At 72.1% G+C, this 57,671-nt stretch carries 49 protein-coding genes; 42 read left to right on the top strand and 7 right to left on the bottom strand.

Annotated elements, in window-relative coordinates; translation table 11 throughout:
• The first annotated feature begins 256 nt into the window (after positions 1-256).
• The 6 genes from ACFC1F_RS09115 (at position 257) to ftsH (ending at position 9,252) form a co-directional block, all read left to right on the top strand.
• On the top strand, positions 257-1,654 hold the full coding sequence (locus tag ACFC1F_RS09115; protein ID WP_376156745.1) for an ammonium transporter: 1,398 nt from the start codon (positions 257-259) through the stop codon (positions 1,652-1,654).
• Positions 1,654-1,992, top strand: coding sequence for a P-II family nitrogen regulator (locus tag ACFC1F_RS09110; RefSeq protein ID WP_148642777.1), 339 nt, complete (start codon positions 1,654-1,656; stop codon positions 1,990-1,992). The genes ACFC1F_RS09115 and ACFC1F_RS09110 overlap by 1 nt, the downstream gene beginning before the upstream one ends.
• A 120-nt stretch (positions 1,993-2,112) precedes the next feature.
• Positions 2,113-4,674 (top strand): [protein-PII] uridylyltransferase, encoded by a 2,562-nt coding sequence (locus ACFC1F_RS09105; RefSeq protein WP_376156744.1) that lies wholly within the window; start codon positions 2,113-2,115, stop codon positions 4,672-4,674.
• Between the two features lie 235 nt (positions 4,675-4,909).
• Positions 4,910-6,484, top strand: a complete 1,575-nt coding sequence (gene ffh / locus ACFC1F_RS09100) for a signal recognition particle protein (protein WP_376156786.1) — start codon at positions 4,910-4,912, stop codon at positions 6,482-6,484.
• A gap of 162 nt (positions 6,485-6,646) precedes the next feature.
• A complete protein-coding gene (locus tag ACFC1F_RS09095) occupies positions 6,647-7,192 on the top strand; it encodes a GNAT family N-acetyltransferase (RefSeq protein WP_376156742.1) in 546 nt (181 codons plus the stop codon).
• A gap of 140 nt (positions 7,193-7,332) precedes the next feature.
• Positions 7,333-9,252 carry an ATP-dependent zinc metalloprotease FtsH gene (ftsH, locus tag ACFC1F_RS09090; protein WP_376156741.1) on the top strand — a complete coding sequence of 640 codons (1,920 nt, stop codon included), beginning with the start codon at positions 7,333-7,335 and terminating at the stop codon, positions 9,250-9,252.
• Positions 9,253-9,551: 299 nt separating this feature from the next.
• On the opposite strand, the gene ACFC1F_RS09085 is transcribed toward ftsH, so the two are convergent.
• Positions 9,552-10,376 carry a class I SAM-dependent methyltransferase gene (locus ACFC1F_RS09085; RefSeq protein WP_148642773.1) on the bottom strand — a complete coding sequence of 275 codons (825 nt, stop codon included), beginning with the start codon at positions 10,374-10,376 and terminating at the stop codon, positions 9,552-9,554.
• Between the two features lie 345 nt (positions 10,377-10,721).
• Here ACFC1F_RS09085 and proS point away from each other — a divergent pair, with 345 nt between their 5' ends.
• The 18 genes from proS to ACFC1F_RS08995 all read left to right on the top strand — a co-directional run bounded on the left by proS (position 10,722) and on the right by ACFC1F_RS08995 (position 28,322).
• Positions 10,722-12,134: a proline--tRNA ligase gene (proS, locus tag ACFC1F_RS09080; RefSeq protein ID WP_209411440.1), complete on the top strand. Its 1,413-nt coding sequence runs from the start codon at positions 10,722-10,724 to the stop codon at positions 12,132-12,134.
• A gap of 727 nt (positions 12,135-12,861) precedes the next feature.
• Positions 12,862-13,440 carry a hypothetical protein gene (locus tag ACFC1F_RS09075; protein ID WP_148642772.1) on the top strand — a complete coding sequence of 193 codons (579 nt, stop codon included), beginning with the start codon at positions 12,862-12,864 and terminating at the stop codon, positions 13,438-13,440.
• A gap of 543 nt (positions 13,441-13,983) precedes the next feature.
• Positions 13,984-14,412: a 30S ribosomal protein S16 gene (gene rpsP, locus ACFC1F_RS09070; protein ID WP_045700219.1), complete on the top strand. Its 429-nt coding sequence runs from the start codon at positions 13,984-13,986 to the stop codon at positions 14,410-14,412.
• A gap of 2 nt (positions 14,413-14,414) precedes the next feature.
• Positions 14,415-14,654 (top strand): RNA-binding protein, encoded by a 240-nt coding sequence (locus ACFC1F_RS09065; RefSeq protein ID WP_030306741.1) that lies wholly within the window; start codon positions 14,415-14,417, stop codon positions 14,652-14,654.
• Between the two features lie 144 nt (positions 14,655-14,798).
• On the top strand, positions 14,799-15,362 hold the full coding sequence (gene rimM, locus ACFC1F_RS09060) for a ribosome maturation factor RimM (RefSeq protein WP_376156738.1): 564 nt from the start codon (positions 14,799-14,801) through the stop codon (positions 15,360-15,362).
• A 119-nt stretch (positions 15,363-15,481) separates the two neighbouring features.
• Positions 15,482-16,300, top strand: a complete 819-nt coding sequence (trmD, locus tag ACFC1F_RS09055) for a tRNA (guanosine(37)-N1)-methyltransferase TrmD (RefSeq protein WP_376156784.1) — start codon at positions 15,482-15,484, stop codon at positions 16,298-16,300.
• 154 nt (positions 16,301-16,454) lie between these two features.
• Positions 16,455-16,805 carry a 50S ribosomal protein L19 gene (gene rplS / locus ACFC1F_RS09050; RefSeq protein WP_063347674.1) on the top strand — a complete coding sequence of 117 codons (351 nt, stop codon included), beginning with the start codon at positions 16,455-16,457 and terminating at the stop codon, positions 16,803-16,805.
• Positions 16,806-16,882: 77 nt separating this feature from the next.
• A complete protein-coding gene (gene lepB, locus ACFC1F_RS09045) occupies positions 16,883-17,929 on the top strand; it encodes a signal peptidase I (protein WP_376156735.1) in 1,047 nt (348 codons plus the stop codon).
• 193 nt (positions 17,930-18,122) lie between these two features.
• Positions 18,123-18,887: a signal peptidase I gene (lepB, locus tag ACFC1F_RS09040; RefSeq protein WP_374105974.1), complete on the top strand. Its 765-nt coding sequence runs from the start codon at positions 18,123-18,125 to the stop codon at positions 18,885-18,887.
• A 245-nt stretch (positions 18,888-19,132) separates the two neighbouring features.
• Positions 19,133-20,137, top strand: coding sequence for a signal peptidase I (gene lepB / locus ACFC1F_RS09035; RefSeq protein ID WP_209411444.1), 1,005 nt, complete (start codon positions 19,133-19,135; stop codon positions 20,135-20,137).
• Between the two features lie 217 nt (positions 20,138-20,354).
• Positions 20,355-21,041 carry a signal peptidase I gene (lepB, locus tag ACFC1F_RS09030; protein ID WP_376156733.1) on the top strand — a complete coding sequence of 229 codons (687 nt, stop codon included), beginning with the start codon at positions 20,355-20,357 and terminating at the stop codon, positions 21,039-21,041.
• 181 nt (positions 21,042-21,222) lie between these two features.
• Positions 21,223-21,696, top strand: a complete 474-nt coding sequence (locus ACFC1F_RS09025; protein ID WP_209411447.1) for an NUDIX domain-containing protein — start codon at positions 21,223-21,225, stop codon at positions 21,694-21,696.
• Between the two features lie 55 nt (positions 21,697-21,751).
• On the top strand, positions 21,752-22,078 hold the full coding sequence (locus tag ACFC1F_RS09020; RefSeq protein ID WP_148642766.1) for a DUF2469 domain-containing protein: 327 nt from the start codon (positions 21,752-21,754) through the stop codon (positions 22,076-22,078).
• Positions 22,079-22,246: 168 nt separating this feature from the next.
• Positions 22,247-22,972, top strand: coding sequence for a YraN family protein (locus tag ACFC1F_RS09015; protein WP_376156731.1), 726 nt, complete (start codon positions 22,247-22,249; stop codon positions 22,970-22,972).
• A 1-nt stretch (position 22,973) separates the two neighbouring features.
• Positions 22,974-24,680, top strand: coding sequence for a YifB family Mg chelatase-like AAA ATPase (locus ACFC1F_RS09010; RefSeq protein ID WP_376156729.1), 1,707 nt, complete (start codon positions 22,974-22,976; stop codon positions 24,678-24,680).
• A gap of 38 nt (positions 24,681-24,718) precedes the next feature.
• Entirely contained in the window at positions 24,719-25,897 is a 1,179-nt protein-coding gene (gene dprA / locus ACFC1F_RS09005; protein ID WP_376156727.1) for a DNA-processing protein DprA, read from the top strand.
• A 675-nt stretch (positions 25,898-26,572) separates the two neighbouring features.
• A complete protein-coding gene (whiG, locus tag ACFC1F_RS09000) occupies positions 26,573-27,385 on the top strand; it encodes an RNA polymerase sigma factor WhiG (RefSeq protein WP_376156783.1) in 813 nt (270 codons plus the stop codon).
• Between the two features lie 331 nt (positions 27,386-27,716).
• On the top strand, positions 27,717-28,322 hold the full coding sequence (locus ACFC1F_RS08995; RefSeq protein WP_376156781.1) for a TetR/AcrR family transcriptional regulator: 606 nt from the start codon (positions 27,717-27,719) through the stop codon (positions 28,320-28,322).
• On the opposite strand, the gene ACFC1F_RS08990 is transcribed toward ACFC1F_RS08995, so the two are convergent.
• Entirely contained in the window at positions 28,299-28,712 is a 414-nt protein-coding gene (locus ACFC1F_RS08990) for a M23 family metallopeptidase (protein ID WP_376156725.1), read from the bottom strand. The genes ACFC1F_RS08995 and ACFC1F_RS08990 overlap by 24 nt on opposite strands.
• Positions 28,713-29,892: 1,180 nt before the next feature.
• On the opposite strand from ACFC1F_RS08990, the gene rpsB reads away from it, so the two are divergent.
• From rpsB to rlmN, 6 genes are all read left to right on the top strand, one after another.
• On the top strand, positions 29,893-30,780 hold the full coding sequence (gene rpsB / locus ACFC1F_RS08985; RefSeq protein ID WP_376156723.1) for a 30S ribosomal protein S2: 888 nt from the start codon (positions 29,893-29,895) through the stop codon (positions 30,778-30,780).
• A gap of 129 nt (positions 30,781-30,909) precedes the next feature.
• Positions 30,910-31,749 carry a translation elongation factor Ts gene (gene tsf / locus ACFC1F_RS08980; RefSeq protein ID WP_376156722.1) on the top strand — a complete coding sequence of 280 codons (840 nt, stop codon included), beginning with the start codon at positions 30,910-30,912 and terminating at the stop codon, positions 31,747-31,749.
• A gap of 265 nt (positions 31,750-32,014) precedes the next feature.
• Positions 32,015-32,779 (top strand): UMP kinase, encoded by a 765-nt coding sequence (gene pyrH, locus ACFC1F_RS08975; RefSeq protein WP_148642763.1) that lies wholly within the window; start codon positions 32,015-32,017, stop codon positions 32,777-32,779.
• A 119-nt stretch (positions 32,780-32,898) separates the two neighbouring features.
• Entirely contained in the window at positions 32,899-33,456 is a 558-nt protein-coding gene (frr, locus tag ACFC1F_RS08970) for a ribosome recycling factor (protein WP_148642762.1), read from the top strand.
• A complete protein-coding gene (locus tag ACFC1F_RS08965) occupies positions 33,456-34,781 on the top strand; it encodes a phosphatidate cytidylyltransferase (protein WP_376156720.1) in 1,326 nt (441 codons plus the stop codon). The genes frr and ACFC1F_RS08965 overlap by 1 nt, the downstream gene beginning before the upstream one ends.
• A 207-nt stretch (positions 34,782-34,988) precedes the next feature.
• On the top strand, positions 34,989-36,089 hold the full coding sequence (rlmN, locus tag ACFC1F_RS08960) for a 23S rRNA (adenine(2503)-C(2))-methyltransferase RlmN (RefSeq protein ID WP_209411459.1): 1,101 nt from the start codon (positions 34,989-34,991) through the stop codon (positions 36,087-36,089).
• 27 nt (positions 36,090-36,116) lie between these two features.
• Here rlmN and ACFC1F_RS08955 read toward each other — a convergent pair whose 3' ends face one another.
• The 4 genes from ACFC1F_RS08955 to ACFC1F_RS08940 form a co-directional block, all read right to left on the bottom strand.
• Positions 36,117-37,268 (bottom strand): hypothetical protein, encoded by a 1,152-nt coding sequence (locus ACFC1F_RS08955; RefSeq protein WP_376156718.1) that lies wholly within the window; start codon positions 37,266-37,268, stop codon positions 36,117-36,119.
• 27 nt (positions 37,269-37,295) lie between these two features.
• Positions 37,296-38,108, bottom strand: coding sequence for an ABC transporter ATP-binding protein (locus tag ACFC1F_RS08950; protein ID WP_376156717.1), 813 nt, complete (start codon positions 38,106-38,108; stop codon positions 37,296-37,298).
• Positions 38,109-38,343: 235 nt separating this feature from the next.
• Complete coding sequence (locus ACFC1F_RS08945; RefSeq protein ID WP_376156715.1) at positions 38,344-39,738, bottom strand: aspartate aminotransferase family protein; 1,395 nt, start codon at positions 39,736-39,738, stop codon at positions 38,344-38,346.
• Positions 39,735-40,208: an Lrp/AsnC family transcriptional regulator gene (locus ACFC1F_RS08940; protein ID WP_030306695.1), complete on the bottom strand. Its 474-nt coding sequence runs from the start codon at positions 40,206-40,208 to the stop codon at positions 39,735-39,737. The genes ACFC1F_RS08945 and ACFC1F_RS08940 overlap by 4 nt, the downstream gene beginning before the upstream one ends.
• A gap of 251 nt (positions 40,209-40,459) precedes the next feature.
• Here ACFC1F_RS08940 and ACFC1F_RS08935 point away from each other — a divergent pair, with 251 nt between their 5' ends.
• From ACFC1F_RS08935 to ACFC1F_RS08925, 3 genes are all read left to right on the top strand, one after another.
• Positions 40,460-41,953 carry a gamma-aminobutyraldehyde dehydrogenase gene (locus ACFC1F_RS08935; protein ID WP_148642757.1) on the top strand — a complete coding sequence of 498 codons (1,494 nt, stop codon included), beginning with the start codon at positions 40,460-40,462 and terminating at the stop codon, positions 41,951-41,953.
• Between the two features lie 155 nt (positions 41,954-42,108).
• The gene (locus ACFC1F_RS08930; RefSeq protein ID WP_376156714.1) at positions 42,109-43,467 is read left to right on the top strand and encodes an aspartate aminotransferase family protein; all 1,359 of its coding nucleotides are present in this window, start codon (positions 42,109-42,111) and stop codon (positions 43,465-43,467) included.
• A 66-nt stretch (positions 43,468-43,533) separates the two neighbouring features.
• Entirely contained in the window at positions 43,534-44,733 is a 1,200-nt protein-coding gene (locus ACFC1F_RS08925) for a spermidine/putrescine ABC transporter substrate-binding protein (protein WP_376156712.1), read from the top strand.
• A gap of 3 nt (positions 44,734-44,736) precedes the next feature.
• Here ACFC1F_RS08925 and ACFC1F_RS08920 read toward each other — a convergent pair whose 3' ends face one another.
• On the bottom strand, positions 44,737-46,389 hold the full coding sequence (locus ACFC1F_RS08920) for a PucR family transcriptional regulator (protein ID WP_209411470.1): 1,653 nt from the start codon (positions 46,387-46,389) through the stop codon (positions 44,737-44,739).
• 445 nt (positions 46,390-46,834) lie between these two features.
• On the opposite strand from ACFC1F_RS08920, the gene ACFC1F_RS08915 reads away from it, so the two are divergent.
• The 9 genes from ACFC1F_RS08915 (at position 46,835) to ACFC1F_RS08875 (ending at position 57,291) form a co-directional block, all read left to right on the top strand.
• Positions 46,835-48,346 (top strand): gamma-aminobutyraldehyde dehydrogenase, encoded by a 1,512-nt coding sequence (locus tag ACFC1F_RS08915; RefSeq protein WP_376156710.1) that lies wholly within the window; start codon positions 46,835-46,837, stop codon positions 48,344-48,346.
• Between the two features lie 50 nt (positions 48,347-48,396).
• Positions 48,397-49,650 carry a PotD/PotF family extracellular solute-binding protein gene (locus ACFC1F_RS08910; protein WP_376156709.1) on the top strand — a complete coding sequence of 418 codons (1,254 nt, stop codon included), beginning with the start codon at positions 48,397-48,399 and terminating at the stop codon, positions 49,648-49,650.
• A 37-nt stretch (positions 49,651-49,687) separates the two neighbouring features.
• On the top strand, positions 49,688-50,830 hold the full coding sequence (locus tag ACFC1F_RS08905; protein ID WP_209411476.1) for an ABC transporter ATP-binding protein: 1,143 nt from the start codon (positions 49,688-49,690) through the stop codon (positions 50,828-50,830).
• Positions 50,827-51,771 (top strand): ABC transporter permease, encoded by a 945-nt coding sequence (locus ACFC1F_RS08900; RefSeq protein ID WP_376156708.1) that lies wholly within the window; start codon positions 50,827-50,829, stop codon positions 51,769-51,771. Before ACFC1F_RS08905 ends, ACFC1F_RS08900 begins: the two co-directional genes overlap by 4 nt.
• Positions 51,771-52,574, top strand: coding sequence for an ABC transporter permease (locus tag ACFC1F_RS08895; protein ID WP_148642749.1), 804 nt, complete (start codon positions 51,771-51,773; stop codon positions 52,572-52,574). Before ACFC1F_RS08900 ends, ACFC1F_RS08895 begins: the two co-directional genes overlap by 1 nt.
• A 78-nt stretch (positions 52,575-52,652) precedes the next feature.
• Positions 52,653-54,047, top strand: a complete 1,395-nt coding sequence (locus ACFC1F_RS08890; protein WP_209411480.1) for an FAD-binding oxidoreductase — start codon at positions 52,653-52,655, stop codon at positions 54,045-54,047.
• A 130-nt stretch (positions 54,048-54,177) separates the two neighbouring features.
• Positions 54,178-54,609, top strand: coding sequence for a hypothetical protein (locus ACFC1F_RS08885; protein WP_376156707.1), 432 nt, complete (start codon positions 54,178-54,180; stop codon positions 54,607-54,609).
• Between the two features lie 167 nt (positions 54,610-54,776).
• Positions 54,777-55,559 carry a hypothetical protein gene (locus ACFC1F_RS08880; RefSeq protein ID WP_376156706.1) on the top strand — a complete coding sequence of 261 codons (783 nt, stop codon included), beginning with the start codon at positions 54,777-54,779 and terminating at the stop codon, positions 55,557-55,559.
• A 208-nt stretch (positions 55,560-55,767) separates the two neighbouring features.
• Positions 55,768-57,291 (top strand): CoA-acylating methylmalonate-semialdehyde dehydrogenase, encoded by a 1,524-nt coding sequence (locus ACFC1F_RS08875; RefSeq protein WP_376156705.1) that lies wholly within the window; start codon positions 55,768-55,770, stop codon positions 57,289-57,291.
• Positions 57,292-57,671: the final 380 nt, after the last annotated feature.

Here is a 57,671-nt window from a genome sequence, read left to right as displayed (position 1 = left end):
GGCCGCCGCCGCCACGGTCGGTGGCCGTTTCCGCACTCCCCGTGCCGTGCGGCGGCACGGTAGCCCATCCGGCGGCGCGGCACGGCCGTGGTTCACGCAGGCGTAACCCCACCGTCGCCGTCGTCACGGTCGCGAAACAACGGGCCGCATCGGCCGAAACCAGCCTTCGGCACTCTCCTTCTCATCGCCGACACCCCGGGTGGCACGGGACAGGTAACCCGGGTGTGGAGCGGCTTCCATTCATGAGGAGACGCCGATGCCGGACGGCTTCAGCGCGGGCGATACCGCCTTCGTGCTCATTTGTGCGGCCCTGGTCATGGTGATGACCCCGGGCCTGGCCTTCTTCTACGGAGGCATGGTCAGGGCCAAGAGCACGCTCAACATGCTGGCGATGAGCTTCCTCTCGCTCGGCATCGTCAGCGTGCTCTGGGTCCTCTACGGGTACTCGCTCAGCTTCGGGCCCGACGCGGGCGCCGGCCTGATCGGCAACCTGGACTTCCTCGGGATGCGCGGCATCGGGCTGAACGACCTGACCGGGACGATCCCGGTCACCGCGTTCTCCGCCTTCCAGCTGATGTTCGCGATCATCACCCCGGCGCTGATCAGCGGTGCGGTCGCGGACCGCGCCAAGTTCACGGCCTGGGGCCTGTTCATCGCGCTCTGGGTGACCGTCGTGTACTTCCCGGTCGCGCACTGGGTCTTCTTCTTCGACGGCGGCAACGGCGGCTGGCTCGGCGACCGCAACGGCGTGATCGACTTCGCCGGCGGCACCGCCGTGCACATCAACGCGGGCGTCGCGGGTCTGGCGCTCTGCCTGGTGCTGGGCAAGCGGGTCGGGTTCCGCAAGGACCCGATGCGCCCGCACAGCCTGCCGCTGGTGATGCTCGGCTCCGGGCTGCTCTGGTTCGGCTGGTTCGGCTTCAACGCGGGCTCGGCACTGGCCGCCAACGGCGTCGCCGCGATGGCCCTGGTCAACACGCAGGTCGCCACGGGCGCCGCGCTGGTCGGCTGGCTGGCCTACGAGAAGCTGCGGCACGGCGCCTTCACCACGCTCGGCGCCGCCTCCGGCGCGGTGGCCGGCCTGGTCGCCATCACCCCGGCCTGCGGCTCGGTCAGCCCGCTCGGCGCGGTCGCGATCGGCCTGATCGCCGGCGCCGTCTGCGCCGCCGCGATCAGCCTCAAGTACCGCTTCGGTTTCGACGACTCGCTCGACGTGGTCGGCGTGCACGCGGTCGGCGGTGCGATCGGCTCGCTGCTGGTCGGCCTCTTCGCCACCGGCACCGTCGGCCAGACCGCCAAGGGCCTCTTCTACGGCGGCGGCCTGGAGCAGCTCGGCAAGCAGGCGATGGGCGTGGCCGTGGTCGCCGCCTACTCCTTCGTGCTCTCCTGGCTGCTGGCCAAGGCGATCGACAAGACCGTCGGCTTCCGGGTCGCCGAGGAGGTCGAGGTCGCCGGCATCGACCAGGCCGAGCACGCCGAGTCCGCGTACGACTTCAGCGCGCTGGGCGCCGGCCTGGCCAGGAGCACCCCCGCCCCGGCCGCGGCCGTGGTCGCCGCCCCCGCCCCCGCCGCGCCGGCCGCTGCGAAGAGCACCGGGAAGCCCGCCGGGAAGCCTGCCGAGAAGAACACCGAGAAGACCGAGGTCGACGCCTGATGAAGCTCATCACCGCGGTCATCAAGCCGCACCGCCTGGACGACGTGAAGGCCGCCCTGCAGGCCTTCGGGGTACACGGCCTGACCGTCACCGAAGCCAGCGGCTACGGCCGCCAGCGCGGCCACACCGAGGTCTACCGGGGCGCGGAGTACACCGTGGACCTGGTGCCCAAGGTCAGAATCGAGGTCCTGGTCGAGGACGACGACGCCGAGCAGCTGATCGACGTCCTGGTCAAGGCGGCCCGGACCGGCAAGATCGGGGACGGCAAGGTCTGGAGCATCCCGGTCGAGACCGCCGTCCGGGTGCGGACCGGCGAGCGCGGCCCCGACGCCCTCTAGGGACACGCTCTAGCATTCAGCTTGATCACGCAGGCGGACCTGCGACCGGCCCCCGGTCGCGGGTCCGCCGACGGCGTATCGGCGCCGTTGGTTCAACCGCACGACGGACGGGGACTTCGCATGGCCACCGAAACCGACGACCCCTGCGACTACGGCGCCGCCCGCGCCCGGCTGCTGGACGAGCCCGGCCCCGCCGGCAGCGCCCGCCGCGCCGCGCTGGCCGCGCTCACCGACGACTGGCTGGCCGGCCTGCTCACGGCGGCCGGAGCCCCGGCCGGCGTCGCCCTGGTCGCCGTCGGCGGCTACGGGCGCGGCGAACTCTCCCCGCGCAGCGACCTCGACGTCCTGCTGCTGCACGACGGCCCGCTCGACCCCGCGCTGCCCGAACGGATCTGGTACCCGGTCTGGGACACCGGCACCGCACTCGACCACTCGGTGCGCACCCCCGCCGAGGCCCGCGCGGTGGCGGCCGCCGACCTCAAGGCGCAGCTCGGCCTGCTGGACGCCCGCCACGTCGCCGGAGACCCGGCGCTCACCGCCTCGCTGCGCTCCGCCGTCCTCGCCGACTGGCGCGCCGCCGCCCCCGCACGCCTGCCCGAGCTGCGCGAACTCGGCCGGGAGCGGGCCGAACGGCACGGCGAGCTCTCCTTCCTGCTGGAGCCGGACCTCAAGGAGGCCCGCGGCGGCCTGCGGGACGTCGTCGCGCTCAACGCGATCGCCGCCACCTGGCTGGCCGACGCCCCGCGGGACGGCCTGGACGCCGCCGCGACGCGCCTGGCCGACGTCCGGGACGCCCTGCACCTGGCCACCGGCCGGGCCACCGAGCGGCTCAGCCTCCAGGACCAGGACCAGGTCGCGGAGCGGCTCGGTGTGCTGGACGCCGACACCCTGCTGCGCCAGGTCTACGAGGCCGCCCGCACCATCGCCTACGCGAGCGACGTCACCTGGCGGGCGGTGGACCGGGTGCTGGCCGCCCGCGCGGGCCGGGGCCGGCGCACCTCCCGGCTCTCCTTCCCGTTCACCGGTGCCGGGCGTGGCGCGGGCGCGGTGGCCCGTGGCGCGGTCGAGCGCCGTCCGCTGGCCGAGGGCGTGGTCGAGCAGGACGGCGAGGCGGTGCTCGCCCAGGGCGCGCGCCCGGCCGCCGACCCGGTGCTGCCGCTGCGCGCCGCGGCCGCCGCCGCGCAGAACGGCCTGACCATCTCCTACTCGACGGTGCGTCGGCTGGCCTCCGAGTGCCGGCCGCTGCCGGTGCCCTGGCCGGACGAGGCCCGTGAGCAGCTGGTCACGCTGCTCGGGGCGGGTGAGGCCTGTCTGCCGGTGTGGGAGGCACTGGAGGCGGAGGGGCTGATCACCCGGCTGCTGCCGGACTGGGAGCGGGTCCGCTGCCGCCCGCAGCGCAACGCCGTGCACCGCTGGACGGTCGACCGGCACCTGGTGGAGACGGCGGTGCGGGCCGCCGCGATGACCCGCCGGGTGGCCCGGCCGGACCTGCTGCTGGTGGCCGCGCTGTTGCACGACCTCGGCAAGGGCTGGCCCGGCGACCACAGCGAGGCGGGCGAGGTGATCGTCCGTGACGTGGCGGTCCGGATGGGCTTCGACCGGGAGTCGGTCGAGACCCTGGCGATGCTGGTCCGCCACCACCTGACCCTGGTGGACACCGCGACCCGGCGGGACCCGGACGATCCCGCGACCGTGGAGGCGATCACCAAGGTGGTCGCGACCCTGCCGCAGCTGGAGCTGCTGCACGCGCTGACCGAGGCCGATGCGACCGCGACCGGCCCGGCCGCCTGGAGCCGCTGGCGGGCCTCGCTGGTGGACGGCCTGGCGGCCAGGGCCGCCGCCCAGCTGGCCGGCGCGTACCCTTCCCCGGCCGTCGGCCGGGGGTACCCCCACCCCGGGGAGGCCGCGCCGACCGCGGAGCAGGAGCGGCTCGCGGTGGAGGCGGCCCGGACGGGTGGGCCGGCGCTCTCGCTGCTGGCACAGGCCGAGGTGGCGGCCCAGGCCGGGGAGGCGGGCCTGAGGCCGGAGCCGGGCCTGACGGGGGAGGCGGGTCTGACGGGGGAGGCGGGTCTGGCCGCGGGTCGGGGCCGGCCGGGTGGAGGGGAGCCCGGCACCGAGCCGATGGGCGTGCGGCTGACCCTCGCCGTCCCGGACCAGCCGGGGTTGCTCGGCACCGTCGCCGGGGTGCTGGCCCTGCACCGGCTGACCGTCCGCTCGGCGGGCCTGCGCGAGCTGGACCCGATCGGCGCCGGCCCGGTGCTGCTGCTCTCCTGGACGGTGGCGGCCGAGTTCGGCGAGCTGCCGGAGGCGGCCCGGCTCCGGGCCGACCTGCGCAGAGCGCTCGACGGTTCGCTGGACGTCTCGCGCCGGCTCGCCGAGCGCGACGCGGCCGCCCCACGCCGGCGCGGCATCCCGACCCCGCCACCGCTGGTCGCGGTGGCCCCCGCGGTGGCCTCGGCCACCGCGACCGTGCTGGAGGTGCGCGCCCACGACGCCCCCGGCCTGCTGCACCGGATCGGGCGGGCGCTGGACGGCGCCGGCGTCCGGGTCCGGACCGCGCACGTCTCCACGCTCGGTGCCGACGCCGTCGACTCCTTCTACCTGACCGACGACGCCGGCCGGCCGCTCACCGCCCAGCGGGCCGGGGAGGTCGCCGCGGCGGTCCGGGCGGCGCTGGGCTGAGCCCCGGGCCGGGGAGCGGCCTCCCCGGCCCGCTGGGGGTGTTTCCGGGCTTGATCCGGGAGCGCTCCTGGGGTGCTCGGCGGTGTTCCGGGCCTGTTCGGCGGTGCTTCGGGCGTGCGCTGGGGAAAGCTCCGGGGCCGGTCGTCCCGGGGGTGGAGACCGTTCCCAGGGCGGCCGGATACCCTTGGGGACGACGACCGTACCGATACCGATGCCGCAGAGGACCCGCGACGACGTGTTCGACACCCTTTCCGATCGCCTCGCAGCGACGTTCAAGAACCTCCGTGGCAAGGGCCGCCTCAGCGAGGCGGACATCGACGCCACCGCCCGCGAGATCCGCATCGCGCTGCTGGAGGCGGACGTCGCGCTGCCGGTCGTGCGGGCCTTCATCAAGCAGGTCAAGGAGCGGGCGCTCGGCGCCGAGGTCTCCGGCGCGCTGAACCCGGCGCAGCAGATCATCAAGATCGTCAACGAGGAGCTCATCGCGATCCTCGGTGGCGAGACCCGCCGGGTGAGGTTCGCCAAGAGCGGCCCGACGGTGATCATGCTCGCCGGTCTCCAGGGTGCCGGTAAGACCACCCTCGCGGGCAAGCTCGGCCACTGGCTGAAGAAGCAGAAGCACACCCCGCTGCTGGTCGCCTGCGACCTCCAGCGCCCCAACGCCGTCAACCAGCTCCAGGTCGTGGCCGACCGCGCGGGCGTGGCCTTCTACGGCCCGCAGCCGGGCAACGGCGTCGGCGACCCGGTGCAGGTCGCCCGCGACTCGATCGAGTACGCGAAGCAGAAGCAGTACGACGTCGTCATCGTCGACACCGCCGGCCGCCTCGGCATCGACGCCGAGCTGATGCAGCAGGCCGCCGACATCCGGGCCGCGGTCAGCCCGGACGAGGTCCTGTTCGTCGTCGACGCGATGATCGGCCAGGACGCGGTCACCACCGCCCAGGCCTTCCTCGACGGCGTCGACTTCACCGGCGTGGTGCTCTCCAAGCTCGACGGCGACGCCCGCGGTGGTGCCGCGCTCTCGGTCGCGCACGTCACCGGCCGCCAGATCATGTTCGCCTCCAACGGCGAGAAGGTCGACGACTTCGACGCCTTCCACCCGGACCGGATGGCCTCGCGCATCCTCGGCATGGGCGACATGCTGTCGCTGATCGAGAAGGCCGAGCAGACCTTCTCGCAGGCCGAGGCCGAGAAGATCGCCTCCAAGCTGCAGGGCGGCGGCAAGGACTTCACGCTCGACGACTTCCTGGCCCAGCTGGAGCAGGTCCGGAAGATGGGCTCGATCTCCAAGCTGCTGGGCATGCTGCCCGGCATGGGCCAGATCCGCGAGCAGATCAACAACATCGACGACAAGGACGTCGACCGCGTCGGCGCCATCATCAAGTCGATGACCCCGGCCGAGCGGACCGACCCGAAGATCATCAACGGCTCGCGCCGCGCCCGCATCGCCAAGGGTTCGGGCGTCCAGGTCGGCGAGGTCAACAACCTGGTCGAGCGGTTCTTCGACGCCCGCAAGATGATGTCGGCGATGGCCTCCGGCAAGGGCATCCCCGGCATGCCGGGGATCCCGGGCATGGGCGGCGGCTCGAAGAAGTCCGCGAAGAAGGCCCCGGCGGCCAAGGGCAAGCGCAAGAGCGGCAACCCGCTGAAGCGCGCGCAGGAGGAGGCCGCGGCCGCAGAGCGCCGCGCGCTCGGCGCGGGCGGCGCGGGCGGCGGCCAGGCCCCGGACCAGGGCGGCGCGTTCGGGCTCGGCGCGGGCAAGGGCCCGGCCGACTTCGAGCTGCCGAAGGAGTTCAAGGACCTGCTGTAGGTCCGCTGCGCAGCCTCGCTCGGCCCGCCGTCCGGATTTCCTTCGGGCGGCGGGCCGTTCGCATGTCCGGGGAGGTTGTTCGCGCGCCCGGGGAGGTTGTTCGCCGGTCCGGTGCGGCCGTTCGCACGTCCGGGGAGGCCGTTCGCAGGTCGGATGATCCGCATGTCCGATGATGAGGGGGTGAGAGTGACGATCAGGGCCCCGCGGGCCGAGGACGTGGTTGCGTACGCCGAGGCGGTCCGACGGTCCGCCGAGCACATCGGACGGTGGAACCCGGTGGAGCCGGACGGCCTGCCGGACCTCATGGAGCGGCAGGGCGCCGGGCTGCGGACCTTCCTGATCTTCGACCGGGAGACCGGCGGGCTGGTCGGCAAGGTCAACGTGGCCAACATCGTGATGGGGCGGTTCTGCAACGGGGCGCTCGGCTACGACTCGTACCTGCCGTTCGCCGGCACCGGCCGGATGGCCGAGGGCATGCGGCTGGTGCTGGACAGCTGCTTCGCCCCTCAGACGGCCGGCGGGCTCGGGCTGCACCGGCTGGAGATCAACGTGCAGCCGGACAACGGGCGTTCGATCGGGCTGGCCAAGCGGCTGGGCTTCCGGCACGAGGGGTTCACGCCCCGGATGCTGTTCCTGCAGGGCGAATGGCGGGACCACGAGCGCTTCGCCCTGACCGCCGAGGAATGGCCGGGCTCCGCGGCGGCGTAGCCGTCGGGGGATGGCGCTGCCGGGGGTTGGGGGTTGGAGTTGGGGGTTCGGGGGCGCGGGCTCGGGGGCGGGGGTCCGCGGCTCCGGGGGTGCGGCGTTGCGGATGGATCACCCGAGCGGATGTCCGTATTGTCCGACAGGTGACCGAACCAGCGCCGCCTCGCCAGACCCCCGACCAGCCCTGGCGCTCCGAGGGCGCACCGCCCCCGCCGCCCCCGCGCCGCAGGATGCCCGGCGGCTGGACAGGTCTCATCCTCACCGCGCTGGTGGTCTTCCTGATCACCGACCTGCTGCTGTCCTTCTTCGGCAAAGCCGGCGCCACCACGATCTCCTACACCGAGTTCAACAACCAGCTGAACAAGGGCAACGTCGCCAAGATCTACTCCAAGGGCGACGCCATCGAGGGCACCCTGAAGAACGCCGCGCCCAAGCCGGACGGCGGCAAGGGCGACTACACCGACTTCGACACCCAGCGGCCCTCCTTCGCCGGCGACAGCCTCTGGACCACCCTCCAGCAGCAGGGGGTCGAGGTCACCGCCAAGCCGGTGGTCCAGCAGCGCAGCTTCCTCGCCAACCTGCTGATCTCGCTCGCCCCGATGCTGCTGCTCATCCTGGTCTGGGTGCTGCTCGCCCGACGGATGGCCGGTGGCCTGGGCGGCGGCGCGCTCGGCCGCAAGGCCCCGCCCAAACCGGTCGCCGCCGAGTCCGGCAAGCGCACCACCTTCGCCGACGTGGCCGGCATCGACGAGGTCGAGGCCGAACTCACCGAGGTGGTCGACTTCCTGAAGAACCCCCAGCACTACCGCAGGCTCGGCGCCAAGATGCCCCGCGGCGTCCTGCTCAGCGGTCCGCCCGGCACCGGCAAGACCCTGCTGGCCCGGGCCGTCGCCGGCGAGGCCGACGTGCCGTTCTTCTCCGCCTCCGCCTCCGAGTTCATCGAGATGATCGTCGGCGTCGGCGCCAGCCGGGTCCGGGACCTCTTCACCGAGGCCCGGAAGGTCGCCCCCTCGATCATCTTCATCGACGAGATCGACACCATCGGCCGCCAGCGCGGCGGCAGCGGCGGCATGGGCGGCCACGACGAACGCGAGCAGACGCTCAACCAGATCCTCACCGAGATGGACGGCTTCACCGGCTCCGAGGGCGTCATCGTCATCGCCGCCACCAACCGGGTCGACGTCCTCGACCCGGCCCTGCTGCGCCCCGGCCGGTTCGACCGCCGGATCACCGTCAGCCCGCCCGACCGGGACGGCCGCGCCGCCATCCTGCGCATCCACACCAGGACCGTCCCGCTCGCCGGGGGCACCGACCTCGCCCAGCTGGCCAAGGTCACCCCCGGCATGACCGGCGCCGACCTGGCCAACCTGGTCAACGAGGCCGCCCTGCTGGCGGTCAAGCGCAAGCAGGACGCGGTGGGGGAGCGGGACCTCTCGGACGCACTGGAGAAGGTCCAGTTGGGCGCCGTCCGGCCGCTGGTGATGCCGCAGGACGAGCGGGAGCGCACCGCGTACCACGAGAGCGGCCACGCGCTGCTCGGCATGCTCCAGCCGGGCGCCGACCCGGTCCGCAAGATCACCATCGTGCCGCGCGGCCGGGCCCTCGGCGTCACCCTCTCCACCCCCGAGACCGACCGCTACTCGTACACCGAGCCCTACCTGCGCGGACGGATCATCGGCGCGCTCGGCGGGATGGCCGCCGAGCAGGTCGTCTACGGCGTCATCACCACCGGCGCGGAGAGCGACCTGGAACAGGTCACCAACATCGCCCGCGGCATGGCCGGCCGCTGGGGCATGAGCGAGCGCGTCGGCCGGCTCACCGCCGTCCCCTCCGACCCCCAGGGCGCCTACGGGCTCTCCGCCGCGCCGACCACGCTGGACGCGGTGGACGAGGAGGCCCGGCGGATCGTCTCCGAGTGCTACGACGAGGCGCTCCGGCTGCTGACCGAGCAGCGGGACCGGCTGGACGCGTTGGCGGCGGCCCTGCTGGAGGCGGAGACGCTGGACGAGGAGGAGGCGTACCGGGCGGCGGGGGTGCCGCGGAAGGCGCTCGACCAGGCCTGAGGCGCTGGGGACGGGGGTGTTGGGCGTGTGGGCCGTCCGGGGGCGGGCTGTCCGACGTGGGTGGCCCGTCGGGACGGGGTGTTCAGCGGGACGGCGTGTTCGGCGGGACGGGTTGTCCGTCGGGGCGGGTTGTTCGGCAGGACAGGGTGTTCGGCAGGACGGGTTGTCCGTCGGGGCGGGTTGGGGAGGGGCGCTCGCGGTGGGTGCGGGCGCCCCTCCGGTGTGCCGTCGCTGCGCTTGCCGCGGGCGAGCGGGGCCCGGCCGGCGGTCGGGTGGCGGGGAGTCGGGCGACCGGGTGGTCAGCGGGGTTGTTCGGCGACCAGGTAACGGAAGACGTTCTCCATCCGGACCGAGCCGTCCGCGCGCAGGTACGGGTGCAGCACCTCCGCCAGCTCCTTCGCCACCAGCGGCAGCCCCGAGAACTCCGCCGCCGCGTCGTACAGACCGGTGGAGAGCAGTCCGCGCACCGCGCTGTCGAGGTCCGGGTAGGCGAACGGGCAGCCCACCCGGCCGCTGCCGGCCGGGCGCAGGCCGGCCGGTGCCAGGAGATCCTCCAGGGCGCCGGGCGTACTCAGTCCGAACGGGTCACGCGCGGTGGTGCGCCCCGCCATCCGGCGGGCCACGTCCAGCACGGCCGCGCTCTCGCAGCGCTCCGGCGGGCCCCAGGCGGCCAGCACCACGTGTCCGCCGCGCAGCGTCAGCCGGGCCGCCTCGGTCACCACGCGCTGCGGTTCCGCGGCCCCTGGCAGCTGCTCGAAAACCGTGACCAGCGAATGGGCCGAGCGGGGGACGGCCGATGCCGTCCGGGCACTCGCGCCCACCTGGAGCCGACGGCCCCGGGCCAGCTCGCGCAGCTCGTCCTGCGGCTCCAGTCCGGCGACCTGGGCACCCCGTCCGGCCGCCAGCAGCAGGGCCAGGCCCGACCGGCAGCCCAGACCCAGCACGCTGGTCGCCGGGCCGACCTCCAGGCGGTCGTAGACCGCTTCGTAGAGCGGCACCAACATGCGTTCCTGGATCTCCGCCCAGTCGCGCGCCCGCGCGGGCCACGCTGCCGGGGGCAGCGGGTCGTGCGGTCGTGCGCCCGCGGGTCGTACGGTTGTGCCGGTCGTTCGAGCTGAAGCCATCGCGGCCTCCCATCCGGTCCTTCGGTGTGCTGCTACGGCTCCCCCAAAGTCCCGCCCCACTCCAGCGAACAGCGGCTCGGGCGTGGCGTCCAGAGGGGTGCAGGGTGGTGCGCGCGTGTCGCGGTCGTGCGCCCCCCGGCAGCAGCCGCGTTCCCGGTCCCGTCGCCCGACCCCTTGCCGGTCCCGGTGCCCGACCCGTTGACCGACTCACGGCCGACCCATGGCCGATCCCGTTGCTGTTCAGGTGCGGTGCGGGCCGTCGGGCCGGTCGGCCCGACGGCCGATCCGCTGCCGAGCCCGTTACCGATTCGAAGTCAGGGCCCTGCTCCCCGTACCATTCGCCCCATGGCAAAGGCACCCGTTCTCACCCCCCAGGCGGACGACTTCCCGCGCTGGTACCAGGACCTCATCAACAAGGCCGAGCTGGCCGACAACGGTCCGGTGCGCGGCACCATGGTCATCCGACCGTACGGCTACGGCCTGTGGGAGCGGATGCAGCAGGAGATGGACGCCCGCATCAAGAAGGCCGGCGCTCAGAACGCCTACTTCCCGATGTTCATCCCGCAGTCCTACCTGACCAAGGAAGCGGAGCACGTCGAGGGCTTCGCCCCCGAGCTCGCGGTGGTCACCCACGGCGGCGGCAAGCAGCTGGACGAGCCGGTCGTCGTCCGGCCCACCTCCGAGACCATCATCAACGAGTACTTCTCCAAGTGGGTGCAGAGCCACCGCGACCTGCCCCTGCTGATCAACCAGTGGGCCAACGTGGTCCGCTGGGAGCTCCGCCCGCGCGTCTTCCTGCGCACCACCGAGTTCCTCTGGCAGGAGGGCCACACGGCCCACGCCACGTACGAGGACGCCCGTGACTACGCGTCGATGATCCACACCCAGGTCTACGGCGACTTCATGACCAACGTGCTCGGCATCGACGTCGTGCTCGGCCGCAAGACCGCCAAGGAGCGCTTCGCCGGCGCCATCAACACCCTCACGCTCGAAGGCATGATGGGCGACGGCAAGGCGCTGCAGATGGGCACCAGCCACGAGCTGGGCCAGAACTTCGCCAAGGCGTTCAACACCACCTACCAGCTCCAGGGCGCCGAGCGCGAGTACGTCTGGCAGACCTCCTGGGGCGTCTCGACCCGCATGGTCGGCGGCCTGATCATGTCCCACGGCGACGACAACGGCCTGCGGGTTCCCCCGCGCCTGGCCGCCGTCCAGGCCGTCGTCCTCGCCATCAAGGGCGACGACGCGGTGATCGCCAAGGTGCGCGAGATCGGCGCCACGCTGGAGGCCGCCGGCATCCGGGTCGTCGTCGACGACCGCACCGACACCCCGTTCGGCCGCCGCGCGGTCGACTGGGAGCTCAAGGGCGTTCCGCTGCGCATCGAGGTCGGCCCGCGCGACCTGGAGAACGGCACCGCGATGCTGGCCCGTCGCATCCCCGGCGGCAAGGAGCCGGTCTCGATCGACGCCCTCGCGTCGCTCGTGCCGGGCGTGCTGGAGGAGGACCAGGCGCTGCTGCTGCGCCAGTCCCGCGAGCGCCGTGAGGCCCGCACCGTCGACGTGAAGAACCTCGACGAGGCCGTCGAGGCCGCCGCGACCGGCTGGGGCCGGATCTCCTGGGCCGAGCTGGGGCCGGAGGGCGAGGCCAAGCTGGCCGAGCAGGGCGTCTCGGTGCGCTGCATCGTGGCCGCCGACGGCTCCGTGCCGGCGACGGACGACCAGGACGGCAACATCGCCATCGTCGCGCGCGCCTACTGATCGACTCGGGGACGGGGCTCCGGTGCCGGTGGTTCGGTGCCGGGGCCCCGTTTCGACGGTTGGGTGATCTGGCGCCGGTGGTTCGGTGCTCCGGCGCCGGTGGTTCGGTGCTCCGGTGCCGGCGTTCCGGCGTTCCGGCGTCCGCGGTTCGGTGCGAGTCGTTCGGCGCGCGTCGTTCGGCGCGAGTGGTTCGGCGCGAGTGGTTCGACGCCAAAGGGTTCGATACCAAAGGGCTCGATGTCGGGTGGTTCGGTACCGAAGATCCGAGGCTGAGCGTTTCGGGGCGTTCGGGAGTGATTCCGGCGCGTTCGAGGTGTTCGTGGTGCCGGAAACCGACTCGTACTGATGAGTAATGACGGGCCCCGGCAGCCGCCGCCGGAAATTCCGACGGTAACCGCCCCGGCGTTGTCTCGGTCGTCGACATCCCTACTGGCCGGTCAACTCCCGGTATTAACGGAATAGCGGTACGGTGTACGGCCCGTGGCCCTGTCAACTCGACAGGATCATGGGCCGTACGTATGTCCGGGGAGCGACAGCCCGTTCCCCGTGACAGAAAAGGGACGAGGCCCGCCGAGCTGCGACGGGCCCAAACGTGCAGGGGGTTGGTCTTGCGTCAGATCCGGAACGCGCAATTTGCGCGCGCTCGTACATTCCTGAGAGTTTCCTGGGAATTCCCGGGGAACGGGAACACGCGGAACATCGGCTCGCACTCCATCGTTGGTCTAGCGTGAGCACGACACAGCCCCTCGTTCTCGCGGCCGAACTGGCCGCCGCCTGGAGCGACATCCAGGCCTTCCATCAGGACCTCCCCGACCTCGCCTCGCCCGAGGCGTTGATCGGCGAGTCCTCCTCGGCCTGTGGCACGCGGCTCGGTTTCGAGCGGCTCCTCCACGAGGCTGCCCACGGTCTGGCCGCGGCCCGGGACATCCGGGACACCTCGCGCGCCGGCCGCTACCACAACCGACGCTTCCTGCTCCTCGCCTCGGAGCTGGGCCTGGCGCACCCGGTGGAACCGCACGCGAGCAGCGGATTCTCCCAGGTGACCATGCTCAAGGAGACGCGCGAGCGGTACGCCGAGACCATCGAACGCCTGGACCGCGCCCTCGGTGCGCACCAGGAGGCGGTGGCCGGTGACGGCGCCACGCGGGCCTTCCGCGGCCCGGCCGCCCGGCACGGCTCCTCCGGGGGCGGCGTCCGGGTGAAGGCGGTCTGCGGCTGCGGGCGCAACGTCCGGGTCGTCCCGTCGGTGCTCGCGCAGGCGTCCATCGTCTGCGGGGCCTGCCAGCAGCCGTTCAAGATCGCGTAATCGGCGTCGGCGGAAGCAGTCGGCGGAGGCGGTCGGCAGGAGCGGCCGGTAGCTGTGCGGGCAGCTGCCCCGGCCGGAGCGAGTCCGTGGCGCCGACGCCGATCGGTGCGCGGTTGATCGCCGGACCTGCTTCCGGTCCCGATTGGCCGGCACCCGGCCGACCGGTGGTGGTGGGAGTTGGGCTGACCGGGAGCGGGGGCTCCCGGTCGGACCTGTCCCCTGCCGTTCGGACCTGCTCCCCCTCCGGTCCCTCCCGGGCCTCCCAGGCCTCCGGCGGCGCCTCCCGGGGCTCGTCCCGCTCGGGTGCTCCCGGTCTTCTGTCCCGAATCTCCCCGGCCCCTTCGGGTGCGGTCCGTGGCCTGTCGCGCCCGAGCCCGGTCAAGGCGGTTCGCGCCGGTATGGCAGAATGGACAGCTGAGTACTCGGCAGCCGAGCAGGACCCCTCTCTCCTACGGCTGGCGTGTCCCTTGAACGGCCCACCCCCGCAACCCCACGCGAGGGCAAGGCTGCTCACCCACGTCAACACCAGGAGAATCCACTCCCGTGGCAGTCAAGATCAAGCTCAAGCGTCTCGGCAAGATTCGCTCCCCGCACTACCGCATCGTCGTCGCCGACGCCCGCACCAAGCGTGACGGTCGCGCGATCGAGGAGATCGGCATCTACCAGCCGACCTACAACCCCTCGAAGATCGAGGTCGACAGCGACCGCGCCCAGTACTGGCTGTCCGTCGGCGCCCAGCCGACCGAGCCGGTGCTCGCCATCCTGAAGCTGACCGGCGACTGGCAGAAGTTCAAGGGCCTGCCGGCTCCGGCGCCGCTGAAGGTCGCCGAGCCGAAGGTCGAGGACTTCTCGCACCTGTTCGCGAAGGCCGTCGCCGGCTTCGAGGACGCCACCACCGGTGTCGCCATCACCCCCAAGGCCAAGAAGTCGGACAAGGCCGAGGCTGAGGCCGACGCCGCCGCCGAGGCCTGATCGTGATCGAGGACGCCCTCGACCACCTGGTGAAGGGCATCGTCGAGCACCCCGACGAGGTGCAGGTGCGCTCGCGCAACCTGCGTCGGGGCAACACCATCGAGGTGCGAGTGCACCCCGATGACCTTGGCAAGGTGATCGGCCGGGGCGGCCGCACGGCGCGCGCACTGCGCACCGTGGTCGGCGCCCTCGGCGGTCGCAACGTCCGGGTCGACCTGGTCGACGTGGACAGCATTCGCTGACGCTGCTGCTCGTTCAGCCGTCAGGCTTGAGGCCGGTCGGGACGCATGTCGTCCCGGCCGGCCTTCGCCGTTTTTCTTGCGGCCCTGTTCTTTTCTCTGCCTTCCCTAGGCCTTCCCTAGCACCCATCCAGGAGAACGATCACCGTGCAGCTCGTCGTCGGCAAGATCGGCCGCGCCCACGGCATCAGGGGGGACGTCAGCGTCGAGGTCCGCACCGACGAGCCGGAACTCCGGCTCGGCCCCGGTGCCGTCGTGCTCACCGACCCCGCGTCGGCCGGACCGCTGACCGTCGAGTCCGGCAAGGTGCACAGCGGCCGGCTGCTGCTGCGTTTCGCCGGCGTCAAGGACCGCAACGCCGCCGAGGCGCTGCGCGGCACCATCCTGATCGCCGAGGTCGACCCGGACGAGCGCCCGGACGACCCGGAGGAGTACTACGACCACCAGCTGATCGGCATGGACGTGGTGCTGCTGGACGGGACCCCGGTCGGCGAACTGACCGAGGTGGTCCACCTGCCCTACCAGGACCTCCTCACGGTGGAGAAGCCCGACGGCACGGAGGTGCTGGTGCCGTTCGTGACCCGCATCGTGCCGACCATCGACCTGGAGAACCAGCGGGTGGTGATCGACCCGCCGCCCGGGCTGATCGACCCGGAGCAGGCCGAGGTCGTGCAGGCTGCGGCGGCGGACGAGCCGGAGGAGTCGGAGTGACCGCCGAGGGAGTGCAGCCGCAGGAGCGGCCCGAGGCGGCGTCCGCCCCGTCCGGCCCGTCCGGCCCGTCCGGCCCGTCCGGCCCGTCCGGCCCGTCCGGGTCGTCCGTGCAGGACGGGATGCGGATAGACGTCGTGACGATCTTCCCGGAGTACCTGGAGCCGCTGAACATCTCGCTGGTCGGCAAGGCCCGTGCCCGCGGCCAGCTCGACGTGCACGTCCACGACCTGCGCGAGTGGACCCACGACATCCACCGGACCGTGGACGACAGTCCCTACGGCGGCGGTCCCGGCATGGTGATGAAGCCCGAGCCGTGGGGGGAGGCGCTGGACGCGGTCATCGGCCGCGGTCCGGCGGGAGAGGTGCCCACGCTGGTGGTGCCCACCCCCAGCGGGCGCCCGTTCACCCAGGAGCTCGCCCAGGAACTCGCCAGCCGTCCGTGGCTGACGTTCACCCCGGCCCGGTACGAGGGCATCGACCGGCGCGTGATCGAGGAGGCGGCCACCCGGATGCCGGTGGTCGAGGCGTCGATCGGCGACTACGTCCTGGCCGGCGGCGAGGTCGCCGTCCTGGTGATGGTCGAGGCGATCGCCCGGCTGCTGCCCGGGGTGCTCGGCAACGCGGAGTCCCACCGTGACGACTCCTTCGCGCCCGGCGCCATGGCCGACCTGCTGGAAGGCCCGGTCTACACCAAGCCCGCCGAGTGGCGAGGCCGGACCGTCCCGGATGTGCTGCTCAGCGGCAACCACGGCCGGATCGCCCGCTGGCGGCGCGAGCAGGCCTTCGCCCGCACCCTGGCGAACCGGTCCGACCTGGTGGAACGCTGGCAGTACGGCGCCTTCGACAAGAAGGACCGCGAGGCGCTCAGCGTCCTCGGTCTCGCCTGGGACGAACGGCTCGGCCAATTTCGGTCCGTGGCCGATGGTGTGGAAGAATAGGCCGCTGTTGTCTGTCGCTGGGCTCCTCCCGTAGGGGTCACGTGGTCCGGTGCCCCCGCCACGGGGGGAACATCGCCAACCGATGCGGCCCGCAGCAAACCCCATCGTGACGAACTTCCGTGGGCGGCCCGTGGCGCCTGCGATGGAGAGCAACATGAGCAACAAGCTCGCTGCTGTCGACGCGGCCTCGCTGCGTAGCGACATTCCGGCCTTCCGCGCCGGTGACACCCTGAAGGTTCACGTCCGGGTCATCGAGGGCAACCGCTCCCGTGTCCAGGTCTTCCAGGGCGTCGTCATCCGCCGCCACGGCGCTGGCGTCGGTGAGACCTTCACCGTCCGCAAGGTCAGCTTCAACGTCGGCGTGGAGCGCACCTTCCCGGTGCACACCCCGGTCGTCGAGAAGATCGAGGTCGTGACCCGCGGTGCGGTTCGCCGCGCCAAGCTGTACTACCTGCGTGACCTCCGCGGCAAGGCCGCGAAGATCAAGGAGAAGCGCGACCGCTGATCCACCGGCCCCCGGTTCTGCCGGGGGATCGGAGCGCTCTGGGGGGCGCCGCTGCCGCAGGGTAAGCTCAGCCCCCGATGAGCACGCACGAACCATCCGCGGACCGCGACGGCTGTCCCGCACCCACCGGTGCGGACTCGCCCTCGCGGTCCGCGGCCGTTTCTGCGGTCGTTTCCGGGGCTGTTTCCTCGGGCGTCGCTCCGGTCGCTGTTGCGGAGTCCGGGGCCGGGACCGGGTCTGGGCCCGGGTCTGGGTACGGGGCCGGGGTCGCGTCCGAGGTCAGGTCCGGGGCGGCGGTCGGCCCGGAGGCCGGCCTGGGGGATGCGCCGAGCGAGGCCGCAGAAGCTGCAGAAGCCTCGGAGGCCTCGGCGAAGGCGGACGAGCGCCCGGAGGACGGCGCTGAGGAGGACGTTGCCCGCGACGGGGAAGAGGACGTCGAGGAACCGGGCCGTTCGCGGTCGCGTGACCTCCTTCTGCTGGTCGGTATCTGCCTGCTCTCCCTGCTCCTGGTGAACGCCTTCGTGGCGCGGCCGTTCGCGGTGCCGTCCGCATCGATGGAGAACACCCTGCGTACCGGCGACCGCCTGGTCGCGAACAAGCTGGCCTACTCCTTCGGGAGTCGCCCGCAGCGCGGCGATGTCGTGGTCTTCGACGGGACGGGCACCTTCCGGAAAGGGCCGACCGAACCGACAGGGTTCTGGGACGGCCTGCGGTCGTTCGGCCAGGACCTCGGACTGGTGCCGGCCGGCGACTCGATCTACGTGAAGCGCGTCATCGGGGTCGGCGGCGACCGGGTGACCAGCACCGGCCCCGGCGGGCGGATCACGGTCAACGGTGTGCCGGTCGACGAGTCCTCCTACCTCGCGCCGGGGGACGAACCGTCGAACGTGGCCTTCGACGTGGTGGTACCGCCCGGCGCGCTCTGGGTGATGGGTGACCACCGCAGCGCCTCCCGTGACTCGCGCGATCACCTGGGCGAACCCGGCGGCGGCTTCGTCCCGGAGGACAAGGTGGTCGGACGCGCGGAGTGGGTGGTCTTCCCGGTCGGGCACTGGACCAGCCTGGACCGGCCGGCGGCGTTCGCCGCGACTGGGAGGACCGGTGGCCATGGGGACCAGAGGTAGGGGCCGCCTCGCGGACCGCTCCACCGCCAAGTCCGCCGACCAGCCCGCCGCAGGGCCGTCGGAACCGACGGCGGGGACGGCGGGGGCGGCCGACCCGCAGTCGCCGACCTCCGGGCGCGGCAGGGCCGAGCGGCGCCGCACGGCCCGCCGGGCGGCCCGACGGCGCAGGCGTTCCCTGCTGCGGGAGTTCCCGTTGATCGTCCTGGTGGCGCTGGTGGTGGCGCTGGTGATGAAGACGTTCATGGTGCAGGTCTTCGTGATTCCCTCCGGTTCGATGGAGCAGACCATCCAGATCGGGGACCGGGTGCTGGTCGACAAGTTCACCCCCTGGTTCGGCGCCGAGCCCGAGCGCGGCGAGGTGGTGGTCTTCAAGGATCCGGGCGGCTGGCTGGAGGCCGATCACAAGCCGTCCACGGACGGGCCGGTTCTGCGCGGGGCCAAGCAGGTTCTGACCTACGTCGGGCTGTTGCCGTCCGAGAGCGAGCAGGATCTGATCAAGCGTGTGATCGGTGTCGGCGGGGACACCGTGGAGTGCTGCGACGACCAGGGCCGGCTGAGCGTCAACGGCTCGCCGGTGGACGAGCCGTACCTGGCGCCCGGGAACCCGCCCTCCCGCCAGCCCTTCAAGGTGAAGGTGCCCCAGGGCCGGCTCTGGGTCATGGGCGACCACCGGGACGTGTCGGCCGACTCCCGCTTCCACATGGGGAATCCGGGGCAGGGCACGATCCCGTTGAGCGGAGTGGTGGGCCGGGCGTTCGTGATCGCGTGGCCGGTGGGCCGGGTTCATCAACTTGATGTGCCGGGTTCACTCTCCAAGGTGGCGCCGGCTCCGCAGGCTCGCGGAACTACGGCGAACTCGATGGGGGTTGGGCCGCTTCCGGCGGAACCTCCGCTCGTTATGGGTGTGTTGGGCATCCTTCCGCTCGTCGGCCGCAGGCCGGAGCGATCCCCGGCCTAGACCCGGCCGGTCGGCGACCGGCCGGGCCGTGCGTGTGGGAACGCGAGCCGGATGCCTGGGAGTGATAGAGAAGTGCTGATGCGGCCGGTAGGCGACAACGGCTGCGTCCGAAGGCTGTGCTGGTGCCAGGTGTGCCCGAGGAGGGCGCCCTTGGGGCGTTCATGGTCGATGGTGGAGCGTGGTGCCCGCTGTGCGGCACTGTGAGCGCGGGCGCGCGGGCGTCCGCACAGCTGGGAGGAGACGTTGTGGGGGATTTGGTGATCGGCGCCCGCTCAGGCGCCGGGGAGCCCGAGGGCTCCGGCGGCCGGGCGGCCCGGTCCACGGAGTCCGCGGTGTCGTCGGCTTCGGCCGAGGACCCGGCGGCCCAGTCCGCGGACGAACAGGGCAACGGCACCGGTGACACCTCGGACGACTTCCGTGACGCGGAGGGATCCGCGGAGCAGTCGGAGGAGAAGACCGGCGGCAAGGAGGGCAAGCAGCGCTCCTTCTGGAAGGAGCTGCCGATCCTGGTCGGGATCGCACTCGTCCTGGCACTGGTGATCAAGACGTTCTTCGTCCAGGCGTTCTCCATTCCGTCCGAATCGATGCAGAACACGCTTCAGGTCGGCGACCGCGTCCTGGTGGACAAGCTGACTCCGTGGTTCGGAGCCGAGCCCGAGCGGGGAGAGGTCGTGGTGTTCCACGACCCGGGCGGCTGGCTTGCCGACGAGCCCACCAAGCAGAGCAGCAACTCCTTCGTCCGGGGCGTCCAGGACGTGCTCAGCTTTGTCGGCCTGATGCCCTCCGACAACGAGAAGGACCTCATCAAGCGCGTCATCGCGGTCGGCGGAGACACCGTCGAGTGCCAGGGCGACGGGCCGGTCAAGGTCAACGGGGTCGCTCTCAACGAGCCGTACGTCTACCCCGGGAACACCCCCTGCCAGCTGAAGGACTTCGGCCCGGTGAAGGTGCCGGAGGGCCGGATCTGGGTGATGGGCGACCACCGCGGGGACTCGCTGGACTCCCGCTTCCACATGGACCAGCCCGGCGGCGGCACCGTCCCCGTGAGCGACGTGATCGGCCGTGCGTTCGTGGTGGCCTGGCCGGTCAACCACTGGTCGACGCTCCCCGTGCCGGACACCTTCGACCAGAAGGGGCTGGCGGCGGCCGCGCCGCTCGTGCCGCCGGTGGCCGGGGCCGTCGGCGCCGTCGGCCTGCTCCCGCTGACGCGCCGCCTGAGGGACCGGACGGAGCGCAAGAAGGAGTCCTGACCTCAGTAGAGGAGCCCCCAGGTCTTGCGCGGGCCGTGGTACCGACGAGTAATCTGCTCGGACGTGCCACGGCCCGCCGGGTTTTCCGCCTGTGGCCCCGGCGCGCCGTGAGCGTTTCCGGGTCGGTCGGGGTTGGACGGTGTCGATGAGCAGTGTCGTGGACGAGACGACGGACCGCCCGCCTGTCGTGACGCGGCCCCGGCGCCGGCCTGCGGCCGTGCTTCAGGGACTGCTGATCGGGCTCGGACTGATCCTCCTGGTCGGAGGCTTCGTCGTCATGGCGGTGGACTACCGGCCGTACGGGATCCCGACGGGCTCGATGACACCGACGCTCAAGGTCGGTGACACCGTGGTCGCGCGGCAGATCGACGGTAAGTCCGTCGGCCGCGGCGACGTCGTGATCTTCCGTGACCAGGCCTGGGGCGGTGAGCTCATGGTCAAGCGAGTGGTCGCGGTCGGTGGCGACACCGTGGCCACCACCGGGGAGGACCAGCGGCTGACCGTCAACGGCAAGCCGGTGGATGAGCCCTACCTGGCGGCGCAGGGCCCCCAGGGCAGCGCGTTCAGCGTGGAGGTGCCGACCGGCCGGCTGTTCCTGCTCGGCGACAACCGGCAGGGGTCCCTGGACTCCCGGCTCCACCTGGAGATCGACGGCGGCACGATCCCGGCCAGTGAGGTGGAGGCCCGGGTGGAGGCCACCGTCCTGCCGTTCGGCCGCACCGGGCTCTTCGCCCGCACGACGGCCTTCGACGGGATCGGCGGCCCGAAGGCCGGTGAACCGGGACCGCTGGAGCCCGCCTTCTACGCCACCGTTGTAGGCGCGGCGGTGATCGTCGTGACTTCCGCGGCGGGCGGTGCGGCGAGCCTGACCCGGCGGCTCGGTCGCCGTCGCGCGGCGGCCTGACCACCACGCCCGCGGGGACCACCGCCGCGCCAGCCGGAGCGGCGACCACCGCCACGGCGGCCGCAGTCGGTGCAGCTGCTGCCACCGCCCGGGCGGCTCTCCCGAACATCGCCCCGCAGGGTCGCGCCGGGTGGCAGGATCGGGAGGGTCAGCGAGGTACACGAGGGGAGGAGGAGCCGTCATGGAGCCACAGCGACGCAGGGCCTCCCGCATCCTGCTGCTCGACCGGGGGGACCGCCTCCTCCTCTTCCAGGGCTCCGACCCGGCGGTGCCGGGCGTCACCTGGTGGTTCACCCCCGGGGGCGGGCTGGAAGCCGGCGAAGGCCTGCGCGAGGCCGCGGTCCGGGAGCTCTCGGAGGAGACCGGATTGCGGGGAGTGGAGCTGGGGCCGGTGGTTGCGTACGGCACGGCTTCGTTCTCCTTTCGGGGACGGCGCTACGAGCAGGAGCAGTGGTTCCACCTGGCGCGGACCACGGAGACCGTGCTCGACCACTCGGGAATGGGGACGGACGAGCACGCGGAACTGCTGGCGGCGCGCTGGTGGACGGTCGACGAGCTGAGAGAAACCGCGGAGACGGTCTACCCGGTCGGACTGGCGGCCTTCCTGGAGCAACTGGTGGCCGAGGGGCCTCCAGTCACTCCGGTGAGGCTCTGACGGCGGGTGCGGTGGTCCACAATGGGTGGACGTGACAAGTTGAGGGGACGCCTGGATGAGTGCCGAAGATCTCGAGAAGTACGAGACCGAGATGGAGCTCAAGCTCTACCGGGAGTACCGGGACGTCGTCGGCCTGTTCAAGTACGTGATCGAGACCGAGCGACGGTTCTACCTCACCAACGACTACGAGCTGCAGGTGCACTCGGTCCAGGGCGAGGTCTTCTTCGAGGTGTCGATGGCGGATGCGTGGGTCTGGGACATGTACCGGCCGGCCCGGTTCGTCCGCAAGGTCCGGGTGCTGACCTTCAAGGACGTGAACATCGAGGAGCTCGCGAAGAGCGATCTGGAGCTGCCCTCGGACGACTCCGGCTTCGGGAACTGACGTTGGACCGCCCGGCCCCGCGGTGTCCAGGGGATTTCCGGGTTCTCCAGAATTCTCACCCCTGCGGGTGACAAAAGTTATCCACAGGCCCGGGTTATCCACAGGAAATAACAACCCTCTGGTCCCGTCCCGGGCCGCACGGCAACCTCCCCGGCGGAGGTGGTCACCGTGCAGGACACCAAGCGCACCACTCGCAAGCAGACGCAGTCGACGCAGGCACCGAAGGCCCGGGCCGGTGGTGAGCCGCGGCGCAAGGCGGTGCGGCGGCCGCAGGCAGGGCCGTCCGAGCCCGGCGGGGCGGCTCCGCCGCGCCCGGAACGGGCCGGACCGGACGGGGCCGGCGCGGAGGCGACCGGGGCGAAGCCGACCGGGGCGAAGCCGACCGGGGCGGAGGCGACCGGCTCGGTGAGAGCCGGCGGGGAGAAGCCCGGCCTGGACACGGCCGGCCAGGACAAGGCCGGCGCCGGGCGCGGTACCAACAACGCCCTCGGCCGCTACGGTGAGCGGGTCGCCGCCCGCCGCCTCGCGGAGTCCGGTCTCCGCATCCTGGACCGCAACTGGCGCTGCGTCGAGGGCGAGCTGGACATCGTCGCCCTCGACGGGGACACCCTGGCGGTCTGCGAGGTCAAGACCCGTTCCGAGCGGGGGTTCCAGCAGCCCAGCGAAGCCATCGACCAGGCCAAGGCCGCCCGGCTCCAACGCCTTGCCGAGCGCTGGATGGCCGAGCGATGGCCCGGTCACTTCGCCAGGCTGGCCGGCCCCGGGTACCAGCCCGCTCCCGCCGACCCGCAGTGGCCGCCGATCCCGCCCGGCGGCGTCCGGATCGACCTCGTGGCCGTGATCAACCGGGTCCGCGGCGCGGCCTCGGTCGACCACCTGCGGGGGGTGGTCTGAGATGGCCTTCGCCCGTACCTGCTCCGTCGCCCTGGTCGGCGTCGACGGCGTGATCGTCGAGGTCCAGGCCGATCTGGAGCCGGGAGTCGCCGCGTTCGCCCTGGTCGGCCTGCCCGACAAAGCCCTGTCCGAGGCCCGCGACCGGGTGCGGGCGGCCGTCGTCAACAGCGGGGAGGCCTGGCCCCAGCGGAAGCTGACGGTGGGGCTCAGCCCCGCCTCCGTCCCCAAGAGCGGCAGCGGCTTCGACCTCGCCGTCGCCTGCGCCGTCCTCGCCGCCGCCGAGCGGTTGGACCCGTCGGCCATCGCCGATCTGCTGATCATCGGCGAGCTGGGGCTGGACGGCCGGGTGCGTCCGGTGCGCGGTGTGCTCCCGTCGGTCCTGGCCGCGGCCGACGCCGGGTACCAGCGGGTCGTGGTGGCCGAGCGGACCGCGGCCGAGGCCTCGCTGGTCCCGGGCGTCACCGTCATCGGGGTGCGCAGCCTGCGCCAGCTGGTCGCCGTCCTCACCGGTGCCCCCGAGCCGGAGGAGCCACCGGATCCGATCGCCGGCTGTCCGGACCCGGTGATGGCCGGGCTGATGCTCCCCACCGCGGGTGTGCGCGGACTGCCCGACGACAGGACGTCACGCCTCGACCTGGCCGATGTGGCCGGCCAGTACGAGGCCCGTCGAGCCCTGGAGATCGCTGCCGCGGGCGGTCACCACCTCTACCTCAAGGGCCCGCCGGGAGCCGGGAAGACGATGCTGGCGGAGCGACTCCCGGCGCTGCTGCCGCCGCTGACCCAGAAGGAGGCCCTGGAGGTCACCGCCGTGCACTCCGTGGCGGGGCTCCTCCCGGCCGGCAGGCCGCTGATCGACAGCCCGCCGTACTGCGCTCCGCACCACTCGACCACCATGCCGGCGATCGTCGGCGGCGGCAGCGGCCTGCCCAGACCGGGCGCGGTCTCCTTGGCGCACAGGGGAGTCCTGTTCCTCGACGAGGCCCCGGAGTTTCCGGTCCGGGTGCTCGACGCACTGCGCCAGCCACTGGAGTCGGGCGAGGTGGTGATCGCCCGGTCGGCCGGATCGCTCCGGCTCCCGGCCAGGTTCCTGCTCTGCCTGGCGGCCAACCCGTGCCCGTGCGGGCGGCACTCGCGCCGCGGAGAGGGCTGCGAATGCACCCCCGCGATGGTCAGCCGGTACCAGGGGAGACTCTCCGGTCCGCTGCTCGACCGGGTCGATCTCCAGGTCCAGGTGGCCCCCGTGACCAGGGTCGAGCTCATGGAGAGGGACACCACGGCGGAGAGCACGGAGGTCGTCGCGGCCAGGGTGCTGGCCGCGCGGGAGCGTGCGGCGGCCCGGCTGGCGCACACCCCGTGGCGTACCAACGCCGAGGTGCCCGGCCATGAGCTGCGCACCCGCTGGCAGCTCGCGTCCGGCGCGTTGAACGACGCCGCGTGCCAACTGGAGCGGGGGCTGCTGACCGCCCGTGGCCTGGACCGGGTGCTCCGGGTCGCCTGGACGGTCGCCGACCTCGCCGGCCGGGACCGCCCGGACCAACGGGACGTGCGAACGGCCCTTGTGCTGCGGACCGGTGTCGAACGCGGGCTGCCGCTGACCGAGCGGGCCTTCGGCCGGTTCGGCGTCGGCCGGGCGGCGGTGGACGCACCGAAGCACTCGCCGAAGGGCGGGAAGGCGGCCCGAGCCAGCCCTGCCGACAACGGCGGATGACCGTGGATCAGCGGACCAGGACACGAAGGGACCAGACCGTGAACCAGACGATCAACCACCGACAGCCTCCGCCCGGGTCTGCCGCCGAGGCCGGGCCCGAGCGATTGGCCAGGGCGGCGCTGAGCCGGCTCAGCGAGCCGGGCGACGCCGTCCTGGGACGATGGCTCTCCCAACTCGCCGCCGCCGACGTCGTCCAGGCGATCAGGGACGGCACCGTACCCGACCATCCGGGGCTGGACGCGGACAGGCTCGCGGCCTACCGGGCCAGACTCGTGGACGTGGACCCCGTCTCCGACCTGGAGCGGGTGCGAACCGCCGGTGGACGCTTCATCATTCCGGGCGACACGGAGTGGCCCAGCCAGCTGGACGACCTCGGGGGCGGGCGGCCGATCGGGCTCTGGCTGGCCGGGACGGGTTCGCTGCGCCTGCTGGCCCTGCGTTCGGTGGCGGTCGTCGGCGCACGGGCCTGCACGGCGTACGGCGCACACGTGGCAGGGGAGTTGTCGGCGGAACTCGCAGAGCGCGGATGGGTCGTGGTCTCCGGCGCGGCGTACGGGATCGACGCCTCGGCCCACCGGGGTGCGCTGGCCGTCGGTGGTATGACCATCGGCGTTCTCGCCTGCGGCGTCGACGTCGCCTACCCGCGCGGCAACTCCGAGCTGATCCGGCGGATCGCCTCGCAGGGGCTCCTGCTGAGCGAACTCCCGCCGGGCGAGCACCCGACCCGGTTCCGGTTCGTGCTGCGCAACCGGGTCATCGCGGCGCTCACCCGGGGCACGGTGGTGGTCGAGGCGGCGCTGCGCAGTGGAGCGCTCAGCACGGCCAGACGCGCCCGTGACCTCAACCGGCACACCATGGGCGTCGCCGGTCCGGTGACGTCGGAGCTCTCCGCCGGAGTGCACGCCCTGATCCGCGGCGGAGCCACCCTGGTCACCGACGCGTCCGAGGTGGCCGAGCTGATCGGGGCGATCGGCGACGACCTGGCGCCGCAGCGAAGTGGTCCGGTGCTGCCCAGGGACCTGCTGGAGCCGGCGGTGGCCCGGGTGCTGGAGGCCGTGCCCGCCACCGCGGAGGGTGCCCCGGTGGAACGGCTGGCCCGGAAGGCCGGACTGCCGCCGGACGAAGTGCTCAACCGGCTCTACGAGTTGGGGTCGCTCGGCTATGTCGAGCGGCACGGCGCGCACTGGCGACTGGTGCGGAGAAGGGGAGGCGACTGACCGGAGCGGGGGCGCGGTGCGAGCCCGGCGGCGTGGGCGAGCGCAGGGGACAGAACGGATGAGAACGAGAGGGAGAGGGAGGGACGCAGGGAAGGCGAGGCTGGGAGATGGCCGAGCAAAGGCCCGGTGACGACCGGGAAGGGCGGAGGTAAAGGGGTGAGGAGAGTGGCTCGCCCGGATCCGGCACTGTCTCCGGTCCCCGGATCCGGTGACACGAACGCCACCGGTTCGGGGGACGACCGAGTGGCGGTAGCACATTGCAGTGAGTCGGTCACGCTACGCTCGCCATGCCTTCCCTATCAGCACATGACTCGGCAGAACGGCGCAGACCAACGCATGCCCACACACATTCCCGGACACAGAGTGACCGGTGGCGCTCGGTCCTCGGGGGGGCCGCGGACCGAGCGGCGCCCCGCGACCGAGTTTCCGCCCAAAGCGACGGGCGCGATGGGGGCCCTCGCCCGGCAGGGCGGTCGGCCGGCACACACCGGGGCGTACGCGGACCGGACGGACGCGCCCGGTGCGCCGGACGCCCCCGAACAGCTCGTCACCTCTGAACAGCTCGCCGCCCCTGCGCGGCCAAGTACCCCGGATCAGCGCGGCGCCTCCGAGCAGCACCGTGCCTCCGAGCACCCGGATGTTCCCGACCAGCCGGGCGCCCCGGGCGAGAGCGTGGTGCCCCCGCCCGCAGAGGCGCCCGCTCCACGGCGGGCGGCGGGCGGCCAGGACCGCACGGCGCTCGAAGAGCTCTGGCGCTCCTACAAGGAGACGAGTGACCAGCGGCTCCGGGAGCAGCTGATCCTGCACTACTCACCACTCGTCAAATACGTGGCGGGTCGGGTCGGCGTCGGCCTGCCCTCCAATGTCGAGCAGGCCGACTTCGTCTCGTCCGGCGTCTTCGGACTGATCGACGCGATCGAGAAGTTCGACATCGACCGCGCCATCAAGTTCGAGACGTACGCCATCAGCCGGATCCGCGGCGCGATCATCGACGAGCTGCGGGCCCTGGACTGGATCCCGCGCTCGGTGCGACAGAAGGCCAAGGCCGTCGAGCGGACGTACGCGACGCTGGAAGCGCGGCTGCGCCGCACGCCGCACGATCCCGAGGTCGCGGCCGAGATGGGCATCGCGATCGAGGACCTGCACACGATCTTCAGTCAGCTCTCCCTCGCCAACGTGGTGGCGCTCGACGAACTCCTCCACCCGGGCGCGGAGAGCGGGGACCGGCCGAGCCTGGTGGACACCCTGGAGGACCACGGCGCGGAGAACCCCGTGGAGGTGGCCGAGGACCGGGAGCTGCGCAGGCTGCTGGCCCAGGCGGTGAACACCCTCCCCGAGCGGGAGAAGACGGTGGTGACGCTCTACTACTACGAGGGGTTGACCCTCGCCGAGATCGGCCAGGTCCTGGGGGTGACGGAGAGCAGGGTCAGCCAGATCCACACCAAGTCGGTACTGCAGCTGCGGGCCAAGCTGTCCGACATCCGTTAGCGCGCCCCGCCCCGCCCGCGAGCTCCCGCCTCGTACGCGCCTCCACACCTCCGCCGCCTGCACGCCTTCGCCCGCGCATACGCGCCTGCACGCTCGCACGCGTCTGCACGTGTCTGCAGGCCTCCGGCTGCACCTCAGGTCTCACCGCCGGTTTCGCCTCCGGCTCCACCTCCACTGACCGTCCGCCCGGGTGAGCCCACCCGGCTCCACCCTGCTCCGCCCGGCCTTCCGGCCTGGTCGCGCGCTGCGGATCGTCCTTGTGCGCGGCGCCGTATCGGCCGGATGTAGGGCTCCGTACAGTGGGAGGGTGCCGAAGATCCGAGCGGCCACTTTGGCCGAGCATCGCCAGCTGCAGCGGGCAGCACTCCTCGACGCTGCCCGCAGCCTCCTCACCGAGGGAGGCATGGAGGCCCTGACCTTCCCCGCGCTCGCGGCACGCACCGGGCTGGCGCGTTCCTCGGTCTACGAGTACTTCCGTTCCCGCGCTGCGGTGGTCGAGGTGCTCTGCGAGGTCGACTTCCCGCTCTGGGCTGCCGAGATCGAGGCCGGCATGGAGAGCAGCGACAGTGCGGCGGGCCGGATCGAGGCGTACGTCCGGGGTCAGCTCGCGCTGGCCGGGGACCCGCGCCACCGGGCGGTGACGGCGATCTCGGTACTGGAGCTGGACGAGGCAGCGCGCGAGCGCATCCGGGCGGCGCACGGAAAGCTGGTCGGTCTGGTGATCCAGGCCCTGGAGGACCTCGGCCACGAGCAGCCGCGGCTGGCGGCGGCACTGCTCCAGGGGATCGTGGAGGCCGCTGTCCGGCAGGCCGAGCAACGGGCCGCCGGCCCGGCCGAGGGCCCGGACGTGATCGCCGACGCCGCCGTCGCCCTCGCGCTGCACGGCCTGGGCGGGAGCCGGGTGGAGACGGGCTCACCGGTCGCGGCCGAGCGGTAGCAGCCGTGACGCACCCCCGCCGAGCAGTGCCGGAGGGTCGAGGTAGCGCTCGCCGCGGAGCAGCCCCCAGTGCAGGCAGTCGCGGCCGGCGCAGTGACCGGTGCCGGGAGCGAGCTGTCCGATCACCTGGCCGGCCGCAACTGCGGTGCCCACGGGGACGGTGCCGGTGACGGGCAGGTAGGTGGTCCGCAGCGGGGGAGTGCCGGATGCGGGGTGCGTGACGGTAACCACGGGCCGGCCGGCCACGACACCGGAGAACGAGATCACGCCCGGCGCCGCGGCGCGGATGTCCGAGCCGGGGGCGGCAGCCAGATCGACGCCCCGGTGGCCGGCGGCCCATGGCGTCGGCGGCGCCTCGAACCGCGCCACCAGCGCGCCCGGCCCGCCCACCGGCCACGCCCGCCCGGAGCCGGGGTCACTCGCAGCGCCGGCCCCACCCCTGCCCAGCGGGGCACCTCTGCGAAGAGGGGTACCTCCGCCAACGGCTCCATTCGAGTCCCCGCCCCAGTCCCCGCCCCCACCCCCGCTCCCACCTCCACCTCCACCTCCGCCGACGCCAACGTCCGCGCCCGTCGCGTGTCCCGCCGGAGCGGGCAGCATGACCAGCAGCAGAGCTGTCAGCACCAGCAACGCCAACAGAGCCGGCCGGTGGTCGTGTCCCGGCCCGGGCGGTTGAGGTGCCGGCGAGGGTGAGGGCGACGCTGATGATGAGGGGGACGGCACCGCCGCGACCGGGCGGGAGGCGCCCGCCGACCCGACGGCAGGGACTCCGGTGACGGAAGGGATTCCGGCGTGAGAACCGGCGATGCCGGCGGCAGCACTCATGCGCACGAGACTCCCCGGAGCCCGCCGCCCCGGCCAGCCCCGCACCGATTCCTGTGGACAAGCGGCCCCTGTGGACAATCACCGTCCCCCCAACGGGTGTACCCGGGCCCCGGCGCCCACCCAAGACGCCCTTACCGCCACGCCCACCCACGTACACGCGCGGGACCCCACGCCCGTCCACGCCCACCCCACGCCCGCCCCACCCGGGTCCGTCCACATCCACCCGTGTCCGCACGCCCACCCCCACGCCAACGCCCACGCCCACCCACCTGCCCCCGCGGCACCGCACCCCCACGCCCGCCCACCTGCACCCGCGGCACCGCACGCCCACCCGCCGCAAGCCACCCCGCGACGCACCCTCCCCCTCTCCCACCGTCCCCACCCTCACCTCCGTTCCCATCCCGCTGGAGTCGCCCGCCGCTCGGCGCTTCCCGTACACTTCACACGCGACCCGGTCCGCCGGGTCGACTTCGCACGCCCCGCCACCGGTGGACGGATGCGGCTCAGCCGCCGCCCCCGCCAGGTGCGAGTGCCGCTCGGTCCGCCGAGCCCGAACCGGTCCCCGGACCACTCGGGCCGAAGCGGCTCGGCACGTTCGGGGCGTCAGGCGTGGCTGTCACCTGGCTGCCACGGACAAAACCGAGCCTGACCCGGCCGTATGCAGACGCCCGAGCGGTGAGCGCCATCGCGCGAACCACGACGTCGGCTGCGCGAGACCCGGGCGCAACACCTTAGGAGTACGGCTATGGCCGTCGTCACGATGCGGGAGCTGCTGGAGAGCGGCGTCCACTTCGGTCACCAGACCCGCCGCTGGAACCCGAAGATGAAGCGCTTCATCATCACCGAGCGCAACGGCATCTACATCATCGACCTCCTGCAGTCGCTGAACTACATCGACCGCGCCTTCGAGTTCATCAAGGAGACCGTTGCCCACGGCGGCAGCGTCCTCTTCGTCGGCACGAAGAAGCAGGCCCAGGAGGCCATCGCCGAGCAGGCCACCCGCGTGGGCATGCCCTACGTGAACCAGCGCTGGCTCGGCGGCATGCTGACCAACTTCTCGACCGTCTACAAGCGCCTGCAGCGCCTCAAGGAGCTCGGCGAGCTGGACTTCTCGGACGTGGCCGGCTCCGGCCTCACCAAGAAGGAGCTCCTGGTCCTCCAGCGCGAGCACGACAAGCTGGAGAAGACCCTCGGCGGTATCCGCGACATGCAGCGCGTTCCCAGCGCCGTCTGGATCGTGGACACCAAGAAGGAGCACATCGCGGTCGGCGAGGCCCGGAAGCTCAACATCCCGGTCGTCGCCATCCTCGACACCAACTGTGACCCCGACGAGGTCGACTACAAGATCCCGGGCAACGACGACGCGATCCGCTCCGTCACCCTGCTGACCCGCGTGATCGCCGACGCCGTCGCCGAGGGCCTGAAGTCCCGCGCCGGTGTCGCCAAGGGCGACGCCAAGGCCGAGCCGGGCGCCGACCAGCCGCTGGCCGACTGGGAGAAGGACCTCATCGAGGGCGAGAAGAAGGCCGAGGAGGCCCCCGCCGCCGCCGAGGCTCCGGCTGCTGAGGCCCCCGCCGCCGAGGCCCCCGCTGCTGAGGCCCCCGCCGCCGAGGCTCCGGCCGAGCAGGCCTGACGTACCAAGGGTGAGGGGTATCCGCCGGCACGACACCGGTTGGTGCCCCTCTCTCCCGCGCCGGGACCGAACCAGCGGTCCCGGCGCAACCCCACGCAGACACGCGAGACGCGAGAAGAGATTCACACCATGGCGAACTTCACCGCCGCGGACGTCAAGAAGCTCCGTGAGCTCACCGGCGCCGGCATGATGGACTGCAAGAAGGCCCTGGACGAGGCCGAGGGCAACGTCGAGAAGGCCGTCGAGCTCCTGCGCATCAAGGGCCAGAAGGGCGTTGCCAAGCGCGAGGGCCGTGACGCCTCCAACGGCGCCGTCGCCGCGCTGATCGCCGAGGACAAGAAGTCCGGCGTTCTGGTCGAGCTCAACTGCGAGACCGACTTCGTCGCCAAGGGCGACAAGTTCGTCGAGGTCGCCGACGCGATCGCCGCCCACGTCGCCAAGTCCGCCCCGGCCGACCTGGACGCCGCCCTGGCTTCCGAGATCGAGGCCGGCAAGACCGTCCAGCAGTTCGTGGACGAGGCCAACGCGACCCTGGGCGAGAAGATCGTCCTCCGTCGCTTCGCCCAGTTCGACGGTGACGGCTTCGTCGCGGTCTACCTGCACAAGACCAGCCCCGACCTGCCGCCGGCCGTCGGCGTCCTGGTCGAGCTGGACAAGGAGAACGCCGACGTCGCCAAGGACGTCGCGCAGCACATCGCCGCCTTCGCGCCGAAGTACCTCTCCCGCGAGGACATCCCGGCCGAGGACATCGAGAACGAGCGCCGCGTCGCCGAGGCCACCGCTCGCGAGGAGGGCAAGCCGGAGGCCGCCCTCTCGAAGATCGTCGAGGGTCGCGTCACCGGCTTCGTGAAGGAGAACTCCGTCCTGGAGCAGGCCTTCGCGAAGGACAACAAGAAGACCGTCGCCAAGGTCCTCGAGGAGAACGGCGTCGCCCTCAAGCGCTTCGCCCGCTTCCGCGTCGGCGCCTGAGCCACGTTCCCAACGGACTCCCGGCACGCTTAGGCTGGGAACCGCCCCCGCCCGCTGACCAGGGCGGGAGGGACGCGCCGAACGGGCTCACCCAGCGTCATCCGTCTATGGGCGGGCCGCGTCGGCACCATGAACGACGAGGAGGCCATTGCCGTGCAGGACACCGTACCGGTTCCCGCGGCAGTGGCCTCCTCGCGTGTACGCGCGGGCCTGGGATCCGTACCCCAGCGCCTGTGAACCAGTAGGTGTGTAGAAGGAGAAGTCCATGCAGGAGACGCAGGAGACCGCGCAGGACCCGCAGGCCGGCTCGCGCCGCCGGGTGCTGCTGAAGCTGTCCGGTGAGGCCTTCGCCGGTGGCGGCGGGCTCGGCGTCGACCCGGACGTCGTGCACGCGATCGCCCGCGAGATCGCCACCGTCGTCCGCGCCGGTACCGAGGTGGCGGTCGTCATCGGTGGTGGCAACTTCTTCCGCGGCGCCGAGCTGCAGGTCCGCGGCATGGACCGGGCCCGTTCGGACTACATGGGCATGCTCGGCACCGTGATGAACTGCCTCGCGCTGCAGGACTTCCTGGTCAAGGAAGGCATCGAGACCCGGGTCCAGACCGCCATCACCATGGGCCAGGTCGCCGAGCCGTACCTGCCGCTGCGCGCCGTCCGGCACCTGGAGAAGGGCCGTGTCGTGATCTTCGGCGCGGGGATGGGCATGCCCTACTTCTCCACCGACACCACGGCCGTCCAGCGGGCCCTGGAGATCCACGCCGACGTCCTGCTGATGGGCAAGAACGGCGTGGACGGCGTCTACGACTCCGACCCCCGGACCAACCCGGACGCGGTCAAGTTCGACGCGCTGGAGTACTCCGAGGTCATCGCCCGTGACCTCAAGGTCGCCGACCTCACCGCGATCACGCTGTGCAAGGACAACAACCTCCCGATGCTCGTCTTCGAGCTGCTGGCGGAGGGCAATATCGCGCGTGCGGTGAAGAGTGAGAAGATCGGCACACTCATCAGCCAGGATTCTGTCCGGGCCTGAGCAGCAGTCAGCCGTACGGGAGGGCGCCGGCACCGCGACCGGCGCCCTCCACACCGCGACCGGCTTCGACGCCGACACCGGTCGGGACACCAGCAGATGAACCGGACAGGGAGTACACAGTGATCGAAGAGACCCTCCTCGAGGCCGAGGAGAAGATGGAGAAGGCCGTCGAGGTCGCCAAGAACGACTTCGCCGCCATCCGCACCGGCCGCGCGCACCCGGCGATGTTCGCCAAGATCGTGGCCGAGTACTACGGCGCCGTGACGCCGATCAACCAGCTGGCCTCCTTCTCCGTGCCGGAGCCGCGGATGGCGGTCGTCGCGCCGTTCGACAAGACCGCGCTGAAGGCCATCGAGCAGGCGATCCGCGACTCCGACCTCGGCGTCAACCCGAGCAACGACGGTTCCATCATCCGGGTGGTGCTCCCCGAGCTCACCGAGGAGCGTCGCCGCGAGTACATCAAGGTCGCCCGCGGCAAGGGCGAGGACGCCAAGGTCTCGATCCGCTCCGTGCGCCGCAAGGCGAAGGACGCCATCGACAAGCTGGTCAAGGACGGCGAGATCGGCGAGGACGAGGGCCGCCGCGCGGAGAAGGAGCTCGACGACACCACGGCCAAGTACGTGGCCGGCGTCGACGAGCTGCTGAAGCACAAGGAAGCCGAGCTGCTCGAAGTCTGATGAACGACGCCCCTGACGCCCCCGGCTACTGGGGCCCATCCGACCAGCAGTACCCGCAGTACCAGCCGCACCCCCCGTACCAGCCGGCCGCGCCGGGCGCTGCTGCGGGTGACCCCGGACACCGAACGGGTCACTCGCAGCAGCCTCAGGTGTACTGGGGTGGTGACGCGGAGGAGACTCAGGTCATGCCTCCCGTACCGGCCGACCCAGGGCCCGACCCCGTCGAGGGGCCGGCCCGGGAGGCCGGGCGGCTGAGCGGCCCGCTGTTCCGGGACGAACAGCCCCGGACGGCGGTGCCGGGTGCGGCGGAGACGGTCGTGCTGCGCGCGATCACCGACGACGTCGCCCCCACCCCCGGCCACGGCGGACAGCCGCCGTACCCGGGGGCTCCGGCGTACCCCGCGCCGCCGCAGAGCCACGCGGCGGCCGGGCGGCCCCACCCTGTGCCGTCGTCCCCCCCAGGGCAGGAGACACCCGTGACCCAGCCCGACCCGCAGCCGCAGCCGCGCAAGCAGCGCGGTGGTCGCAACCTCCAGGCCGCCATAGGCGTGGGGGTCGGCCTCGGCGCGGTGATCATCGCCTCGCTGTTCGTCGTCAAGGCGCTGTTCCTGGTCGTGGTGATGGCGGCCGTGTCGGTCGGCGTCTGGGAGCTGACCAGCCGGCTGTCCGAGCGCAAGGAGATCAAGGCGCCGCTGATCCCGCTGGTCGCGGGCGGCATCGCGATGATCGCCACCGGCTACTGGTCCGGCGTGCAGTGGGCCGCGGCCTCGCTGGCGCTGACCGGGTTGGCGGTGATGGTCTGGCGGATGGCCGAGCCGCCGGAGAACTACCTGCGCGACATAACGGCCGGCATCTTCACCGCCTTCTACGTCCCGTTCCTGGCCACCTTCGTGGCGCTGATGCTGGCGGCCGACGACGGCCCGCAGCGGATCGTCCTGTTCCTGATCGTCACCGTCTGCAGCGACACCGGCGCCTACGCGGTGGGCTACAAGTTCGGCAGGACCAAGCTGGCCCCGACGATCAGCCCGGGCAAGACCCGCGAGGGCCTGGCCGGCGGCATCGGGCTGTCGATGCTGGCGGGCGCGCTGCTGATGCAGCTGATCATCGACGGCGGAAGCTGGTGGCAGGGCCTGATCCTCGGCGGCTGCGCGGCGGTGGTCGCGACCCTGGGCGACCTGGGCGAGTCGATGATCAAGCGCGACCTCGGCATCAAGGACATGGGCACGCTGCTGCCCGGTCACGGCGGCATCATGGACCGGCTGGACTCGCTCCTGCCGACCGCTCCGGTGGTCTGGCTGCTGCTGGCGGCCTTCGTCGGCAGCTGACCGCCGCGCACCCATCCGTACGAAGGCCCCGGACGACCGCAAGCCCGAGCGGTCGTCCTGGGCCTTCGCCGTGCGCCGGGACTTCGCCGTGCCGCGGGGTCTTCGCCGGGCTCCCCGGGCGTTCGCCCCATCGCCGCGGGTCTTCGCCCTACCGCCGGGGGCTTCGCCGTCGGCCCACCCCTTGACGTCTGCGACACTGGAACAACCATGCCTAAGCCCGGAGAACTCACCTTTGTCGCGCCGCGCGGCGCCAAGCCCCCGCGACACCTCGCCGACCTGAGCCCCGCCGAGCGCAAGGAGGCCGTCGCCGAGCTGGGCGAGCAGCCGTTCCGCGCGAAGCAGCTCTCCAACCACTACTTCGGCCGGATGTCGAACGACCCGGAGGCCTGGACGGACATTCCCGCCGCCAGCCGGGGGAAGCTCACCGAGAGCCTGATGCCCGAGCTGATGTCGGTCGTCCGGCACGTCTCGTGCGACGACGACACCACCCGCAAGACGCTCTGGAAGCTGTTCGACGGCACGCTGGTCGAGTCGGTGCTGATGCGCTACCCCGACCGGGTCACGATGTGCATCAGCTCGCAGGCCGGCTGCGGCATGAACTGCCCGTTCTGTGCGACCGGCCAGGCCGGACTGACCCGCAACCTCTCCACCGCCGAGATCGTCGAGCAGATCGCCGCCGGCATGCGTGCGCTCAAGGCCGGCGAGATCCCGGGCGGCGAGGCGCGCCTGTCCAACGTGGTCTTCATGGGCATGGGCGAGCCGCTGGCCAACTACAACCGCGTGCTGGCCGCGATCCGCCGCCTCACCGACCCGGCGCCGGACGGCTTCGGCCTCTCCCAGCGCGGCATCACCGTCTCCACCGTCGGCCTCGTCCCGGCGATGAACCGGCTCGCCGACGAGGGCCTGTCCTGCCGGCTGGCGCTGTCGCTGCACGCCCCGGACGACGAGCTGCGCGACGAGCTGGTGCCGGTCAACACCCGCTGGAAGGTCGCCGAGGTGCTCGACGCGGCGTGGAACTACGCGGAGAAGTCCGGCCGCCGGATCTCCATCGAGTACGCGCTGATCAAGGACATCAACGACCAGGCGTGGCGGGCGGACCTGCTGGGCCGGCTGATCAAGAACCACCGGGTGCACGTCAACCTGATCCCGCTGAACCCGACCCCGGGGTCCAAGTGGACGGCCTCCCGGCCCGAGGACGAGCGCGAGTTCGTCCGACGGCTCCAGGCCCACGGCGTGCCCACCACGGTCCGGGACACCCGCGGCCAGGAGATCGACGGCGCCTGCGGCCAGCTCGCCGCGGCGGGCTGAGGCAGCCGCCCCGCCCCCCGGGGCGGCTCAGCGGAGCCCGGCGGCCGCCAGGGCGGCGGTCAGCCCGCCGGTGACCAGGAGGACGGTGCCGACCGCCAGCGTCCGCAGCGCCACCGCCCCGGCCAGCAGCCGGGGCGAGGCGCCGAGCCGCAGCAGCGCGTCGGCGACGTCCCGGCGGGCGCTGCGCAGCTCGGCCAGCCGGGCCGCGACGGCGGCCGCGGTGCAGCCCAGCACCAGGCAGGCCTCCATCGCGGGCAGGGCGTCGGCGCTGTCCGGCGTTCCGATCCAGTAGCGGACGGTGGTGAGCACCAGCGCGAGCGCCAGGGTGAGCACGGCCAGCGGGGGCCCGAGCCGGCGGGCCTGCGCGGTCAGGCCCCGCCCGGCCAGCAGCCGCAGCGGGGTGGGCCGGCCGAGGGCGAGCAGCCGGCCGGTCCAGGAGAGCAGCGGGCCGGTCAGCAGAGCGAGGCCGAGGGCGCCGGCGGCCCAGCCGCCGAGGGCGGCGGCGCTGGTGTTGCCGAGCCCGGCCGGCAGGTGGATCGGGCGGCCGTCGGCGGGGGCACCGGGCCGCAGGGCGATCAGTTCCAGGGCGAGTCCGATCACCGCCAGGCCGACCGGCAGTGCGATCCGCAGCGGGCCGAAGCCGGTCCGGACCGGCCGCGGGCGGCCGGGCAGGGTCTCGGCGAGCGGTACGGCGCCTGCCGCGGAGATCCCGGCGGTGAGCGGTACGAGGGCGAGCAGGGTGACCGGCGCGGCGGCCGGCAGTTCGACGCCCATCCCGAGGTCGGCGGCGAGCGAGGGTCCGGCGATGTCGTTGCGCAGGACGAGGAAGAGCAGCAGGGTCAGCACGGCGCCGAGCGTGCAGGCGAGCGCGACCTCGCCGGCGATCAGGGCCCGGATCCGGGCCGAGCCGGCTCCGGCGGCGGTGAGGCCGGTGATCCTCTCGGGCCGTTGCGCGGGGACCGCGCGGGCGGCGACGGCGGCGAACCAGGCGACGGCGGCCAGCGGTGGCAGGCACCAGAGCAGCCGGGCGACGGTGTCCGCGCCGCCCGGCGGGTCGCTCATCGCCCGGCCGAGGGCCCGCAGCAGGAAGGCGGCGACGACCGCGCCGGCCACGGCGGTGAGCAGCCAGCGGCCGAGGTCGAGCACCCGGTAGCCCCGGGCCAGACGGAGATAGAACACGTCGACTCTTTCAGCGGCGGGGCCGCGTCAGCGGCGGGTGGCCGACACGGCGGACGCCCCGGTGGCTCCCGGCGTCCCGGTGGCTCCCGGCCCGGCGGTGGCCGCGGCCGTCCCGGTGTGCCCGGCGGCCGGCGCGGTGGTGCGCGGGACGGGCGCGACGGGGGCGGCGAGGCGTCCGTCGACGAGGGCGACGGTGCGGTCCGCGAACCGGACGAGTTCGGGGTCGTGGGTGGCCAGGACGAGGGTGAGCTGGTGGGAGCGGGCCGCGCTGGTCAGTATCCGCAGGACCTGGTCGGCGGCCTCGCGGTGGAGCGGGGCGGTGGGGTCGTCGGCGAAGACGACCGGCGGCAGCGGGGCGAGCGCGCGGGCGACGGCGATCCGCTGGCGCTGGCTCTGGATCAGCCGGTCGGGCCGCAGCCGGGAGGCGGCCCCGATGTCGAGCCGTTGCAGCCACTCGTCGGCGGCGGTGTACGCGGCCTTGTTGCCGGCGCCGGCCAGCAGCAGTGGCAGGGCGACGTTCTCCCGGGCCGTCAGCTCGGGGACCAGGTGCGGTTCGGAGCCGACGAAGCCGAAGCGGTCGCGGCGCAGCCGTTCACGGCCGGCCCGGCCGAGGGTGTGGACGGGGGCGCTGTTGAACCAGACCTCGCCCTCGTCGACCGGGAGGAGGGCCGAGAGGCAGCCGAGCAGGGTGCTCTTGCCCGAGCCTCGTGGGCCGGTGACGGCGAGCACCTCGCCCTCCCGGACGCCGAGCGAGATACCGCGCAGGGCGGGGGTGCCGTGATGGGACTTGACGATCCCCCGGGCCCACAGCACGTCGTTGTCAGGCGGGGCCGCTGACATGAGGTTCCATCCTGGGTGGCCGCAGGGATATGACAGTCGTCAGATTAGAACGATCGGGCCCCGGCGCGGTTGCGGCGCACTGGTCCATCAAGGGCAAATCACCCGTAATCAGGCGTGTTTGATTGGTCTCCGCTACGGATTCCGGGTGGCGGACGGGGCGGGAAGCACCGAAGGGCGGCCCCGCCGGGAAGCAGGGCCGCCCTTCGGCGGAGGGTGAGGAAGAAGGATCAGGTCGTCAGATCTTCGCCCACGCGTCGGTGAGGCTGGTCCGCAGGATCTGCTCGATCTCGTCGAAGGTCGACTGGTCGGAGATCAGCGGCGGGGCCAGCTGGACGACCGGGTCGCCACGGTCGTCGGCGCGGCAGTACAGGCCGTTGTCGAAGAGCGCCTTCGACAGGAAGCCGTAGAGCACGCGCTCCACCTCGTCGTCGTTGAACGACTCCTTGGTGACCTTGTCCTTCACGAGCTCGATGCCGTAGAAGTACCCGTTGCCGCGGACGTCGCCGACGATCGGCAGGTCGCGCAGCTTGTTCAGGGTGCCGAGGAAGGCGGCCTCGTTGTCGAGGACGTGCTGGTTCAGGCCCTCGCGCTCGAAGATGTCGAGGTTGGCCAGCGCCACCGCGGAGGAGACCGGGTGGCCACCGAAGGTGTAGCCGTGCAGGAAGGTGTTGTCACCCTTGTAGAACGGCTCGGCGATGCGGTCCGAGATGATCGTGGCGCCGATCGGGGAGTAGCCCGAGGTCATGCCCTTGGCGCAGGTGATCATGTCGGGCTGGTAGCCGAACTTGTCGGCGCCGAACATGGTGCCCAGGCGGCCGAAGGCGCAGATGACCTCGTCCGAGACCAGCAGCACGTCGTGGCGGTCGCAGATCTCGCGCAGGCGCTGGAAGTACCCGGGCGGCGGCGGGAAGCAGCCACCGGCGTTCTGCACCGGCTCGACGAAGACGGCGGCGACGGTCTCGGCGCCCTCGTTGAGGATGGCCACCTCGATCTCGTCGGCGCACCAGCGGCCGTAGGCCTCGGGGTCGACCGTGCCGTCGGGGCCGGCCAGGAACGCCGGGGCGCGGTAGATGTTGGTGTTCGGGGCCTTGTGGGTGCCCGGCACCAGCGGCTCGAACGGGGCCTTCAGGCCCGGCAGGCCGGTGATCGACAGGGCGCCCTGGGGGGTGCCGTGGTAGGCGACGGCGCGCGAGATGACCTTGTACTTGGTCGGCTTGCCGGTCAGCTTGAAGTACTGCTTGGCGAGCTTCCAGGCGGTCTCGACGGCCTCGCCGCCACCGGTGGAGAAGAAGACCTTGTTCAGGTCGCCCGGGGCGTAGTTGGCCAGGCGCTCGGCCAGCTCGACGGCCTTCGGGTGGGCGTAGCTCCACACCGGGAAGAAGGCGAGCTTCTTGGCCTGCTTGGCGGCGGCCTCGGCGAGCTCCTCGCGGCCGTGACCGGCCTGGACGACGAACAGGCCGGCGAGGCCGTCGAGGTACTTGCGCCCCTTGTCGTCCCAGACGTAGGTGCCTTCGCCCTTGACGATCGTCGGCACGGGGGAGTTCTCGTACGACGACATGCGGGTGAAGTGCATCCACAGGTGGTCGTAGGCGGTCTTGGAAAGGTCCTTCTGCGCCGGGTCGGCTGTCATCGGGTGCCCCAGGTGTAGGTCTGTTTCCGGAGCTTCAGGTAAACGAAGCTCTCGGTGCTCCGCACGCCGGGAAGCGCGCGGATGCGCTTGTTGATCATTTCGAGCAGGTGCTCGTCGTCCTCGCAGACCAGTTCGGCCAGGAGGTCGAACGAGCCTGCGGTGCAGACGACGTAGTCGACCTCGTCGAGGGCGGCCAGCGCGTCGGCGACGGGCTCGATGTCGCCCTCGACCCGGATTCCGACCATCGCCTGGCGGGTGAAGCCGACGGTGAGCGGGTCCGTGACGGCGACGATCTGCATCACGCCCTGGTCGAGCAGCTTCTGGACGCGCTGCCGTACGGCTGCCTCGGACAGGCCCACGGCCTTGCCGATGGCGGCGTACGGGCGGCGCCCGTCCTCCTGGAGCTGCTCGATGATCGCCTTGGAGGCGGCGTCGAGGGGAACGCTGGCGTTCCGGTCGCGGTTGGCCACGCCGCAACTGTGCCTGATCGTTTCTGCGTTCGCAAGCGAGGATGCTGCTGATTTCGTCGCGATCTTGGAGAACGCATACGGATTTCATCGTGAGATCGGAGTTGGTCTGTCGATAACCGCAGCCGTGCGGCTAACCTGGCCTGGTACGCGCGCGGCTCCGCAGCGCAGCGCGCGTTCGCCCAACCAGTGGACCGCGCCGCCACCGGCCCGGCCACTCGGCACCCTTCGTCCGTCGGACCCGCCGACGTACCATGGCGCCGGAATCTGCAACGCCGCAGGCCCAGACCGAGGAGAGACCCGTGAGCGACCTTCGCACGCTGCGCAACTACATCAACGGTGAGTTCGTCGATGCGGCGGACGGCCGCACGCTCGACATCGTGGACCCCACCACCGGCGAGGTCTACGCGACGTCCCCGCTGTCCGGCGCCTCCGACGTCGACGCCGCCATGGCCTCCGCCGCCGCGGCCTTCCCGGTCTGGCGCGACGCCACCCCGAGCACCCGGCAGAAGCTGCTCCTCAAGATCGCGGACGCGGTCGAGGCGCGCGCCGACGAGATCGTCGACGTCGAGGTGCGCAACACCGGCAAGCCCCGCGCGCTGACCCTCTCCGAGGAGATCGGCCCGATGGTGGACCAGATCCGCTTCTTCGCCGGCGCCGCCCGCCTGCTGGAGGGCAAGGCCGCCGGTGAGTACATGGACGGGATGACCTCGATCATCCGCCGCGAGCCGGTCGGCGTCTGCGCCCAGGTCGCGCCGTGGAACTACCCGATGATGATGGCCGTCTGGAAGTTCGCCCCGGCCATCGCCGCCGGCAACACCGTGGTGCTCAAGCCCTCCGACACCACCCCGGCCTCCACCGTGCTGCTCGCCGAGATCATCGGCGGCGTGCTCAAGGACCTGGACCTGCCGGCCGGCGTCTTCAACGTGATCTGCGGTGACCGCGAGACCGGCAAGGCCATGGTCGAGCACCCCACCCCGGCGATGGCCTCCATCACCGGCTCGGTGCGGGCCGGCATCTCGGTCGCCGAGTCCGCCTCCAAGGACGTCAAGCGCGTCCACCTGGAGCTGGGCGGCAAGGCCCCGGTCGTGGTCTTCGAGGACGCCGACATCGCCGAGGCCGTCGAGGGCATCTCGGTGGCCGGCTTCTTCAACGCGGGCCAGGACTGTACGGCCGCCACCCGCGTGCTGGTGCACGAGTCGATCCACGACGCCTTCGTCGAGGCGCTGGCCAAGGCCGCGGCCGAGACCAAGACCGGTGGCGTGGACGACGAGGACGTGCTCTACGGCCCGCTGAACAACGCCAACCAGCTGCAGCAGGTCGTCGGCTTCATCGAGCGCCTGCCCGAGCACGCCAAGGTCGAGGCCGGTGGCCACCGGGTCGGCGACAAGGGCTACTTCTACGCCCCGACCGTCGTCTCCGGCCTGAACCAGGACGACGAGATCATCCAGAACGAGGTCTTCGGCCCGGTCATCACCGTGCAGAAGTTCTCCGACGAGGACCAGGCCGTCGGCTACGCCAACGGTGTGGAGTACGCGCTGGCCTCCTCGGTGTGGACCAAGGACCACGCCCGCGCCATGCGGATGTCGCGCCGGCTGGACTTCGGCTGCGTCTGGATCAACACCCACATCCCGCTGGTCGCCGAGATGCCGCACGGTGGCTTCAAGAAGTCCGGCTACGGCAAGGACCTCTCCTCCTACGGCTTCGAGGACTACACCCGCGTGAAGCACGTCATGACCGCGATCTGACATCGCGGTCTGAAGCACGGATGATCGTGTGATCTGACAACGGGCCCGGGTCGTTTCGACCCGGGCCCTGTGCCTTGTCACCCTGTCGGCCGATCACGTGACCGCCTGACAAGATGAACCTGCACTTCACGGGCGGGACTCCCTAGCCTTGCCGCATGAGCATCCCCACCGCTGACTCAGCCGCCGGCCAGGCCGTCAAGGCCGCCGACCGCGCGCACGTCTTCCACTCGTGGTCCGCCCAGGCGCTGATCGACCCCCTCGCGGTGGCCGGCGCAGAGGGCTCCTACTTCTGGGACTACGAGGGCAACCGCTACCTGGACTTCTCCTCGCAGCTCGTGAACACCAACATCGGGCACCAGCACCCGAAGGTGGTCGCGGCGATCCAGGAGCAGGCCGCGAAGCTCTGCACGATCGCGCCCGGCTTCGCCGTCGAGTCCCGCAGCGAGGCGGCCCGGCTGATCGCCGAGCGCACCCCCGGCGACCTGGACAAGATCTTCTTCACCAACGGCGGGGCCGAGGCCGTCGAGAACGCGATCCGGCTGGCCCGGCTGCACACCGGCCGGCAGAAGGTCATGTCGGCCTACCGCTCCTACCACGGCGCCACCGCCAACGCGATCGCCCTCACCGGCGACCCGCGCCGCTGGGCCAGCGAGACCGGGGTCTCCGGCGTGGTCCACTTCTGGGGCCCGTACGCCTACCGCTCCCACTTCCACGCCGAGAACGAGGCGCAGGAGTGCGAGCGCGCGCTGAAGCACCTGGAGGAGGTGATCGCCTTCGAGGGTCCGGGCACCGTCGCGGCGATCATCCTGGAGACCGTGGTCGGCACCGCCGGCATCCTGATCCCGCCGCAGGGCTACCTGGCCGGGGTGCGCGAGATCTGCGACCGGTACGGGATCGTCTTCATCCTGGACGAGGTGATGGCCGGGTTCGGCCGCACCGGCGCCTGGTTCGCCGCCGACCACTGGGGCGTCACGCCGGACCTGATGACCTTCGCCAAGGGCGTCAACTCGGGCTACGTCCCGCTGGGCGGTGTGGCGATCAGCGCCGAGATCGCCGCCACCTTCGCCGAGCGGCCGTTCCCCGGCGGGCTCACCTACTCCGGCCACCCGCTGGCCTGCGCCTCGGCCGTCGCCACCATCAACGTGATGGAGGAGGAGGGCATCGTCGAGAACGCGAAGCACATCGGCGAGAACGTGCTCGGCCCCGGCCTGCGCGAGCTGGCCGAGCGCCACCCCTCGATCGGCGAGGTGCGCGGCCTCGGCGTGTTCTGGGCGCTGGACCTGGTCAAGGACCGCACCACCCGCGAGCCGCTGGTGCCGTACAACGCGGCCGGCGCCGCCAACGCGCCGATGGCCGAGCTGGCCGCCGCCTGCAAGCAGCGCGGGCTCTGGCCGTTCGTCAACATGAACCGGTTCCACGTCGTCCCGGCGTGCACGGTCACCGAGGAGGAGGCCAAGGCCGGGCTCGCGGTGCTCGACGAGGTGCTGTCGCTCACCGACGCACACACTGTCTGACGTACCGACGGAAGGCCCCGGGTCGCCCGTGCGCCCGGGGCCGTCCCATGCTCCGGAGGCCCCACCATGTCCAGCACCACCCTCACCCGCCGCCCGGCCGGCCGGCGCCGGCCGACCCGCCGCAGCGTGCTCGGCACCGCCGGGCTGCTCGGCCTCGGAAGCCTGACCGGCTGCGGCATCCCGTCCGCGTACGTCGCCGAGGACCGGCGCTCGGCCCCGGACCGCTCCGAGCGCGAGCAGCGGCTGGCCTTCTCCAACTGGACGCAGTACATCGACACCGACGACGAGGGCGGGCGTCCGACCCTCGACGCGTTCACCGAGCGGACCGGGATCCAGGTCACCTACACCGAGGACATCAACGACAACGACGAGTTCTTCGGCAAGATCGGCCCGGTGCTCACCCAGGGCACCGACCCCGGCCGCGACCTCATGGTGGTCAGCGACTGGATGGCCGGGCGGTACGTCTCGCTCGGCTGGGTGCAGACCATGGACCGGGCCAACCTGCCCAACGTCACCGCCCAGCTGGACCCGCAGCTGGCCGACCCGGCGTTCGACCCCGGGCGGCGGCGCAGCGTGCCGTGGCAGTCCGGGATCACCGGCATCGCCTACAACCGCAAGGAGCTCGGCCGGGAGATCCGGTCCACCGCCGACCTCTGGGCGCCCGACCTCAAGGGCCGGGTCACCCTGTTCGCCGGGCTGGACGAGGCGCTCGGCCTGCTGATGCTGGCGCACGGCGCCGACCTCGCGGCCTTCACCGAGGACGACGCGCACCGGGCGATGGACCTGGTGCAGAGGATGGTCGACGCCCGGCACGTCCGCCGGTTCACCGGCAACGACTACACCAGCGACCTGGCCTCCGGCGCCGCGCTGGCCTGCCAGGCGTACTCCGGCGACGCCGTCCAGCTCACCGCCGAGAACCCGGACATCGCGTTCGTGGTGCCGGAGGAGGGCGGGGAGCTCTGGGCGGAGAGCCTGCTCATCCCGAACCGGGCGGGGCACAAGCGCAACGCCGAGCTGCTGATCGACCACTACTACCAGCCCGAGGTGGCCGCCGAACTGGCCGCCGCCGTGCAGTACATCTGCCCGGTGCCGGCCGCCCGCGAGGTGCTGGCGGCCAGCGGGGACAAGGAGAAGGCCGAGCTGGCGGAGCACCCGCTGGTCTTCCCGACCGAGGAGATGCGGGCCCGGCTGCACACCATGCGCGACGTCACCTCGGCCGAGCGGCCGGGCCTGCACAAGGTGTGGGGCCGCATCACCGGGGTCTGACGGCTACCTGCGCACGGCGTCCAGCGCGAGCAGCGCCACGTGCAGGGAGAGACAGGACTCCACCTGGTCGAGGTCGACGCCGAGGATCCGCTCGACCTTGTGCAGCCGGTCGTAGAAGGACGGCCGGGACAGGTGCGCGGCGTCGGCCGCCGCGGACTTGTTCCGGCCCTGCTCCAGGTAGATCCGCAGCATCTGCACCAGCTGGGCGTTGTGCTCGGCGTCGTAGGCGAGCAGCGGGCCCAGCTCGCGCTCCACGTAGGTCTGCAGCCGGGCGTCGTCGCGCAGCAGGTGCAGCAGGCCGCGCAGCCGGACGTCGGGCAGCCGGTAGTAGGCGGCGGCCCGCCCGCCGGGTGCGTCGTGCAGGGCGGCGTCGGCGACCTGGGTGGCCTCCAGCAGGGTGCGCCGGGCGTCGCGGACCGAGCCGACCGAGGAGCCGACCGCGACCACCGGGGCCGGCACCGGGGCGGTGTCCCGGTGCGCCTCCGCGGTCAGCCGGCGCAGCGCCGCCGCGAAGGCGTCCAGCGCGGCGTGCTCGTCCTGCTGGGTGCCGAGCGCGATCAGCACGCCCACGCCCTCGTCGTCCAGCGCGCCGACCAGGGCGGAGAGCCGGCAGACGCGGACGGCGCTCGCCGCCAGTTCGGTGAAGTCGCGCAGGCGGGCCTGGGCCTCCAGGGCGGCCGGGATCGGCCCGCGGCGCTGGCGCAGCACCACGCCGACCAGCCGCCGGCCCTCCAGCGGCACGCCGAGCGCCTGGGCGCGCAGGGCCACCTCGGAGACGGTCAGCGCGTGGGTGAGGATGCCGGAGAGCAGGGTGCGGTGGGTCTGCCGCTCCAGGCTCTCCCGGTCGCGGACCACCAGCCGGTTGAGCGCCAGCGCGGAGGCGCCGCGTTCCAGCAGCATGGTGTGCGGGTGCGTGCCGCCCTCCGGCAGCGGCCCCGGGTCCTGGACCAGGACGAGCCGGCCCCAGTCCTGGCCGCGGGCGCCGACGGTGGTCACCAGCCAGCCGCTGCGCGGGTCGTGGCCGGTCCGCCCGGCCGGGCGGACCCCGCGGGATCGGCGCTCCCAGTCCTCCAGCAGCTCGGTCTCGGGCCGTCCGGCGGTGTCGTGCGCCAGGACCTGGTGGGCGAGGTTCTCCAGGACGACGGGCCCGCCCGCCATCCGGGCCACCTGGCGGACCACCTCGGCCGGTTCGGCCCCCTCCACCACCAGCTCGTTGAAGACCTGGTGGACCGCCTCCGACGTGCGCAGCTGCTCCAGCTGGGCGTTGACCACCAAGGCGTGCACGGCCTCGGTGACGGCGACGAAGCGCAGCTCCCGGCGGAGCGCGATCAGCGGCAGTCCGCGCTGCTCGGCGGCGTGCACCAGGGCGCGCGGCAGCGAGTCGAAGTAGCGCCGGCCGAACTCGATGACCAGCCCGGCCACCCCGACCTCGTCCAGCTCGCGCACGTAGCGGGCCAGGCCCTCGCGGTCCTCGGGCAGCGCGATGCCGGTGGTCAGCACCAGCTCGCCGCCCTGCAGGACGCCGGCGACGTCGGGCAGTTCGCTGACGTGGACCCAGCGGACCGGGCGCTCCAGGTGGGCGGCGCCGGCGACGACCTGGGGGAGGCCGCGCCGCATCACCTCCAGGTCGAGCACGCGGGCGACGGTGGGGAGCATCGCGGGGCCTCCAGGGTTCAGAGTGTCAGGTAAATCATCCATCGCGGCGACGACCTGTTGCCCTCCCCGAACCCTTCCACCCTGTAAGGCCCTTTGCGCTGAGGTTGTCGGAGTGACCCTTGTCACGCGCGGGCGCCAACGGGCATGGTCAGCGGGTCGGCTGTGGCGGAAAACGAACATCCCGGCGGAATCCGTTGCGTAACCGGAAAGCAACAGTGGAATCCCTTGTCGGGGTAACGCGGGGCTGTCAGGATCGCGCATCCCGGTGATCAACCGGACCGGATTCCCCCCGTACCGCAGACGCGGCGACTCGACCAGTCGTACCGACGCCGGTACGGGCCCTGCGCCCGCCGGCACGGGCAGCATGACGGGGACCAGCCGATCGGCAGACCGTACGGCGTTCGAACCGCGGGCCGCCGAACCACCGGGCACTTGGAGGAACCAGATGGACCTGACCGACTTCGGCGCGGGCGCGCAGTACATCGCGGGCCGGCAGAGCCGGGGGAGCGGCGAGCCCTTCCAGGTCGTCAACCCCGCCGACGGCAGCGTGGTCGAGCAGATCTCCCTGGCCTCCACCGGGCAGGTCGACGCCGCGGTGGCGGCCGCCCGGGCGGCGCTGCCCGAGTGGGCCGGCGCCACCCCGGGCGCCCGCTCCGAGGCGCTGACCCGGCTGGCCGCCGTCCTCACCGACGCCGCCGCCGACCTCGCCGCGGTGGAGACCGCGCAGACCGGCAAGCCGGTCAAGCTGGCCACCGAGTTCGACGTCCCCGGGACCATCGACAACACGGCGTTCTTCGCCGGGGCCGCCCGCAACCTGGAGGGCAAGGCGGCCGGCGAGTACTCCGGCGACCACACCTCGTACGTGCGGCGCGAGCCGGTCGGCGTGGTCGGCTCGATCTCGCCGTGGAACTACCCGCTGCAGATGGCCGCCTGGAAGATCCTCCCGGCGATCGCGGCGGGCAACACCATCGTCCTCAAGCCGGCCGAACTGACCCCGCTGACCTCGCTGATGTTCGCCAGGGCCTGCACGGTGGCCGGCATCCCGGACGGCGTGGTCAACGTCGTCACCGGTGCCGGGCGCACCGCGGGCGAGCACCTGGTCTCCCACCCGGACGTCGCGATGGTGTCCTTCACCGGCTCCACCCCCGTCGGCAGGCGCGTCGCCGAACTCGCCACCGCGAGCGTCAAGCGCACCCACCTGGAGCTCGGCGGCAAGGCCCCGTTCGTGGTCTTCGACGACGCGGACCTGGAGGCCGCCGTGCACGGAGCGGTCGCCGCCTCGCTGATCAACGGCGGACAGGACTGCACCGCCGCCACCCGGGCCTACGTGCAGCGGCCGCTCTACGACGCCTTCGTGGCCGGCGTCGCCGAGCTGTACGGCGCGGTCCGGCTCGGCGACCCGCTGAACCCGCAGACCGACCTGGGCCCGCTGGTCTCCCACACCCACCGCGACCGGGTGGCCGGCTTCGTCGAGCGCGCCCGCTCCTACGCGACCGTCGTCACCGGCGGCCGCTCCCCCGAGAAGGGCCACGACGGCAGCGACCTCACCCGCGGCGCCTACTACGCCCCCACCCTGGTCACCGGCGCCGCCCAGGACAGCGAGATCGTCCAGGGCGAGATCTTCGGCCCCGTCCTGGTCGTGCTGCCCTTCGACGGCGACGACGAGGGCCTGCGGCTGGCCAACGACACCCCGTACGGCCTGGCCGCCTCGGCCTGGACGAGCAACGTCCACCGCTCGCTGCGGGCCACCCGGGAGATCGCGGCCGGCTGCGTCTGGGTCAACGACCACATCCCGATCATCAGCGAGATGCCGCACGGCGGCTACAAGTCCTCCGGCTACGGCAAGGACATGTCGCAGTACTCGCTGGACGAGTACACCCAGGTCAAGCACGTCATGTTCGACACCACCGCGGTCGCCCGCAAGGACTGGCACCGCACCGTCTTCGGAGACAGATAACCGGCCCGGGTGGCCCCCCTCACCCCCTCTCTCCCCAGGAGGTCCGTTCCATGGCGTTCAACGAGCTCACCGACGGCCTGTCGGAACCGGTCCGCAAGGCCTGGGAACGCAGCCTGACCGGCGGCCGGGCCGCCCTCAGCCGCCGTACCCTGCTGCGCGCCGCCGCCCTCACCGCCGGTGCGGGAAGCCTGGCCGCCTGCGGCATCCCGGCCGCCGGGACCGCCGGCACCGGCGACTCCACGGCGAACGCCGCCAAGGACCTCTCGGACAGCGAGAAGGAGGTGAACTTCTCCAACTGGCCGCTCTACGTCGACACCGACGAGAAGGACAAGGAGAAGCACGGCACGCTGGAGGCCTTCACCGCCGCCTCCGGGATCAAGGTCAAGTACACCGAGGACGTCAACGACAACGTCGAGTTCTTCGGCAAGGTCAAGCCGCAGCTCGCCGCCGGCCAGGACACCGGCCGCGACCTGGTGGTGCTCACCGACTGGATGGCCGCCCGGCTGATCCGCCTCGGCTGGGCGCAGAAGCTCAACCCGGCCAACGTCACCACCGCCATCACCAACGTCGAGTCGCGCTTCCGCGCCCCCGACTGGGACCCGGGCCGGCTCTACAGCTACCCGTGGGCCGGCATCCAGACGGTGGTCGCCTACAACAAGAAGGCCACCAAGGGGAAGGAGGTCACCAGCATCGCGCAGCTGCTGGACGACCCGGACCTCAAGGGACGGGTCACCTTCCTCTCCGAGATGCGCGACAGCATCGGGATGACCCTGCTCGACATGGGCAAGAACCCGGCGAAGTTCACCGCCGACGACTACGACGCGGCGATCGCCCGCCTCCAGAAGGCGGTGGACAGCAAGCAGATCCGCCGCTTCACCGGCAACGACTACGGCCAGGAGCTCTCCTCCGGCGACATCGCGGCCTGCGTCGCCTGGGGCGGCGACCTCATCCAACTGCGCGCCGACAACCCGGACATCGAGTTCGTCATACCCGAGAAGGGCTTCGTCACGTCGACGGACAACATGCTGGTCCCGGCCAAGGCGCAACACAAGACCAACGCCGAGAAGCTGATCGACTTCTACTATCAGCCGGAGATCGCGGCGCAGCTGGTCGCGGGCATCGGCTTCGTCTCCGCCGTCACCGGGATGAAGGAGGAGCTGGCCACCCTCGCCCCGGACAGCGCGGCCAACCCGCTGGTCGTCCCCACCCCCGAGATGGCGGCCAAGGCGCACGTCTTCCGGACCCTCACCGAGACCGAGGAGAGCGGCTTCGAGGAGAAGTTCTCCAAGCTCATCGGCGCCTGACCCCCACTGACGGCAGAGAACCAGAGAGACACCACCCATGACAGAGCAGCAGCGCTCCGCGGCCACCGGCGGCGACGTCCGCCTCACCGGCATCGGCAAGACCTACGGCTCCTTCACCGCGGTCCAGCCGCTCGACCTGACCGTCCCGCAGGGCTCCTTCTTCGCCCTGCTCGGCGCCTCCGGCTGCGGCAAGACCACCACCCTGCGCATGATCGCCGGACTGGAGGAGCCCACCAGCGGCACCGTCCTGATCGGCGGCCAGGACGTGACCGCCCTGCCCCCGTACAAGCGGCCGGTGAACACCGTCTTCCAGAGCTACGCGCTCTTCCCGCACCTCGACATCTTCGAGAACGTCGCCTTCGGCCTGCGCCGGCGCGGCAAGAAGGACGTCAAGAAGCAGGTCGACGAGATGCTGGAGCTGGTCGAGCTCGGCCAGTACGCCCGGCGCAAGCCGCACCAGCTCTCCGGCGGCCAGCAGCAGCGCGTCGCCGTCGCCCGGGCACTGATCAACCACCCGCAGGTGCTGCTCCTCGACGAGCCGCTCGGCGCCCTCGACCTCAAGCTCCGCCGCCAGATGCAGCTGGAGCTCAAGCGGATCCAGACCGAGGTCGGCATCACCTTCGTCCACGTCACCCACGACCAGGAGGAGGCCATGACCATGGCCGACACCATCGCGGTGATGAACGGCGGCCGGGTCGAACAGCTCGGCGCGCCCGCCGACCTCTACGAGAACCCCGCCACCACCTTCGTGGCCAACTTCCTCGGCCAGTCCAACCTGCTGCCCGCCGAGGTCACCGGCGGCGAGGGCGACGACCTGCTGCTCACCTGCGGCGGCATCCGGCTCGCCGTCCCGAAGGCCCGCTGCGCCACCGACACGAAGAAGGTCCACCTCGGGGTCCGCCCGGAGAAGATCACCATCGAGCACGTCTCCGCCGAGGTCGCCGAGGGCCGCAACCGGCTGACCGGCACCGTGGCCGACTCCAGCTTCATCGGCGTCTCCACCCAGTACCTGGTGCGCACCGACGGGGGCCAGGAGGTCACCGTCTTCGAGCAGAACATGGAGCGCGACGCCCGGATCGTCCCCGGCGCACCGGTCGTCCTGCACTGGAACCCGGCGCACTCCTTCGCCCTGGACGCCGCCCAGGCGATCGACGCGGGCACCGGGGAGGAGGCGGCATGACCACCACCACCCCGGCGGCACCGCCGCAGGCCATACCCCCCGACGGCAGCCCCCTGCCCGACGCCGCCCCCAGGCCGAAGCGCAAGCTCACCCCGTACTGGCTGCTGCTGCCCGGCATCGCCTGGCTGGTCGTCTTCTTCGCCGTGCCGATGGTCTACCAGGGCTCCACCTCGCTGCAGACCGGCTCGCTGGAGGAGGGCTTCCGCGTCACCTGGCACTTCGCCACCTACTGGGACGCCCTGGTCGAGTACCGCTGGCACTTCGTCCGCTCGTTCGGATACGCCGCCACCGCGACCGTGATGTGCCTGGCCATCGGCTACCCGCTCGCGTACACGATCGCCTTCAAGGCGAGCAAGCGCTGGCGCAACGTCATCCTGATCCTGGTGATCGCGCCCTTCTTCACCAGCTTCCTGATCCGCACGCTGGCCTGGAAGACGATCCTCTCGGACGGCGGCCCCGTGGTCGGCGCGCTCAACGCGCTGCACGTCCTGGACCTCACCAGCGCGATCGGCCTCACCTCCGGCGACCGGGTGCTCGCCACGCCGCTCGCCGTGGTCTGCGGCCTCACCTACAACTTCCTGCCGTTCATGATCCTGCCGCTGTACACCTCGCTGGAGCGGATCGACCCGCGCCTGCACGAGGCGGCCGGCGACCTCTACGCCCGCCCGTTCACCACCTTCCGCAAGGTGACCTTCCCGATCTCGCTGCCGGGTGTCGTCGCGGGCACGCTGCTCACCTTCATCCCGGCGTCCGGCGACTACATCAACGCCCAGCTGCTGGGCTCGCCGAGCGAGCAGATGGTCGGCAACGGCATCCAGAAGCAGTTCCTGAACGTGCTCGACTACCCCACGGCGGCCGCGCTGAGCTTCATCCTGATGGCCCTGATCCTGGGCATGGTGACGGTCTACATGCGCAAGGCCGGGACGGAGGAACTGGTCTGATGTCCCGAGTGTTCACATGGATCCGCGCCCACCTGGTGGTGCTCGCGGGCCTGCTCGCCCTGGCCTACCTGGTGCTGCCCAACCTGGTGGTGCTCGCCTTCTCGTTCAACAAGCCGGTCGGCAAGTTCAACTACGAGTGGTCCGAGTTCTCCACCGACGCCTGGACCAACCCCTGCGGCGTCGCCGACATGTGCCAGTCGCTCTCGCTGAGCCTCCAGGTCGCGGTGCTCGCCACCATCGGCGCCACCGTCCTCGGCACCATGGTCGCCTTCGCGCTGGCCCGCTACCGCTTCCGCGGCCGCTCGGCCACCACCGCGATGATCTTCCTGCCGATGGCCATGCCCGAGGTGGTGATGGCCGCCTCGCTGGGCACGCTCTTCCTCAACATGCGCATCCCGTTCGGCTTCACGACCATCCTGATCGCGCACATCATGTTCTGCCTGAGCTTCGTCGTGACGGCGGTCAAGGCACGCGTGATGAGCATGGACCCGAGGCTCGAACAGGCCGCCCAGGACCTCTACGCCACGCCCGTCCAGACCTTCCTCCGGGTCACCCTGCCGCTCGCCGCCCCCGGCATCGCCGCCGGCGCGCTGCTCAGCTTCGCGCTCTCCTTCGACGACTTCATCATCACCCAGTTCAACTCGGGGCCGACCACGGTCACCTTCCCGATGTTCGTCTGGGGCGCCTCGCAGCGCGGCATCCCGGTGCAGGTGAACGTCATCGGCACCGCGATGTTCGTCGCCGCCGTCGCGCTCACCGTCGCCGGCCAGTGGCTCGGCAACCGCCGGAAGGCCACGGCCTGACCGCCCGGGCCGCCTGCCGGCATACCGTCGGCAGGGGCCCGCAACCATCATCAATGTGCAGAAAGTGGCTGATAATGCATGGACTCCGCCCGCGCACTCAGTGACGCCAGGCCCACCCCCTTCTGGCTGGAGGACCCGGGCAGGCCGGAGGCACTGCCCGCCCTCGTCGGCGACGTCCACTGCGACCTGCTGGTCGTCGGCGGCGGCTACTCCGGCCTCTGGACCGCGCTGATCGCCAAGGAGCGCGACCCCTCGCTGGACGTCGTCCTGGTCGAGGGCAAGGAAGCGGGGTGGGCCGCGTCCGGGCGCAACGGCGGATTCTGCGCGGCCAGCCTGACCCACGGCTTCGGCAACGGCCTGCAGCGGTGGCCCGCCGAACTCGGGCAGCTGGAACGCCTCGGTGCCGCCAACCTGGACGGCATCGAGGACACCCTCAAGCGCTACGGCATCGACGCCGAGTGGGAGCGCACCGGCGAGATCGACATCGCCACCCAGCCCCACCAGCTCGAAGAGCTGCACGAGGTCGCCGAGGCCGTCGCCGAGTACGGCCTCGACGTCACCGTGCTCGACCGCGACGAGCTGCGCGCCCAGGTCGACTCGCCGACCTTCCTCGGCGGGATCTGGGACAAGGAGGGCGTGGCGATGGTCCACCCCGCCAAGCTGGCCTGGGGCCTCAAGGCCGCCTGCGAGGCCCAGGGCGTGCGGATCTTCGAGCACACCCGGGCCACCGACCTGAGCGAGCACGGCAGCGGCATGGCCGTCCGCACCCCGTACGGGCGGGTCTTCGCCCGCCGGGTCGCGCTCGGCACCAACGTCTTCCCGTCGTTGGTCAAGCGGGTCCGCCCGTTCGTCGTCCCGGTCTACGACTACGCGCTGATGACCGAGCCGCTCAGCGCGGAGCAGCTCGCCGCCATCGGCTGGCAGGGCCGCCAGGGGCTCAGCGACAGCGCCAACAAGTTCCACTACTTCCGGCTCTCCGCCGACAACCGCATCCTCTGGGGCGGCTACGACGCGGTCTACCACTACGGCGGGCACGTCCGGAACGAGTACGACCAGCGGCCGGAGACGTTCCGCACCCTGGCGCACAACTTCTTCCGCTGCTTCCCGCAGCTGGAGGGGCTGCGCTTCACCCACGCCTGGGGCGGCGCGATCGACACCTGCACCCGGTTCAGCGCCTTCTTCGACACCGCCTACCGCGGCCGGGTCGCCTACGCGGCCGGCTACACCGGGCTCGGCGTCGGCGCCACCCGGTTCGGCGCCGAGGTGATGCTCGACCTGCTGGACGGCGCCCGGACCGAGCGCACCTCACTGGAGATGGTGCGCAGCAAGCCGCTGCCGTTCCCGCCCGAGCCGGTCCGGTGGGCCGGCATCGAGATCACCACCCGCTCGCTCCAGCGGGCCGACCGCACCGGCGGCCGGCGCAACCTCTGGCTGCGCACCCTCGACCGGATGGGGCTGGGCTTCGACAGCTGAGCCCGTTCGGATCACGTGATCCGGTACCGGTGTAAGAGAGACCCGCCGTCCGCCTCTCGTTGGTGACGGCGGGTCTCGGGTTTCCCGTCGCGCCACGACCGGCGACAACGCCGAGAGACGGGGACGGGACATGGAGAGCACCGGACTGCACTGGCTCGCCGAGGCGGCACCGGATCCGGAGTCCTGCCGGGAGCAGTGGGAACGCACCGGGCCGGGTCTGATGCTGCTGCCCGCCGGCCGGCGCTGGGACGTCCTGTCGGTGCCGGGCCGGCTCGGCCGTCCCGTCCTCGACATCCTGGACGCCCGTTCCTGCGGGCCGGTCCTCACCGACTTCGGCGGGGAGAGCGTCGGCTTCCTCATCCCGGTCGGGACGGCCGCCCGCTGGGTCGGCACCGGGGTGAGAACCGCGGGCGACGGCACCTGGATCGTCGTCCCGCACCCCGGACGGCGCAGCCGGGGCGTGCGCTGGCTCGTGCCGCCCGACGGCTCCGGTCGGCTCAACGACCCGGTCCTGCTGGAGCTCGCCCTGCACGAGGCCGCCGCCCGGCTGACCGACCGGTGACTCCGCCCCCCCGGTCCAGGCGGCCGGCTCCGGGAAGGCCCGCACCGGTCGGTCCGGGGCTTGTCGGGTCGGGTGGGGCCGGGGCCGCTCGGGCCGGGGCTTGTCGGGACGGGTGGGGCCGGCGGCGCGTGGGCGCGCAGGACGGGCGCCCGGGTCAGACTGGAAGCGTGACCACCGCCCCGGATGCCCTCGACGCGTCCCTCCGCCCGGGGCCGGCCCAGCAGCGGCTCGCCGAGCTGGCCCGGCCCGTCTGCGACCGGCTCGGGCTCGCCCTCGCCGGAGGGCACGCGCTGCGCGCGCACGGGGTGCCGGCCTGTCCGCAGGACGGGCTCACCCTGGTGACCAGCGGCGGCACCGACCTGCCGCAGGCCGCCGCCGAGCTGGCCGCCGCCTACCGGGCGGCCGGCGGCGGGGTGGCCGAACGCCCGGGCACGCCGCGCCTGGAGCAGCTCGCCGTCCGGCTGGCCCTCGGCGGGCGGACGCACACGGTGGAGCTGCGCAAGGAGCCGCTGGGCCACCGCCCGGTCCGCCTGGACCTCGGCGAACCGGAGGCGCCGCTGCCGATGACCGCCGTCGCCCTGGAGGACGCGGCCGCGCTGGCCACCATGCTGCTCGCCGACCGCGGCCTTCCCCGCGACCTGGTCGACGTCCACGTGCTGACCGCCTGGTACCGGGAGGGCGAGCTGCTCGCGATGGCGGGTGCGCTGGACACCGACTTCCAGCCCACCGTTCTCGCCGACCGGCTGGAGACACTGGCCGAGGCGGCCGACGGACGGTTCCGGGCCAGGGGAGTCGCGGGGGGCGAGGTCGACGGGCTGAAGCGGTGGGCACTGGCCTGGGCACAGGACCTCCGGCTGGACCTGCTGGAGACCCGGGAGGCCCCGGACGGGCTCCATGACCCGTACCTGGAGGACGTCGAGGAGGAGTCCCCGGAACCCGAAGAAGGCTGATCCTCGCCCGTTCGGCCCAGCTGGCCTACGACCTGTAAGGCTGAATCCCCGATGCCCGTCAGCCTGTTCGTTGAGGCCGGGCACGGCGGCCACCAGACTGGGTGGTGAGCGCGGTAGCCCCGTGATCCCGTCGCCCGGCCCACTCGCGGGCGGCGCCACACCAGGGACTACGGCAGGACGCCGCCCGGGACTTCGGAGGCAGAGGGACTTGAGCAAGCACATCATCCACTGGATCGGCGGCGAGCCGGTCGCCACCGCCGGCACCGCTCCCCGTCGCGGTGACATCTTCGACCCGGCCACCGGCCAGGTCGCGGGCCACGTCGACTTCGCGGAGATCGCCGAGGTCGACCAGGCCGTGGCCGCCGCGGCGTCGGCCTTCGCAGAGTGGCGCAACGCCTCGGTGGCCAAGCGCAGCACGGTCCTCTTCAGCTTCCGCGAGCTGCTCAACGCCCGCCGGGACGAGCTGGCCGCGATCATCGTCTCCGAGCACGGCAAGGTGCACTCCGACGCGCTCGGTGAGATCGCCCGCGGCCTGGAGGTCGTCGAGTACGCCTGCGGCATCCCGCAGCTCATCAAGGGCGGCTTCACCGAGCAGGCCTCGACCGGCGTCGACGTCTACTCGATCCGCCAGCCGCTCGGCCCGGTCGCGATCATCTCGCCGTTCAACTTCCCGGCCATGGTGCCGATGTGGTTCTTCCCGATCGCCATCGCGGCCGGGAACACCGTCGTGGTGAAGCCCTCCGAGAAGGACCCGTCGGCGGCCAACTTCCTCGCCGAGCTGTGGAAGGAGGCCGGGCTGCCGGACGGCGTCTTCAACGTCGTGCACGGTGACAAGGTCGCCGTCGACCGTCTGCTGGAGCACCCCGACATCAAGTCGGTCAGCTTCGTCGGCTCCACCCCGATCGCCCGTTACGTCTACGAGACCGGTACCCGCTACGGCAAGCGCGTGCAGGCGCTCGGCGGCGCCAAGAACCACATGCTGGTGCTGCCCGACGCCGACCTCGACCTCAGCGCCGACGCCGCCATCAACGCCGGCTTCGGCGCGGCCGGCGAGCGTTGCATGGCGGTCTCGGTGCTGGTCGCCGTCGACCCGATCGGCGACGAGCTGGTCGAGAAGATCAAGCAGCGGATGGCCAAGCTGAAGGTCGGCCCCGGCTGCAACGGCGACTCCGAGATGGGCCCGCTGGTCACCGGACAGCACCGGGACAAGGTCACCTCCTACGTGGAGTCCGGTGTCGCGGACGGTGCGGAGCTCTCCGTCGACGGCCGCAAGCACGCGATCACCGCCGAGGACAAGAACGGCGCCCCGACGGCGGACGGCTTCTGGCTCGGCCCCACGCTGTTCGACCACGTGAAGCCCGGCATGTCCGTCTACAACGACGAGATCTTCGGCCCGGTGCTCTCCGTCGTGCGCGTCGCCTCGTACGAGGAGGGCGTCGCCCTCATCAACGCCAACCCGTACGGCAACGGCACCGCCATCTTCACCAACGACGGCGGCGCGGCCCGGCGCTTCCAGTACGAGGTGGAGGTCGGCATGGTCGGGATCAACGTGCCGATCCCGGTGCCGGTCGCCTACTACTCCTTCGGCGGTTGGAAGGCCTCCCTGTTCGGCGACACCCACGCGTACGGCCCGGACGGCGTGCAGTTCTTCACTCGGGGCAAGGCCGTCACCCAGCGCTGGCTCGACCCCTCGCACGGCGGCATCAACCTCGGCTTCCCCACCAACAGCTGAACCCCGCCCCACCCGCCCGCCGGCCGGACCCCTCTCCCCGGGGTCCGGCCGGCGGCCTTTCGCACGTCGCCGGTGAGTCCGCGGGTGCGTGCCGCGCGCCGGAGGGACCGTTTGCGTCGGCTCGTTGGTTGGCGTAGTGTTCCCTAGTCGCTCGGCAGGGAGCACCGGACACGCATCGGCGCGGACGGTCCCGTAGCGGCCAATCCCTAGAAACATCACTTCCCGGTTCGGGCTGGGTCGTGCTTTGCCTTTTTCGGCGGTGCGGCTCGGGTCTTATTCGGCGTATCCGTTTATATGGATTGCGGCCGGATTCGCTTCTCGGAGCGGGGATGGGCTAGAGTTTGAAACGTCGGACGGGGCGTCAAGCCGCAGAAGACACC

The organism is Kitasatospora sp. NPDC056181 (genome assembly GCF_042266225.1).
GTDB lineage: Bacteria > Actinomycetota > Actinomycetes > Streptomycetales > Streptomycetaceae > Kitasatospora.
Note: the sequence above shows the minus strand (reverse complement) of the source record. Positions and strands in the feature narration are given on the sequence as shown.

Excerpts from the sequence above, each read along its gene's own strand:
- ACFC1F_RS09105 (WP_376156744.1), top strand. The coding sequence starts at position 2,113 with ATGGCCACCGAAACCGACGACCCCTGCGACTACGGCGCCGCCCGCGCC.
- ACFC1F_RS08910 (WP_376156709.1), top strand. The coding sequence starts at position 48,397 with ATGGCGTTCAACGAGCTCACCGACGGCCTGTCGGAACCGGTCCGCAAG.
- rpsB (WP_376156723.1), top strand. The coding sequence starts at position 29,893 with ATGGCCGTCGTCACGATGCGGGAGCTGCTGGAGAGCGGCGTCCACTTC.
- ACFC1F_RS09115 (WP_376156745.1), top strand. The coding sequence starts at position 257 with ATGCCGGACGGCTTCAGCGCGGGCGATACCGCCTTCGTGCTCATTTGT.
- ACFC1F_RS09025 (WP_209411447.1), top strand. The coding sequence starts at position 21,223 with ATGGAGCCACAGCGACGCAGGGCCTCCCGCATCCTGCTGCTCGACCGG.
- ACFC1F_RS08895 (WP_148642749.1), top strand. The coding sequence starts at position 51,771 with ATGTCCCGAGTGTTCACATGGATCCGCGCCCACCTGGTGGTGCTCGCG.
- rplS (WP_063347674.1), top strand. The coding sequence starts at position 16,455 with ATGAGCAACAAGCTCGCTGCTGTCGACGCGGCCTCGCTGCGTAGCGAC.
- ACFC1F_RS08885 (WP_376156707.1), top strand. The coding sequence starts at position 54,178 with ATGGAGAGCACCGGACTGCACTGGCTCGCCGAGGCGGCACCGGATCCG.
- proS (WP_209411440.1), top strand. The coding sequence starts at position 10,722 with ATGGCAAAGGCACCCGTTCTCACCCCCCAGGCGGACGACTTCCCGCGC.
- ACFC1F_RS08935 (WP_148642757.1), top strand. The coding sequence starts at position 40,460 with ATGGCGCCGGAATCTGCAACGCCGCAGGCCCAGACCGAGGAGAGACCC.
- ACFC1F_RS08920 (WP_209411470.1), bottom strand. The coding sequence starts at position 46,389 with ATGCTCCCCACCGTCGCCCGCGTGCTCGACCTGGAGGTGATGCGGCGC.
- ACFC1F_RS08950 (WP_376156717.1), bottom strand. The coding sequence starts at position 38,108 with ATGTCAGCGGCCCCGCCTGACAACGACGTGCTGTGGGCCCGGGGGATC.
- ACFC1F_RS08890 (WP_209411480.1), top strand. The coding sequence starts at position 52,653 with ATGGACTCCGCCCGCGCACTCAGTGACGCCAGGCCCACCCCCTTCTGG.
- ACFC1F_RS08915 (WP_376156710.1), top strand. The coding sequence starts at position 46,835 with ATGGACCTGACCGACTTCGGCGCGGGCGCGCAGTACATCGCGGGCCGG.
- ACFC1F_RS09085 (WP_148642773.1), bottom strand. The coding sequence starts at position 10,376 with ATGGCTTCAGCTCGAACGACCGGCACAACCGTACGACCCGCGGGCGCA.
- ACFC1F_RS09020 (WP_148642766.1), top strand. The coding sequence starts at position 21,752 with ATGAGTGCCGAAGATCTCGAGAAGTACGAGACCGAGATGGAGCTCAAG.
- trmD (WP_376156784.1), top strand. The coding sequence starts at position 15,482 with ATGCGGATAGACGTCGTGACGATCTTCCCGGAGTACCTGGAGCCGCTG.
- ACFC1F_RS09095 (WP_376156742.1), top strand. The coding sequence starts at position 6,647 with ATGTCCGATGATGAGGGGGTGAGAGTGACGATCAGGGCCCCGCGGGCC.
- ACFC1F_RS08925 (WP_376156712.1), top strand. The coding sequence starts at position 43,534 with ATGTCCAGCACCACCCTCACCCGCCGCCCGGCCGGCCGGCGCCGGCCG.
- lepB (WP_376156735.1), top strand. The coding sequence starts at position 16,883 with ATGAGCACGCACGAACCATCCGCGGACCGCGACGGCTGTCCCGCACCC.
- rlmN (WP_209411459.1), top strand. The coding sequence starts at position 34,989 with ATGCCTAAGCCCGGAGAACTCACCTTTGTCGCGCCGCGCGGCGCCAAG.
- ACFC1F_RS08905 (WP_209411476.1), top strand. The coding sequence starts at position 49,688 with ATGACAGAGCAGCAGCGCTCCGCGGCCACCGGCGGCGACGTCCGCCTC.
- ACFC1F_RS09010 (WP_376156729.1), top strand. The coding sequence starts at position 22,974 with ATGGCCTTCGCCCGTACCTGCTCCGTCGCCCTGGTCGGCGTCGACGGC.
- ACFC1F_RS08930 (WP_376156714.1), top strand. The coding sequence starts at position 42,109 with ATGAGCATCCCCACCGCTGACTCAGCCGCCGGCCAGGCCGTCAAGGCC.
- pyrH (WP_148642763.1), top strand. The coding sequence starts at position 32,015 with ATGCAGGAGACGCAGGAGACCGCGCAGGACCCGCAGGCCGGCTCGCGC.
- ACFC1F_RS08945 (WP_376156715.1), bottom strand. The coding sequence starts at position 39,738 with ATGACAGCCGACCCGGCGCAGAAGGACCTTTCCAAGACCGCCTACGAC.
- ACFC1F_RS08900 (WP_376156708.1), top strand. The coding sequence starts at position 50,827 with ATGACCACCACCACCCCGGCGGCACCGCCGCAGGCCATACCCCCCGAC.
- tsf (WP_376156722.1), top strand. The coding sequence starts at position 30,910 with ATGGCGAACTTCACCGCCGCGGACGTCAAGAAGCTCCGTGAGCTCACC.
- ACFC1F_RS08965 (WP_376156720.1), top strand. The coding sequence starts at position 33,456 with ATGAACGACGCCCCTGACGCCCCCGGCTACTGGGGCCCATCCGACCAG.
- ACFC1F_RS09110 (WP_148642777.1), top strand. The coding sequence starts at position 1,654 with ATGAAGCTCATCACCGCGGTCATCAAGCCGCACCGCCTGGACGACGTG.